Here is a 55,482-nt window from a genome sequence, read left to right on the forward strand (position 1 = left end):
CGGACAGGGTTCGGCGGCCGGCTCGTGGTGGGAGGTGTCACAACCGACGGCCGCATCGAGGTCGTGATCCGCGGCAGCGACGAGCACCTGCTCGCCGGCGAGCTTGCCGGCCTGATCGCCTGGGTCGAGGTGACCGGCCCTCCAGGCGTACGGGACTGGCTGGCCTCCATCGGCAACGCGCTCGTCAAGCGATACGCCTGAGACCGGAACGGGACGTCGTATCATCGGTGACCGTTGCGGCATACCACGCCGTGTCGTCAGGGCTCCAATGCCGAAGCGCAACCGCCACTGCTGATTCGTGGCCGTCCATTCCCGTACGGGGTTCAGGCCGTGCGGCGGTAGGCGACAGTCCGACCCGCGTCACGGAAACCGGTGCGATGGAGCTCTCGTGGCACCGGGTAGTCACACATCACGGCGTGGGCCCCCCGGCGTCACGCATCGCCCGTAAGTCACCAGATGCGGAAGCGTCCATCGGTGCCGAGCAAGAAGGCGAACCGCTTGGCGCCAGCTCTGTCGAGTGCTTCGTTGCTGGAGTCGGCGGCGGCCTCCACTGTCGATCCAGCACGGCGCTGCCAGTACGCAATCTGGGAGAGATAGCGCAGACGAACCAGGTGTGGGTGGCGATCGGCGATCATGCAGAGAAAATCATCGACATGGTGCACCTCGATGCCGGCGTCGACCTGGTCGAGGCAGGCCTGGAAGTCGTTGATATCACTGTCGCTCGTGATGAGGATGTCGACTTCGCCGGCGTAGGCCGCTGCCAAGACATGGTGGTCGTTGGGATCCTGCGGACGAGGAACATCGTTCGGATTCCAGCTGGTGACCTTGGCTTCGGGGAAGTTCTGATCAAGCCGGTCGCGCCAACGTTCGATCTGTTGCTCGGGCGCATCCGGATATTTGCGGCGTAGGTGGTAGAAGGCCTCTGCCAGTACGGCCTCGCTCCAGCGCAATCTGAAGGCGGTGTGCTGACTGTCGAGAGCCAACATCACCAACCAGTCACGCAGGCAACGCGAGAAGAGAATGTTGGCATCCACGAACACTGCGAGCGACACCGGTAGCACCGTCGCAGGCTACCGATGCCATTCCTTTGAAGCGACTATGTGAAGCTTATTCGTGAATGCCGAGTTCGTCCTGCTCGGCCATCAGCGCCTCGTAGGTGGCGCGTTGCTGGGCTATGCGACGGCGGCGGTAGGCGAGTGCGTCCTGCAGGGCCACCCGTCGATGAGTCCCCACCTTGTGAGACGGAATTTCGCCTCGGTCGAGCAGGCTCGTCAGCGTCGGCCGGGAGACGCCCAGTATCCGGGCGGCTTCGCTGGTGGTGAGTTCGCGGGCGACCTCGCTGACGACTACGCCGTCTCCACGGTCCAAGACAGCGCTGATCTGCCTCAACAGATCCACCACCAGGTCTGGAACGGCAACATCGCCGGCGTGTCCGACCGTCAGGCGCACTTCCTCGCCCGGGGCTTCGGCGAGCAGTGCCAGAAGCGCCTTCAGGGAGGCGTGCTCAGGGCTCCCTTTCCGGTTGGCGGCCTCGGAAAGCTGGTGTGCCGTCGCAGCAAGTGTCGTTGCTGTGCTCATGGTCGACCCCTCGCTGCCGTGCCCGTGCGCCAAGCCTGCGTCACATTCGCAGTATGTGCAACACGTTTAATTTATTTCACTTGGATACAGTCTAGCGGGCTCTGGCGCCAAGCGAGAACCAGCGCGGCTCATTCGGCTTCGCGGCGGGCTTTGGCTCGGCGTTTGCCCTCGTGCATGGCCTGCACCCGGGCTACGGGGATCGTGCGGCCCTCCTCGATCAGGCCCGGGTCCAGCGGCTGCGGCGACGGCATCTCCGAAGCCCACGGGTCCTTGTCGCCCAGCAGGCCGGCCGCTGTGTGCACGGTGAAGTCGCTGGGTTTGATGTCGTCGAGGTCGTCCCACGACACGGGGAACGAGACCGGCACCCCGGGCCGCACCCGGGGGCTGTAGGCGGCGACGACCGTGGCGCCGCCGGAGCGGGTGGCGTCGAGGAAGACTTTGCCGTGGCGGTCGTCGCGGATGAAGGCGGTGGTGGCCAGGTCGGGGTCGAGGCGTTCGGCGCGGGCGGCCACGGCTCGGGTTGCGGCGGCGACCTGCTCGGGGTCGGACTCGCCGTCCAGCGGCACGAAGACGTGCACGCCCTTGGCGCCGCTGGTTTTCACCGCTCCGGACATGCCGGCGCCTCGCAGGGCCTCGCGGACCAGGCGCGCGGCTCGCACGGCCAGCCGGAACGCGCCGCCCTCGGGTGGGTCCAGGTCCATGATCAGGTGGGTGGGGGCGGTCGAGCCGGCGAGCATCAGGGCCGGGTGGTATTCGATGGCTCGCTGGTTGCCGAACCACAGCAGCGTACGGCGGTCGTTGCACAGCCCGTACGTGACCTCGCGGTGTGACGAGTCGGCCCACACTGTCGTCCGCGGCACCCAGTCGGGCGTGTATTTCGGCAGGTTCTTCTGCATGAACTTGTCCTGCCCGCGCAGCAGCCGGATCACCGACAGCGGCCGGTCGTGCAGCACCGGCAGGATCCGCTCGCGGACGGCGTCCAGATAGTCGACCAGGTCACGCTTGGTCGCGCCGGCACCCTCGAACAGCTCCTGGTCGAGGTTGGTCAGCTTGACGCCGTCGCGTTCCTCGGGCTTGTCTGCCATCCGCCCATCGTGCCGGACTCAGCCCAGCTGGGCGACCCACACCGCGGGCAGAACCATCAAGAGCGTGAGGACCACGTACGCCGCCCCGAGGCCGAACCGGCGGCCATGAGTGGCTACCACAGCGGCGGTGAAGGGCAGCAGCAGCGTGAGCGACGCGGCGACCGAGAGCACCTCGGTTTCGCGTTGACGGCCGGTGACCCCGTACGCGATGAGGATGGGAACGATGACCGCCCAGCCCAGCGTGATGGCGGTGACCCGTAGCCCCACCTTGGCGTGGCGCTCTTCGTCGGACAGGTCCCTCTCGAGGGCGTACGCCATGCGCTCGGTGAAGCTCACACCGTCGAGCCTAGTGGTGATCAAGTCCCCGCGTCTTTACCGCCGGGGATGGATTGACCGAACGGTGACCCGGCCCCCGGCACGCCGTTCGGCGCGCCGGGGGCCCTCCCGGCGGCGTCAGCTTTTGACCGAGCCCGCCATCAGGCCGCCGATGAACCAGCGACCCAGAAGCACGTAGACGACCAGGGTCGGCAGCGACGTGATCAGCGCGCCCGCCATCGACGCGGCGTAGTCGGGGGACTGTGCGCCGGCCAGGGCGTTGAGAGCGATCGTGATCGGCCCGTTCCGGGTGTTGGACAGGAAGATCGCGAACAGGTAGTCGTTCCAGGCCGAGGTGAACTGCCAGATGATCGTCACCACGAAACCGGGGATCGAGATCGGCAGGATGATCCGGGTGAACGTGCGCAGGAGCCCCGCGCCGTCGACCCGGGCCGCCTCGATCAGCTCTTCGGGGACCGTGGTGGCGTAATAGTTCCGGAAGATCAGCGTGCAGATCGGGATGCCGTAGACGCAGTGCACGAACACCAGCGTCGTGATGCCCGGCGGGATCCCCAGGGTGGTGACGATCTCGCGCAGGGGGATCATGACTGCCTGGTACGGGATGAACATGCCGAACAGGATCAGCGTGAACACCACGTCGGCGCCGGGGAAGCGCCATCGGCTGAGCACGAAACCGTTGGCCGCCCCGATCAGCGACGAGATGATCGCGACCGGGATGGCCAGCTGGAATGTGCGGAAGAACGCGGGCTGCAACGCCGTCCACGCCTTCTCCCACGATGCCAGAGTCCACGTCTCGGGAAGGCTCCACTGGCTGGCCACGCCGATGTCCGAGCCCGACTTGAAGCTGGTCACGATCAGCACGTACATCGGCATCAGCACGATCAGCAGGAAGAGCAGGGCCAGCGCGTACTTGATGATCGAACCCGGCCCGGTTCCCCGACGCGGTTTCCGTACGGGCTCCAGGCTCTCGACGGGAGGAGGCGCCTGGATCGACGCGGTCGTCATGCTGAGCCCTCGTTGCATGCTCTCCTGGCCCTGCGGACGCTCCGCTGACTCCGGTGCAGTGTGATCATGCGTTCTTCTCCTGCCGGTTCGTGTAGATCAGGTACGGCACGATGACGACCGCCACTAGCAGCAGCAGGATGATCGAGATGGCCGCGGCCTTGGCGTAGTCGCTGGTCAGAAGCGTCTGCCAGACGTAGATGGCGGGCACCTCGGTGAGCCACTGCGGACCGGACACGCTCATGATCAGGTCGAACATCTTCATCGACATGTGCCCGATGATGATCAACGCGGACAGCGCGACCGGCGTCAGCTGAGGGAAGATCACGTTGCGGTACAGCCGGTACGTGCTCGCCCCGTCCATCGCCGCCGCCTCGCGCAACTCCTGCGGGATGCCCCGGAAGCCGGCCAGGAACAACGCCATCACGTAACCCGACAGCTGCCAGATCGCCGGGATCGCCATGGCCGCCATGCCCCAGTCCGGGTTGGTCCACCAGGTGTTCTGCAGAAAATCAAGACCCAGCCCACCCAGTACGGAATTCAGCCCGCCCGCGTTGTCGCCCGTGTTCGGGTTCATCAGCCAGCGCCACACCACACCCGAGGCGACGAACGACACCGCCATGGGGAAGAGGTACACCGTACGGAAGAAGCCCTCGGCCCGGACCCCGCGTTCCAGGATGAAAGCCCAGAGCAGGCCGAAGAACATGGCCCCGGCCAGGAACACGACCGTGAAGATGAGCAAGTTCCTGAGCGAGTGGGTGAACCGGTCGTTGATGTCGTTGGTGAACAGCTTCGTGTAGTTGTCGAGACCGACGAAGCCCTTCGACCCCAGAGCGTTGTGCTCGTCGGACACCGAGACCTTCGTCGTCCAGGCGATCAGGCCGTAGACGAAGACGGCGAGCAGGATCAGCGACGGGGAGAGCAGCAGCAAGCCCGGTCCCCAGTGCCGGAGTCGGCGCATCAGGGCTCCTTGAGGATCAACGCCGAAGATGGGGACGGCGTGCGGGCCGCCCCCATCCTCAGCTGGTGCTTACTTCTTGACGAACTCGGACGCGGCGGTGGCCATGGCCTTCTGCAGCTCGGCGACGTCCTGGTTGGTCGAGAACTTGCCGAGGGCGGAGTTGGCCGCGCCCTGCCAGCCCTGGGAGCAGGCCGAGCCGTGGGCGCAGGACGGGACCTGCTTGAACGACTTCCAGTCGGCCATCGCGGCCTGCTGGTACTTCGGGTAGTCGCCCGGCGTGGCGTCAGTACGGGCCGGGATCGAGCCCTTGGTGGTGTTGAACGCCTTCTGGCCCGCGGCCGAGCCGACCGTCTTCAGCCAGCACTTGGTGCCCTCGGGGTTCTTGGCGCCCTTGGGCAGCACGAACGAGTCGGCCAGCCACTGGAAGGTGTCGCCGTTGCCCGGGAACGTGAACCACGCGTAGTCGGTGAACTTCTTGGCGTCCAGGTCGGCCGCCTCCCAGTCACCCATCAGCTGGTACGCCGCCTTGCCGTCCATGACCAGCTTCTCGGCGTCGGTCCAGTCGAGGGCGTCGCGGTCGGTGTTGGTGTACGTGAGCAGCTGCTTGAAGTCGTTGATGGCCTTGGTGACGCCGGCGTCGTTCCAGTCGGTGGCGCCCGTCCACAGGCCGGTGAACTTGTCGGGGCCGAGGTCGGTGATGAGCACCGACTCGAACAGCATCAGCTGGGTCCAGTCCTTGCCGACCGCGAGCGGCGCCTTGATGCCCTTGGCCTTGACCTTGTCGAGGTCGGCGATGAAGCCGGCCAGGTCGGTCGGGTCCTTCGTGATGCCGGCCTCGGCGAGAACCTTCTTGTTGGTCCACACGACGTTGGCCCGGTGAATGTTCGCGGGCACCGAGTAGATCTTGCCCTCGACCGTCAGGTTGTCGATGAGACCCTGCGGGAACGCCTGCTTGAGGCCCCAGCTGTCGTAGTCGGCGCTGAGGTCCTCGATCTGGCCGGCGTTGATGTAGTCCTGCAGCTCGGCGCCGGCGTGCGCCTGGAACGTGTCCGGCGGGTCGCCCTGCTGCAGCCGGGAGGCGAGCACGGACTTCGCGTTCGCGCCGGCGCCACCGGCCACCGCGCCGTTCTCGAAGGTCTGCCCCGCGCAGTCGGTGCCGAACTGCTTGACCAGGCCGTCCAGACCGGCCTTCTCGCCGCCGTCGGCCCACCAGGTGAACACCTCCACCTTGGACGAGCCGGAGCCGCCGCCGCTGCTGTCGTCACTGGACCCACAGGCCCCGGCGGTCAGAAGCGCGGCGACACCGACGGCTGCGACCGCAGCCCGTCGAGTGAAGCGCGTCCGGCCACCTCGCCCACCGTCCTTAACCGGCTTGAAGGCCATCCCGAATTTCTCCCATCGAAAGATTGACATCGTTGTCACGCGATGGGGAGTACCGTGCCGCCTGAACCGAACACGTGTCAACGCCTGTTTCCGTGTCGTTACGTGCGCCCTGTGTTGTTACCTGATCGTATGTCCGCTGACCAGCGGCTTCCTCAGTGGACGCGGTTCCTGTCGCGTCCGGCCGGAGGTTGCGGATGATCGAGGCGCCGGTGGTCAGTCGCGGGGCTCGGGGCAGGCGCCGGTTCGCGTCGGAGGCCCGGAAACCGTCGATGCTCAGGGCGGCGAAGCGTCGCGCCGCCTTGTCCCGGAGCCTGAGCGGCAATGACGACAGTCCACGACCCGCAAGCAGGACGAGCACGAGGTCGTCGACGACGAAATCACCACGCAGCGCGCCAGCGTCCTGAGCGCGTCCGACCAGCCCGGCGAGCATCCGCAGCAGCGACGCGCGGTGCGCGGCGAACATGTCGACGTCCGGGGCAGCGGCCATGAAAGCCTCGGTGAAGCCGTGGTTGCGCGCGTTGAGCACGGTGAGTCCTTCGATGACCGAGCAGAAGCCAAGCCATGGGTCCTCGGCCGCGCAACCGCCCTCGACGATGCCCCGGCAGGCCCGCACCTCGTCGGCGAACGCTGCCTCGACGAGCACCTGCTTCGTCGGAAAACGCCGGTAGAGGGTCGCGGGACCCACTTCCGCGCGACGAGCGACCTGGCGCATGGTGACCCCGAGGCCCTGCTCGGAGAACAACACGCGAGCCGATTCAAGAACTCGATCGCGGTTCTCGCGCGCGTCGGCGCGAAGCGGGCGAGGCAGGTGAGGCACGTGCTCGCTCATCCTTCTCACTTCCTCCAAGTGGACGCCGGCGTCCATTAGCGTCCCCAACGGTACGACGTCGGCGGCGCCGGAAATGGAGACAATCGTGCGAGCAGTGGCAATCCAGGCTTTCGGGGACCCCGGTGGCATGGCGACGATCGAGGTCGCCGAGCCCCAGGCAGGCCCCGGGCAGGTGGTCATCGAGACCGAGGCGATCGGGGTCGGCGGGGTCGATGCCGTCATCCGCCGCGGGACCCTGGGCGGCTACGGTTTCACGACCGGACTGATTCCGGGCAGCGAGGTCGCCGGGCGGGTGACGGCGGTCGGAACCGACGTCGACCAGTCCTGGCTCGGTCGCCGCGTGTGGGCGTTCACCGGAACCGGCGGCGGATACGCCGAGCAGGCCCTCGCCCGGGTCGGCGACGTCGTCGCCCTCCCCCACGACCTGAGCTCCATCGACGCGGTGACTCTCGGAAGTGCGGCCCCCGTCGCACATTTCGCACTCACCCACGCGCATTTCGCCCCGGGTGAGTCCGTGCTCGTGCGCGGTGCATCGGGCAGCATCGGCATTGCGACCGTGGAGATCGCCGCACGCGGCGGGGCGGAAGCGATCGCGGTCACGACGTCATCGCCCCAGCGCGGGAACCTGCTTCGTGGGCTGGGGGCGACCCACGTCCTCGACCGCTCCGGGGCGGGGGGCCCGGCAACGCCGCAAACCTACGACGTCGTCATCGACATCGTCGGTGGACCCGGCCTGCCGAGCTTCATCGACCGGCTCGCGCCGAACGGGCGCATGGTGGTCGTTGGCGTGGTGGCCGGGATGCCACCGACGGACTTCGGTATGCGTCTGATCGCCGGCTTCCAGCAATCCCGCTCGCTGGCCACGTTCAGTCTCGACACTGTTCCGGTCGCCGCCAGGGACACGGTCCGCGTGGAGCAGTTCGCCGCTGCCGCCAGAGGCGAGTTGCATGCCGTCGTGCACGCCGTCCTGCCCCTGAACCAAGCCGCCGAGGCGCATCGAAAGATGGACGCCGGCGAAGTGTTCGGGCGTATCGTCCTCACCCCCTGACTCCTTGCGGAACTGACCAGGCTGATCTCCGCGCCCCGTTCACTGAGCCCACCAACGCTGATCCGACGAGAACCGCCGACTGCAGCGAGACAACATCCAGCACTGTGGGCTGCGGGCTTGGTTGGTGTCCGGGGGCACGCCGGCGGTGTACGGGGTGTGCCGATGGTTGAACACGCCGGTGGGCGCCGAGGCGGCGTGGGTGGTTGGCGGGAGGTCAGCGGGGCGGGCGTTCGCCGGAGCCGCGGGCGATGATGGAGGTGGAGATGACGATGGTGCGGGCCGGGCCGGAATGGCCGCTGATGCGTTCGTGGGCGAGACGCGCCGCTTCTCGGCCCAGCGCTGTCATGTCGTGGGCCACCACGGTGGTGCCGAGGACGTCGGCCAGGTCGAAATCGTCGAAGCCGACCAGGGCGGGTGGCTCCCTGTGGTCGCGCATGCCGCGCAGCGCGCCGGTGGTGAGGCGGTTGTTGGTGGTGAAGATGGCCGTTGGCGCCGGGTCGAGCGAGAGCAGTTCGCGCACGGTGCGTTCGGCATGGCGCACGTCGTGGACGTCGGTTCGCAGGTAGGGCTCCCACGCGCGGTTGCCCGCGGCGCGCATGGCACCCACGAAACCGTCGATCCGTGCGCGCTGCGGCGCCATCCGGGCCAGGTCGGCCACGATCGCGATGCGCTTGTGGCCGGCCGCGAGTAGATGTTCCCCGGCCGAACGTGCCCCGCCGGCGTTGTCGATCAGTACGGCATCGGCGGCCAGCCCGTCCGGCGGGCGGTCGAGGAAGACGAAAGGGACCCCACGGTTGCCCTCGATCGCGAGATATTCGTGATCGTCGGCGCTGGGTATGACCAGCAACGCCCGTACGCGTCGTTCCAGGAAGGCGTCGACGAGGCTCCGCTCGAGCATCGCGTCCTCGTCGTTGTTGGCCGTGATCAGCAGCAGCCCGTGCTGCCGCAGCTCGCGCTCGATGCCGCTGGCCACGGCCGAGTAGAACGGGTTGGTGAGATCGCCGCTGACCAGGCCGACCAGCGCCGAGGTGGCCCCGCGCCGCAGCTCGCGTGCGATGCCGTTGAGCCGGTAACCCAGCAGATCGGCCGCGTCCCGCACCCGCCGCCCGGTCGAGGGCGCCACGTTGGGCTCCTGGTTGAGCGCGCGGGAGGCGGTCTTGAGACTGACCCCGGCCAGGGCGGCCACCTGGGTCAACGTGGGCCGGCGAACGGTCACATCGTCGGCGGGCATAACGCTCCGAGCACTCTCAGCAACGGGACGCCCAAGTATGACATCGATGTCGCCCCACCCGAACGCACCCGTTCGCCGGTCACGCCAGGCGGGGGAAGTGCGCATTCCACACCTTTTTCGGAACGACCATGCGCCACGCGTCCAGGACCAGCTCGGTCATCCGGTCGTCGTCGAGCTCGGCGAGCCAGGCCCGCACCCAGTTGAAACGCAGGTCGGACTCGCGGGGGAGATGGAAGATCGCGGGCTCGGAGGCGACGAGCGCCGCCCTTTCCTCCCTGGGGTAGGCGAAGCCCATGACCGTCTCGTCCCGGGAGAACGCGACGTAGACGATCGAGCCGACGCGGAACTTCACACGGTCGTGGATCAGGTGTTCTGAGCTGCGCGGAAGGTCGCGGGCGACCCGCCGTACGTCGTCGACGGTGACCATGAGAGGACCCTACGGCGGGGGTGTGACAGAAAAAGCGGATCAGGGACGGCGAGGCTTCGGCACCGGGAGGTTGGTCGTGGGCTCCTCGGGCAGGTTCGAGCCGTTGGGCACCTTCGCGCGGAACACCCGGTCGGGCGGAAGCCGGTAGGTCGCCGCGTGCACGAGCTCGTCGGGGACGGTGTGCTTGCCTCCCGAGCGGGGCGCGGGCCGGTCGTCGTCCGATTGCTCGGCCTCTGACGAGCCGGACGCCGAAGCGGGCATTGGGTCCGGCGCCGAGCCGGGACCTGCCACCGAGCCGGGACCGGACGCCGAGCCGGGACTGGACGCCGAGCCGGGACCTGCCACCGAGCCGGGACTGGACGCCGAGCCGGGGATTGGTGCTGAGCGTGGGCGTGCCACCGAGCTGGGGCCGGACGCCAAGCTGGGGCCATACGCCGAGCCGGCGTCGGTAGGCGAGCCAGGGCCGGACCACGGTTCCGGGCCGGGCCCAGGGGAGGCGGGGTCGGGTGAAGAAAGGGGCCACGGCGCAGCGGGGAAAGGCCCGGACGCGGCGGGGGAAGGCTCGGCCGAGGGCTGGGAAGGCTCGGACGCGGCAGCGGCGGGGCCCGGCAGCGCCGAGGAGTCGATGTAGGCGGGGCGTCGCAGTCCGGGGCCATCGGCCGTGCGGGGATCCGGGAACGGCTGGTATCGGACGCCCCCGACGGCGGGCGGCTCGGCCACGGCGTTGGCCGGGGGCGGTGGCGGCGCCGGGAACCCCAGCGAGGGCGGCGACGGTTCCGGATAGCCGAGCCGTCCCGCGTTGGCAGCCGGCTTCGAGGAGCGGCGCCGATGCGCCCGCCGGTCCGGCGACGAGGGATCGGGCGAAGCGGGGCCTGCCGAAGCGGGGCCCTCTGAAGAGGAGACGGCCCCCTGATGCCGTACAGCGCGCCCGGGGTCGGCCTCCGGAGAGCGCTTGGGCACCGCGGAACGGACGGCCAGGCTGAAGACCCGGTTGGAGGCGGTCTCGTACCCGTCCCGGTACGCCTCCTCGCGGTCCTGCTTGAGCTGGTACCGCTGGTGGATGCGCCCGGCCGCGTATCCACAGCAGGCGACGAAAAGGGCCAGCAGGATGAAGATCAGCACAGAGTCGCCCGGCGCGGTCATGGCCCAATTGTTGCCGTTTCAATTGACCGAGAGCTATGGCCCGTTTGACGTACCCCGATGGTAGGAACCGGAACGCTCAAGTTCCTTTGAGGAGGGCGGCCACGCAGGCCCGGACCTCGTCCACGAACAACTCCGGCTGTTCGAAGGCGGCGAAGTGCCCACCCCGTACGGGCTCGTTCCAGTACCGGATGTCGGTGAAGCGGCGTTCCGCCCAGCGCCGCGACGGCCGTGGGTTCTCGCGCGGGAAGATCGAACACCCGACCGGCACCGGGACCATCGGCGCCGAACTGCCGTCGCCCCGGAAGATGGCCTGCACCTCGGGAAAGCTCTCCCAGTACATCCGCGCGGCCGACGCGCCCGCGCCCGGCAGCCAATACATCATCAGGTTGTCGAGCAGCTGGTCGCGGGTCAGCGGATCGCCGTCGGTCCAGGCGTGGAACTTCTCGATGATCCAGGCGCACAGCGCGGCGGGGGAGTCCACCAACGCGTACCCGATGGTCTGCGGCCGGGTCGACTGCACGAACGAGTAGCCGTCCCCGTCCGCGGCCGCCGCCAGGTCGTCCAGGGCGGCCTGCTCGGCCGGGGTGAGCGAGCCGAACGTCGCCGGGTCGGGCGCGACCAGCGGCGGAACCAGGTGGAGCCCGATGACCCGGGACGGATGCCGCAGACCGAGCTGGGTGCTGACGCTGGTTCCCCAGTCGTGTCCCTGGGCGACAAATCGGGGATATCCGAGTCGGGTCATCAGCGCGGCCCACGCGTCGGCCACCCGCGCCACGCCCCAGCCGGGAACAGCGGGTGCGTCGCTGAAGCCGTACCCGGGCAACGACGGGCACACCACATGAAAAGATGAGGACAGCGGCGCGATCACGTCGAAGAACTCCACGATCGACCCTGGCCACCCATGGGTGAGCAGCAGAGGCACGGCGTCGGCCCGCGACGACCGCACGTGCACGAAGTGGATCCCCACCCCGTCGATCACCGTGTGGAACTGCGGATGCCGGTTGAGCCGATCCGAGGCGGCGGCGAAGTCATACCCCGTAGCCCAGTAAGCGCATAAATCCGAAACGTCGGATAGAGGCGGGCCGGCGGTCCAGCCTGGGGCGGGCGAGGGCGAAGGCCACCGCGTACGGGAAAGCCTGCCCCGCAAATCGGCAACGGCGGCGTCCGTGATCGACACACGAAACGACGTGACCGGCGCGGGGGAGGACATGTTCGGTCCGCGAGTGGATGTGTCCGGCGCGGGGGAGGATGTGTCCGGTCCGCGAGGGGATGTGGCCGGTGCGCGGGACGATGAGGTCGGCGCGGGAGAGGACGAGGACTCGCCGGAAGCCGTCATCGGCCCGTTCTATCAGGCCCCACCGACAACTTTGCCCGAAGCGACCGCCTCCTGCAGACCCCGAGCCGCCAGCCGGTCGGCCCGCTCGTTCTCCGGGTGCCCGGCGTGCCCTTTCACCCAGTGCCACTGCACGTCGTGACGCCGTACGGCCGCGTCCAGGCGCTGCCACAGGTCGACGTTCTTGACCGGCTGCTTCGCCGACGTCTGCCACCCGTTGGCCGACCAGCGCGGCAGCCATTTGGTGATCCCGTCGCGCACGTAGATGCTGTCGGTGTAGAGCTTGACCGTCAGCGGCGCCCGGTTGAGGGTCTCCAGCGCCCGGATCGGGGCCATCAGCTCCATCCGGTTGTTAGTGGTCTGCTCCGCGGTGCCGCCGCACAGGTCCTTCTCCTTCGCGCCGTATCGCAGCACGGCGCCCCAGCCGCCCGGCCCGGGGTTGGGGACGCAGGCCCCGTCGGTGTAGATCTCCACCACGGTCATCGAGAAACCTCCGGCTTTGGCCGTGGGAAGGATTCGGATTGCCTGTGGAGTGGGTCAGGGATAGCCCATTCGCCGCCGGGGCGGAGGGCTGTCTGGCCAGACGTTGCGTTGGTTCTCGACATACCTGTTCACGATCTCCAAAATTGCACCGCCGATGGTGGCGACGAAGTAGCTATTGGTCCACAGGGTCGGGATCCGGGTTCGGATCTCTGGGAACTCCTCCCGGATGAGCCGCGACGTTGTTGTTTGACCTGATCTCGTCCATGTCGGACAGCGTGCAGCTTTGAGTTGTATGTTGTCCGGCGTGGTCGAGACAGTTCGTTACACCTACCGCCTGAGGCCTGGCCGCAGGGCGCGGGCTGCGCTGCTCGGTGAGTGGGGGCCGGTGCAGGTGGTTGTGGAACGAAGCCGTCCACCAGCAGAAGACCGGCCGTAAGCCGACGTTCGGCAAGCTGTCGAAGATGCTGACTGAGGCCCGGGGACGTAACGCCTGGCTGCGGGCCGGGTCGCAGGTGGCCCAGCAGCAGATGCTGCGCACCTACGGCACTGCCCTGGATCACTCGTTCAAGGTCAAGGGCCGGGGCCGGCCGGCCGTCAAGAAGCTGAAGGTGGCACTGCCGAGCCTGGAGTACACCACCCGGGGCCCGGCGATCAAGAACAACCGGCTCTGCTTGCCCGGCAAGGTGACCATCCCGGTCGTCTGGTCCCGTGCCCTGCCGTCCGAGCCGACCAGCGTGCGGGTCTACCGCGACAGCCTGGGCTACTGGTACGCCTCGTTCGTGGTCCGCCGCGATCAGGCCGCCGTACCGGGCGCGGACCTGCCGGGTATCGGTGTGGACTGGGGTGTGAAGACCACCGCCACCACCACGAACCCGGCCTTCGACCTGCCGCACCTGGGCCACCGCAAGCGGTGCGCCGCCGAGCTGGCCAAGGCCCAGCGCAAGATGGCCCGGCGCCGCCGGGCCAAGGGGCACGCCCCGTCGAAGGGCTACCAGGCCTCGAAGCGCCAGGCTGCTCGGATCGTCAAGAAGGCCGCCCGGCAGAACACCCACGACGCACGTGTCTGGGCCAAGAACGTGGTCGAGCGCCACCACCTGATCGCCGTTGAGGACTTCAAGCCGAATTTCCTGGCCAGGACCACCATGGCCCGCAAGGCCGCCGACAACGCGATCGGCGCGGCCAAGCGGGAACTGATCGAGCGTGGTACGCGGGCGGGCCGGAAGGTGGTGCTGGTGCCGCCCGCCTATACCACGATGACCTGTTCCGGGTGCGGTGAGAGAGCCAATCTCCGCCTCGGACTGGGTGTCCGCATCTTCGAGTGCACGGCCTGCGGCTACACCGCCGACCGCGACCTCAACGCCGCGAGGACGATCCTCGCCACGGCTGAACGCGACCGTGCCAGTGCCGACGACGTCAGACATCAGATCGCCTCCTTCCGAGGTGGGTCAGGTGCAGTCCGAGCTGGGAATCCAGGGCATGGCCCCGGAGGAAAACCCCCGGATTCATCCGGGATCGTTAAGTGAGCACCCTAACTGGGCCGCCCCGCCCTCAGCCGAGGCGGAACGCCCGCCACGTAGAGTGGTTGACCGTGACGGACGAGGCGGTCGAGCTACGCGACATCGTCGTGCGCTACGGCGACACGACTGCGGTCGGCGGGGTCTCGCTCACCGTGCCCCGCGGCCGGGTGCTCTCGCTGCTCGGGCACAACGGCGCCGGCAAGACGAGCCTGCTGCAGGTCTGCGAGGGTTTCCGGCGGGCCGACAACGGCAGCGCCCGGGTGCTGGGCCTCGACCCGATGGACGACCACGACGCGTTGATGCCCCGGCTCGGCATCATGCTGCAGTCGGGCGGCGTCTATCCGTGGGCGACGGCCGGCGAGATCCTGCGCCTGTTCGCCTCGTTCGCGGCCACCCCGCTCGATGTCGAGATGCTGCTCGACCGGCTGGGCCTGCGCAAGTTCGAGCGTACGCGGTGGCGCCGGCTCTCCGGGGGCGAGCAGCAGCGCCTGAGCCTGGCCATCGCGCTCGTCGGCCGACCCGAGCTCGTCTTCCTCGACGAGCCCACCGCGGGCATGGACACCGAGGCCCGGCACACGACGTGGCGGCTCATCGAGGAACTGCGCGCCGACGGCGTGTCCGTGCTGCTCACCACCCACCTGCTCGACGAGGCCGAGCGCCTGGCCGACGAGGTCGTCATCATGCGCTCGGGTGTGGTCGCCGCGACCGGCTCGCCCGCCGAGCTGACCGCGGCCGCCGGCATCGACCTGCTCGAGGTGCGTGCCGATCCCGGCCTGGTGCCCGACGGCTGCCTGTCCGAGTTCAAGGTCACCGAGGCCACCCCGGGGGAGTACGCGATCACCGGCGCTCTCGACGCGGCGGCCATCTCCGGCGTGCTCGGCTGGTTCGCCGGCGCGGGCGCCCGGGTCACCGCCGTGAACACGCGCCGGCGCACCCTCGAAGACGTCTATCTGGCATTGACCTCGGGGGAGAAGGTTCACCGATGAGCGGCGTCTTCACCCCCGCCCCCGGCCGGGCGCCCCTGCGCGGCGTCGTGGCCAGCCAGATCCGCATGGAGCTGACGCTGACCGCGCGCCGCGGCGAGGCCGTCGTGCTGGCCCTGGCCGTCCCGCTGCTGGTGATGCTCGGCGCGGGCCTGACCGAGGTCACCAACGTGCCCGGCGACGACCGGCTGGCCTTCGTCGTGCCCGGGGTGCTCGCGCTCACCGTCATGTCGACGGCGTTCACCGGCCAGGCGATCACCACCGGTTACGAGCGCAGCTACGGCGTGCTCAAGCGGCTCGGCGCTTCCCCGCTGACCCGCCCCGGCCTGCTCTTCGCGAAAACGGCGGCGGTGCTCGGCCTGATCATCGCGCAGCTGGTCGTGCTGGCCGCGGTGGGCGTGGCCGTCGGCTGGCGTCCGCATCTCGGCGCGCTGCTGCCCGCGCTCGGCGTCACCGTGCTCGCCACCGCGGCGTACAGCGGCCTGGCCCTGCTCATGGCGAGCCTGCTGCGGCCCGAGGCCACGACGGGCGCCGCCACGCTGATCTACGTGTTGATGCTGGCGGCCGGCGGCATCATGTTCGCCGCCCCCGACCTGGGCACGTTCGGCTGGTTGCTGCTGCCGCTGGCCGCGCACGCCGAGGCGCTGCGGGCCACCCTGTCGTACGGCGGTAGCGTGCCCGGCGCGATCTGGCTGAGCCTCGGCGCGTGGGCCGTGGTCATGGTGACCGCCGCCGCCCGCAAGTTCCGCTGGGAGTAACGCGCCCCGAGCCCGGGCACAAGGACACGCCGAGGCTGCCCCGAGCTGTCCACCGATCGGCTGACAGCGGCTGACAGCGGTTGACGGCCGGGTGGATGTCGCCGCGAAACCCCTGACCCAGCAGTATCGATGGTATGACAGCCATTGAGGTGCGCGGCCTGCGAAAGGCCTACAAGGGCCACGAGGTGGTCCGCGGCATCGATCTCGACGTGGCCCGCGGCGAGGTGTTCGCCCTGCTCGGCCCGAACGGCGCCGGCAAGACGACCACCACCGAGATCCTGGAGGGGCACCGCCGGCGGGACAGCGGCGAGGTGCGGGTGCTCGGCGAGGACCCGGGTACGGCCGGGCCGGAGTGGCGGGCCCGGATCGGCATCGTGCTGCAGGACACCGACGACGCCGCCGACCTGACGGTGCACGAGATGATCAAGCATGTGAGCGGGTTCTATCCCGGCCCTCGCCCGGTCGCCGAGGTGATCGGCCTGGTCGGGCTCGAGGAGAAGAAAAAGAGCCGCATCCGTACGCTCTCCGGCGGTCAGCGCCGCCGGCTGGACGTCGCGCTCGGCATCGTCGGCCGCCCCGAGCTGCTGTTCCTCGACGAGCCCACCACCGGGTTCGACCCCGAGGCGCGCCGCCGTTTCTGGGACCTGGTCCGCGCGCTGGCCGCCGAGGGCACCACGATCCTGCTCACCACCCACTACCTGGAGGAGGCCGAGGCCCTGGCCGACCGGCTGGCCGTGCTGGCGAGCGGGCAGATCGTCGCCGAGGGCACCCCGGCCGAGCTGGGCGGGCGGGCGTCCGCCGCCGCCCGGGTCACCTGGCACGAGAACGGCGTGCGGCACAGCGAGGAGGTGGCCGACCCGGCGCCGCTGCTGCGCAAGCTGCTCGCCGCCGACACCGACCTGAGCACGCTGACCGTCACCCGGCCCACGCTCGAGGACGTCTACCTGAGCCTGATCGGAGCGAACCGATGAGCACCCTCACCCTCGGGGTCAGCCGCGGACACGTCGAGCTGCTCCAGTTCTTCCGCGACCGCACGGCCATGGTCTTCACGTTCGCGTTCCCGGCCCTGCTCCTGCTTCTGTTCGGCACGATCTTCCAGGACTCGTACGACCAGCCGGGGGTGAGCGCCGCCCACGTCTTCTCCGCCAGCATGATCGCGTACGGGATCCTCACCACCGCCTTTGTCACGATGGGCGCCGGGCTGGCGATGGACCGCGAGGACGGCACGCTCAAACGCCTGCACGGCACGCCGATCAGCGCCACCTCGTACGTGCTCGGGAAGTTGCTCCTGGTCCTGGTCCTGGCGGTGGCCGAGGCGGTTCTGCTGATCGGGGTCGGCGCGCTGTTCTTCGGCATGTCGTTGCCGGACGCGTCGCATGGGGTCGCGTTCGCCTGGATCTTCGTGCTCTCGGTGATCTCGGCGTCGCTGCTCGGCATGGCGGTCAGCACGGTGGTCAAGCACGCCCGTACGGCCGGCGCGATCCTCAACGTGCCGGTGGTGGTCCTGCAGTTCATCTCGGGCGTGTTCATCTACCCCCTCACGCAGCTGCCGTCGTGGCTCATCACCGTCGCCTCGATATTCCCGGTGAAGTGGATGGCCCAGGGCTTCCGCTACGTCTTCCTGCCCGACGGCATGCGGGTCAACGAGGCGGCCGGCCAGTGGGAGCTGGGTCGCATCGCCTTGGTGCTGGGCGCGTGGTGTGTGGTCGGATTGGTGCTGTGCCTGGCGACGTTCCGGTGGAGCCGGTCCGACCGGTGAGCCCGGAGGACCAGGAGCTGCACCAGCGTCCGACTGAACAGACCGGTCTGAACGATGCCGGTTGGCGCGGGTGTCTACGCTCGGCCGGTGCTCAAGATCGTGCGGTTGGCGCTCGCGGTGGCGATCAGCGCGGCCGCGGCCCTCGGGGCGGTCCGGCTGCTGACCCCCGCCGACGGCGATTCCGGCGTACGGCGGCAATTGGCCTTTCTGCGGCACGAGCTGGAGTCCGGCGCTGCCGAGGACGCGCAGAGGCTCTTCCCCGAGGGCTATTTCTTCCTGTACGCCCTCTACGGCCTGACTTCCGTCGACGCCGGCCGTCCCGACGACGCCCGCTGGGCCCTGTCCCGGCTCGAGTCGGACGCCGGCCGCGCGCCGTTCCTGGGTGACATGCCCCTGCGGTACGGCGTCTTCTATCGCGGCTGGATCAACTGGCTGCGCGGCGGCATCGTCGGGCTCACCCGAGACCCGGCCGAAACCCGCACCTTCCAGCAGGAGTCGGCCGCCATCGCCGCAGCCTTCGACGAGTCCCCGACGCCGTACCTGGTCTCCTATCCCGGGCAGGCGTGGCCGGTCGACTCCACAGTCGCGATGGCCTCGCTGCGCCTGCACGACAAACTGCTCACCCCCGCGTACGACGCCACCGCCCTCCGCTGGCTGGCCGGCGTCAAAGCCCGTCTCGACCCCGCCACCCGGCTCATCCCGCACACCGTCGACGCCGCTGCCGGGGAGCCCACCTCCGGCGCCCAGGGCACATCCCAGAGCCTGCTCAACCGCTTCCTGCCCGAGATCGACGCCTCGTTCGCCGCCCAGCACTACAGCCGATTCCGTACGGCGTTCCTCGACGCCCCGCTCGGCATCGGCCCCGCCGTCCGCGAACACCCGCGCGGCTCCGACGGCCCCTCGAACGTCGACTCGGGCCCGCTCGTGCTCGGAATCAGCCTCTCGGCCACCGCCGTAGCCATCGGAGCGGCCCGCGTCCACGGCGACACCTCCCTGGCCACCGGCTTGTCCCAGTTCGGCGAGGTCGCAGGCGTCCCCGTCTCCACCCCGTGGACCAAGCGTTACGCCCTGGGCGTGGCCCCCATCGGCGACGCCTTCCTTGCCTGGTCGAATTCCGCTCGCCCCTGGGTCGCCACCGCGGAGCCGCAGCCGCCGACCCGCTTCATCTCCCGCTGGTGGCGCCTCCCACTGCTCACGTTCTTCCTGGCCGTGGGCGCCGCCCCGTGGCTGCTGGGCGCCGCCTTCCGCCGCCGTCGCTCGGTAGCACCGCCTGCCTAGGGGCCGTTCCGTTCCGCATCCAGGTTGCGCCACCACGGCTGCTTCACTTGAACCGCCCGGGGTGGGGCTATCCGGGATGGAACAAATCCTCAAGCATCGCTTGGGACCTGGCAGGCAACGGCTCTCCTGGAAAGAAGCGCTCACACAACTCCAGCGCGGCGCGAAGGTCCGTGACACCGATGATGCTCGCTAGGGAGCGCAGGTCTTCCTCGTCGCGGGTGCGAGCGGCAAACGCCTTCATCGCGAACACGTGTTCCGGCGACGCCGCCATCACCCGGATGCCCGGATGGTCGAACACCTCACGCTTGCCGGCATCGTGCTGGGCAGAGACATAAGAGCTGGCCTGCTCGTTGAGCCACCACGGTGGCAAACCCAGAGCCTCTGCGACGTTACGGGCCTCCTCCAGCACGACGCCGTGCGGCACGAAGGTCGCGTCCACATCACGGGTCACCCGCTGTGCGTCGTAGGCCAAGGCCATTGCTGCTCCGCCGACGATGAACAAGTCAGCTACCACGCCCCTGCGAACCAGCCTGTCGCCGAGAGCAGCGAATGCCTGAGCCAGCTCAGCGCGCCCAAGGAGGCCATCGTCGCTCATGCCGCCTCAAGATCCCGGGCAGAGAGGTAGACGCCGTGCTTGCGGAACGCGGCAGGCGCTGAAACCAACGCTTCCATCCGCTTCGACCTGAGCGACGACGGAAACCAGGGGGTCCCCAGCACCCGGGCGCGTGACCACTCCGGTGGAGCGAGATCCAACTGAGCAGCGAGATGTTCTGCAATGGCTGCCAGCAACACGTCCCACTGCTCGTTGCCGATCAGCGGCGGCTCGTCGAGAAAAAGCCCAGGTTGTTGCCGTTCGGCAGCCCACCTGTATTCCTCGAAGAACTCCCAGACGAGCTTCCACCGGATTTTCTCGTCGTGCCGGGGGGCGAGTTGGCCCGCGAGGTCGGCAAGGGTCATCGGCTGGTACGCCATGGTCACATGTCTAGCGGAAGTCGGTCATCAACACCAAGACGATCGTACGGCGGTTCAGGTCCGCCGCGTGGCGTCGAGGTTGCCGCTGACATTGCCCTCACCCGGGTCACCCAGTGCCTACTGGTCGATTTAAGCCGAAAAAAGCGTTCCGCCGCTAACGAGGCGATAGGCCGGTTAGATTACGGAAGGCGAGAAGCTGGATCTTTCTCGGCTTTCGCTGCTCGCCCGGCCCAAGCCGGTTCCCCGAGCCCGCCCATCGGTGCGGTACCCGAACAGGCAAACCCGCCGCAAGGCGGGGACGCAAAGCCAGGGGCCTCCCCGACGGAGGCAGCCCAGCCGCCGAAGGAGACAGAAAAACATGCGCTATCCCAAAGCCCATGCAGACTCGAGCGGCTGGGTTCCGTTCGCTCTGCGTGGCCGTAAGTCCGTGCGAACAGCACTGGCATTCGCCGTGGCCGGCATCGTCGGTCTGCCGGTCATGGTGTCGTCGCCCGCATTCGCGACGACACCTGACCCGACACTCTCCATGCCCACCCCATCGGCTGTGACTGAGGGTGGCAACATCACGTTCTCGATGACCTCCACAACCAGTGGGACGTGGACCATCACCACCACGCCTGCCGTAAGCAATGGAGCTGTCTCGGGCACTGATTACACAGCGCTCCCAACGACGCCGTACACAGTTACGTTCGCTGGGGCCGAGACCAAGACGGTCGTGATCACCACAACGGATGACGCGCTCTACGAGAACGCGGAAACCTTCACGCTGCGCGCGACCAATGCGAACGCGACTGACTGGACTGAGGCCGTTGGCACGATCAACGACAACGATTCCAAGCCGTCGTACACGCTGACTGCCTCGCCGACGACGGTGACCGAGTCCGCTGGCGCCAAGAGCACCATCACGGCGACGCTGAGCGCGCCTTCGGGTGTCGAGACGACTGTTGGTCTGACCACGGCCGATGGAACCGCCACCAGTGGGGTCGCGCCGGCCGGTGACTACACAGCGCTGGTAGGTGCACCCACCGATCAGATTGTGATCGCCGCGGGTCAGCTGTCCGGGACGAAGGACGTTTCGGTCACCAATGACACCGTGAAGGACGCGCAAGACACCGAGTCGTTCACGGTCAACGGTCTTGTTGTTGGTACCACCCTGCCCACGACTGCTTCGACCACGGTCAGCATCAAGGACGCCCAGGCCACTCCGAAGCTCACTTTGTCCGGCGGTGGCCAGACCAACGAGGGGTCCAACGCGACCTACACGGTGACCACCGACACCAAGTCCGAGGTGCCGATCACCGTGCAGTGGGAGGCGGTCGACACGACGCCCGCGACCGGCAACGGCAAGGCAACGCCGGGTTACGACTTCACCTATCCGGCCAACCGCAGCGTCACTATCGCTCCCGGGGGCACGAGCACCACCATCACCGTCCCCACCCTCACGGACTCGCTCGACGAGCCCAACGAGGACTACGCGATCCAGCTGCTGAGCCCGACCAACGCGGCTCTCGGTGCGACGATCAAGGCCACCGGCACCATCGTCGACGCGGTGGGCGACCTCGGCCCGACCGTCACGATCTCGCCGTCCTCGGTGACCGAGGGCGATGCCGACAAGAAGTGGGCGACCTTCACCGCGTCGTTGAGCAGCCAGTCGGGCAAGACCGTCAAGGTCGACTGGGCGACTGTGGACGGCACCGCGCTCGCCGGCAAGGACTACGTCGCGGGCAGCGGCCAGCTCGTCTTCGAGCCGGGGACCACCACGCAGACGTTCACCGTGGACATCATCGGCGACCGGATCGACGAGGGTTCCGGCGAGGCGTTCACCGTCACCACCACGGCCGTCCCGGGGGAGACCCCGGCCAGCCTCAGCGCGAGCGGTCCGGCCACGGTCACCATCACCGATGACGACTCGGCGCCGACGATCGCTTCCTTCGACGACAGCCTCGTCAAGGAGGGCAACGACCCCTGGGTGTCGGTGCTGCCGATCAAGCTCAGCAACCCGAGCGATCACGCGATCAAGCTCGACCTGACGGACACGCCGGGCACCGCGTCCAACGCCCTCGGCGTTGTCGGCAGCTACGACTACACCCTGCTCAACACGACGGTGACCATTCCGCCGGAGATGACCACCGGCTGGGTCGCTGTGCTCGTCAACGGAGACGCAGTCTTCGAGGGTGACGAGACGACCAGCATCACCGCGACCGCACAGGCGGGTGTGAACGGGCAGAACTACATGACTTCCCCGTTCGCCGACTCGGCGACGCTCACGCTGCAGAACGACGACGACGCCCCTGACCTCGAGGTCACCAGCGTGACAGGCGCGGAAGGCGAGTCGGTCGCTGTCAAGGGTGTCATCACCGGCCAGTCGCAGAGCTCCACCGTTGTCAACGTCACCTTCACCGGAGGCTCTGTTTCCGGCAGCAAGGCCGCCGACAACAACGACTTCAGCAACCCGGGTGTCCAGCCGCTCACCATCGCGGCCGGTACCGCGCCGGGCACCATCGTCAACATCACGAGTATTCCGCTGACCCAGGACAACGTCGCGGAGCCGGCTGAGACGATCATCGCTTCGGGCTTCGGTGTGGGCAATGTCGGCACCGTGACCGACGGCATCATCACCATCGCGGCCAACGGTGGCACACCTGGCGAGGAACCCGGTGAGGAGCCTGGCGAGGAGCCCGGTGAGGAGCCCGGTGAGGCTCCGAAGCCGACCATCAAGGCGCCCGCCCGCGTGACCGGTCCGTCGACCGTCGAGGTGGACGGCACGGTTGCTCCGAACGCGGAGGTTCAGGTCTGGGGTGGCGCGGTCGGTAGCGGCGCGCTCAAGCCGCTGCGGACCATCACCGCTGACGAGGACGGCTACTACTGGTTCGAGCAGCGGATCACCTCGGGTTACCGGTTCGCCACGCTGTCGCAGAACATGCGGTCCAACGAGGTCGCCGTCTTCATGACGCAGAACCCGACCCTCGTGGTCTCGACCACGACGCGGGGTCAGCTGAACCTCGGCGTCAAGGGCAACCCCGCCGGGGCCGGCCAGACCGCCGCGATCCAGCAGTGGCGTAACGGCGCCTGGGTCACCATCCGCAGCGGCAAGACCGGCGCGGACGGTGTCTACCGGACCGGTCCGAAGTTCGCCTCGGGCAGCTCCGTTGTTCTCCGTGCCTGGGTGGCCGGTGAGCCCGGCCGGGGCACGCTGCCGAACTTCACCGCGCAGCAGCGGGTGACCGTTCGGTAAGTAACTAGCAGGAACGAAGACGGGGGCGGCCACTCGGCCGCCCCCGTCGCCTCGTGAGGGACTAATCCACCTCGGCCACAGCTTGGGCGAACTGGGCGGAATACAACCGGGCGTAGGCGCCGCCCTCGGCGATCAGCGAGTCGTGCGTTCCCTGTTCGACGATCTGGCCGTTCTCCATCACCAGGATCACGTCGGCGTCGCGGATCGTGGACAGGCGGTGGGCGATCACGAACGACGTCCGGCCCTCGCGCAGCGTCGCCATCGCCCGTTGGATCAGGACCTCCGTACGGGTGTCCACCGAGCTCGTGGCCTCGTCGAGGATCAGGATGGACGGCTCGGCGAGGAACGCCCGTGCGATGGTGATGAGCTGTTTCTGGCCGGCGCTGACGTTGGAGCCCTCCTCGTCAATCACCGTGTCGTAGCCGTCGGGCAGCATCCGCACGAAAGCGTCGACGTGAGCCGCGGTGGCCGCGCGCTCCACGGCTGACATGTCGAAGGAGTCGGCCCCGTACGCGATGTTCTCCGCGATCGTCCCCCCGAACAGCCACGTGTCCTGCAGCACCATGCCGATCTCTTCGCGCAGTTGCTCGCGGGGCATGGTGGCGATGTCGACCCCGTCGAGCAGGATCCGCCCCGAGTCCACGTCGTAGAACCGCATCAGCAGGTTGACCAGCGTCGTCTTGCCCGCCCCGGTGGGGCCGACAATAGCCACAGTCTGCCCAGGTTCCACAACAAGCGACAAGTTCGAAATGAGTGGCTTGTCGGGAACATACCGGAACGAAACGTCGGAGAAGACGATCTCACCCCGTACGGAATCAAGGGCGACCGCGGCGGGCTCGGGTGACTGCTCGGAAGCGTCCAGCAAAGCGAACACCCGCTCGGCGGACGCCACACCCGACTGGATCAGGTTCGCCATCGACGCCACCTGGGTCAACGGCTGGCTGAACTGCCGCGAGTACTGGATGAACGCCTGCACCTCGCCCAGCGACAACGACCCCGAGGCCACCCGCAGGCCACCCACCACGGCCACCAGCACATAGTTCAGGTTGCTGATGAACATCATGGCCGGCTGGATCAGCCCGCTGATGAACTGCGCGCGGAACGACGACGCGTACAGCTTGTCGTTGTGCTCCTGGAACACCTCGGCGGCCTCGTCCTGCCGGCCGAACACCTTGACCAGCGAGTGCCCGGTGAACATCTCCTCGATGTGCCCGTTGAGCTTGCCCGTGGTGGACCACTGCGCCACGAAGTTGGGCTGCGAGCGCTTGCCCACAGCTGTCGTGACGAAGAACGAGACCGGCACCGTGATCAGCGCGATCAGGGCGAGCAGCGGCGAGATCCAGAACATCGCGCCGAGCACCCCGACGATCATCAGCAGCGACGTGATGAGCTGGGCGAACGTCTGCTGCAGGGTCTGCGCGATGTTGTCGGTGTCGTTGGTGGCCCGGCTCAGCACCTCACCGCGGGGCTGCTGGTCGAAGTACGACAGCGGCAGCCGGGACAGCTTCGCCTCCACCTCCTGCCGCAGCTGGTAGACCGCCGTCTGGACGACGTGCGCGGTGATCCGGCCCTGCAGGATGCCGAACAGCCACGCGAACACGTACACGATCGCGACCCAGGCCAGCACCCGGGCCAGCTGGTCGAAGTCGATGCCGCGCCCGGGGACGAAGTCGAGCGCCGAGAGCAGGTCGGCCTGGGTGTTCTCGCCCCGGGCGCGCAGGCCCGCGACCACGTCGGCCTTGGTGACGCCGGCGCCGAACATCTGCCCGATGACGCCCTTGAAGATCACGTCGGTGGCGTGTCCGAGCAGGTAGGGGCCGATCACCGACAGGGCGACGCTGACCGCGCCGGCCAGCACCACGAAGCCGACCAGCATCCGCTGCGGTTTGAGCCGGGCCAGCAGGCGTTTGGTCGAGCCCTTGAAGTCCTGCAGTTTCTCGGTCGGGGCGGGTCCGGCCATCATCCGTACGGCGGGAGGCCCACCGACCGGAGGGCCGGGGCGACGGGGCGCGGTCACGCTGCTGCCTCCTGTGCTGTGAGCTGCGACAGGACAATTTCCCTGTACGTCGCGTTGGTGTCCATGAGTTCGGCGTGTGTGCCCGTGCCGGCGACCCGGCCGTCGTCGAGCACCACGATCCGGTCGGCGTCGCGGATCGTGCTCACCCGCTGGGCCACGATCACCACCGTGGCGTCGGCGATGTGGTCGGTGAGCGCGGCCCGCAGCGCGGCGTCGGTGGCGTAGTCGAGCGCCGAGAACGAGTCGTCGAACAGGTAGATCTCGGGTTTGTGCACGAGCACCCGGGCGATCGCGAGCCGCTGCCGCTGGCCGCCGGAGACGTTGGTGCCACCCTGGGCGATCGGCGCGTCGAGGCCGCCCTCCATGCGCTCGACGAAGTCGCGGGCCTGGGCCACCTCGAGCGCCCGCCACAGCTCCTCGTCGGTGGCGTCGGGATTTCCGTACCGCAGGTTGGAAGCGACCGTGCCGGTGAACAGGTACGGCCGTTGCGGCACGAGCCCGACCAGCCGGGACAGCAGCGCCGGGTCGAGCTCCCGGACGTCGACGCCGTCGACCAGCACCTGGCCGCCGGTCGCGTCGAACAGCCGGGGGATCAGGTTGAGCAGCGTCGTCTTGCCGCTGCCGGTGCTGCCGATGATCGCGGTGACCTCGCGTGGCCGGGCGGTGAGGTCGATGCCGCACAGCACCGGAGACTCGGCCCCGGGGTAGTGGAAGTCGACGCCGCGCAGATCCAGCCGCCCGTGCTGCGTCACCGACGTCACCGCCCGTACGGGGGGAACCACGCTGGAATCGGTGCCCAGGACCTCCTCGATGCGCTCGGCGCAGACCTCGGCCCGCGGGATCATCACGAACATGAAGGTCGCCATCATGATCGACATGAGGATCTGCATGAGGTAGCTGAGGAACGCGGTGAGCGCGCCGATCTGCATCGCGCCGGAGTCGATGCGGTGGCCGCCGAACCAGAGCACCGCGACGCTCGACAGGTTCACGATCAGCATCACGCTCGGGAACATCAGCGCCATCAGCTTGCCGACCCTGAGCGACACGTCGGTCAGCTCGTCGTTCGAGACCTCGTACCGCTGCTGCTCGCGCTCGTCGCGGACGAACGCGCGGATCACCCGGATGCCGGTGATCTGCTCGCGCATGACCTGGTTGACCCGGTCGATGCGCTTCTGCATCGAACGGAACAGCGGCCGCATCCGCGCGATGATCAGCGCGACGGTGGTGACCAGGATCGGGATGATGACCAGCAGCAGGGCCGAGAGCGGCACGTCCTGCCGCAGGGCCAGCACGATGCCGCCGACGCACATGATCGGCGCCGAGACCATCAGCGTGAAGGTCATCAGGACGAGCATCTGGATCTGCTGGACGTCGTTGGTGGTGCGGGTGATCAACGAGGGCGCGCCGAACTGGCCGACCTCGCGGGCCGAGAAGTCCTGCACCTTCGAGAAGATCGACGCGCGGACGTCCCGGCCGACCGCCATGGCCGTACGGGCGCCGAAGTACACGGCGACGACCTGGGCGGCGATCTGGCCCACGGTGACGGCGAGCATCCAGCCGCCGATCCGCATCACGTAGCCGGTGTCGCCCTTGACCACGCCGTTGTCGATGATGTCGGCGTTCAGCGTCGGCAGATAGAGCGTGGCCAGGGTCTGCAGGAACTGGAAGAGCACGACGAGCGTGATGTCTCGCCGGTAGGGCCGTAAATGCCCTCGGAGCAGTTGGATGAGCACTAAGGGGTCCCCCGTCGGATGAGCAGCCCGTCGAGCAGCAGGGACACCGTGTCCTCGCCGCTGAAGCCGTCCGGGTCGCCGAACGGCCCGTACGTGTTGGCGCCGCAGAAGAGCAGCAGCAGTGAGGCCACCGCCGCCGGTGGACGGCGCAGCTGAGCGCCGTCGGCCGCGATCACGTCGGTGAGCGCGGCGTGAAGCCGTTCCCGGTTGGTGGCCAGGCGCGCGGCCGTCTCGCCGTCCTTCCCCGCGATGATCAGCTTTCGGGCCGCCCCCATGAGTTGAGCGTTCCCGGCGAAACGGGCGTGCACGAGCTCGGTCGCCCGCACCAGCCGCTCGCGCAGCGGCAGGCCACGGTCGACCTGGTTGAGCGCGTCGATCGTCGGCTGCGGGTCGAGCGCCTTGATCACCGCGCAGACCACCAGCGCCGTCTTCGTCTCGAAGACCCCGAAGATCGTGCCCTCGGCCACGCCGGCGGCCTGGGCGATCTGCCGGGTGCTGAGGTCGACCCCGTGCTCGTGCAGCAGCGGGATGGTCGCGGCGACCAGGGCCTCGCGACGCTCCTCAGGGGCCAGCGCGGGCACCCGCCGTCGTCTGTTCTCCACGTCCGCCCACTCTAATGAGCGAGCACTCACTCAGCCACTGATATTTGTCATGGGTCGTGACGCGGGCCGGTTTCGCTCAGGTTGCCGGCCGCCGGGTCGATCGAGGCGCCCGTGCGGAGAGTCGAGATGGATGGTCACACGGCCGAGTACTGGGCGCGTCAGCTGCGCATCGGTGCCGGCATCGCGGCCGTGGTCACCGCGATCGGGGGCGTCCGGATCGCTCTGGGCTGGGCGCCGCCGGACCGGTGGTGGCTGATCCCGGTGGTGCTGGTCGTGCTGGCCCAGGCCGCCATGATCGGGTTGCCCTGGGCCCGGCTGGTGCGCGACCGGCGCACCACGCGCCGGCTGCGGGCCTGGTGGTTCGGCGAGGTGCCGGTGATGCTGCTGTTCGGCTGGGTCGACCCGGACGGCTGGATGCTCTACGTCCCGGCCGCGGTGCTGCTGCTGATCACGGCGGCCGCGCTCTGGTCGCCCCGGTTCGTCATCGGCCTCGGCGTGCTGTCGGTCGGCGGCTACGCCGTCCTGCTGCCGGTGCGGGCCGGCACCGACCTCGGCACCACGTTCGTGCTGGTCGCGATGATGACCTGCGTGGTCGGCCTGACCGCGATCCACGCGCAGAGCCGCCGGTGGCTCGACGACCGCCGCCAGGCGACCGAGCACCGCGCCGAGACCATGCTGGCAGCCTCGGCCGACGCGGTGATCGCCATCGGGCCGGACACCACGATCCGGTACGCCAACGCGTCGGTGAGCCGCCTGCTCGGCTTCCGGCCCGGCTCGCTGATCGGCCGCCGGCTCAACGAGCTGCTGCCCGACGACCGCCACATCCTTGCCGACACGTTCCTGGACGACCTGGTCGCGCTGCCGACCGGGCAGAGCCGGCGGGCCGAGTCGCAGCTGCGCAACGCGGCCGGCGAGTGGGTCTACCTGGACGTGCTCGCCACCAACTGGATGGACGACCAGGACATCGAGGCCGTGGTGGTGAGCCTGCGCGACATCGGCGCCCGGCGCGCCCTCGAGGACAAACTGCACCGGCAGGCGTACACGGACTCGCTGACCGGCATGCCCAACCGCGCGCTGTTCCGGCGGCGGCTGGAGGAAGCCGTGTCCGCCGGCGGCGCCGAACCGGTCACCGTGCTGCTGCTCGACCTCGACGACTTCAAGCTGGTCAACGACAACCTCGGGCACAGCGCGGGCGACGAGCTGCTGTCGACGATCGCCGGGCGGCTGCGCCGGCACGTACGCCCCTCCGACGTGCTGGCCCGCCTCGGCGGCGACGAGTTCGCGATCCTCATGCACGACCTCGAGCCCGGGGACGCCGCCGCGCTGGCCGAGCGGCTGGTCCGCACCATCCGCGAGCCGATCCGCCTGGCCAGCCGCGACGTCACCTGTTCGCTGAGCATCGGCATCGCCACCTCGGCCGGACACGGCGAGGAGACTGTCGACGCCGACCACTTGCTGGGCTACGCCGACCTCGCGATGTACGCGGCCAAGCGGGCCGGCCGCAACGGCTACGCGGTCTTCGACCCGACCATGACGATCTCGGTGCTCGAGGAGGCCCAGCTGCGCAGCGACCTCGAGCAGGCGCTCGAGCACGACCAGTTCCGGGTGCTCTACCAGCCGGTGGTCGACATGCAGACGCAGTGTGTGACCTCGGTCGAGGCGCTGGTGCGCTGGCAGCACCCGAAGGACGGCCTGCTCGGGCCGTACCACTTCATCGCCGCGGCCGAGGCCAACGGCCTGATCGTCCCGCTGGGCCGCTGGGTGCTGCGCGAGGCCTGCGCCCAGCTCGCCCGCTGGCGCGCGGAGTCACCGGCCGCCGCCGGCCTCAAGGTCAACGTCAACCTGTCGGCCCGTCAGTTCCAGTACGCCGGCCTGGTCTCCGACGTCGCCGAGGCGCTGGCCGACGCCGGCATCGACGCCGCCTCGCTGACCCTCGAGATCACCGAGTCGATGCTGATGGAGGACATCGACACCGCCAAGAGCACCCTGCACGCGCTGCGCGCCCTGGGCGTACGCCTGGCCATCGACGACTTCGGCACCGGGTACTCGTCGCTCAGCTACCTCAAGCAGCTCCCGGTCGACGTCATCAAAATCGACAAGACCTTCGTCGACGACGTGCACATCGACGCCGACGACGTAGCCCTGGTGGACGCGGTGGCCGGCCTCGGGCAGGCGCTCAAGATGCAGACCGTGGCCGAGGGCATCGAGACCGACGAGCAGTGGACCACGCTGCGCACCATCGGCATCGACCACGGCCAGGGCTACCTGTTCGGCCGTCCCGCCGCGCCGGACGAGATCAACGAGCTGCTGACCAGGGTGAGCGCCATCTCCGCGTGAGGCTGAACCACCGGCCCCCACCCAGCGTGTACCTGGTGGCAGGTGTGTAATCCAGCGGTGAGGATGCTTCCAGTGTCGGTCAGCAAGCACGTACGCCGGATCGGCGGCGCGGTGGTCACCACCTTCGCCGCCGTCCTCGTCTTTCTCGCCCTGGTGATGCCCGACCAGATCACCCGTCTCCCACCCGGCAACTTCTGGGGCACAGCCCTGGTCCGGGTGCCGATCGAGGGCCTGCTCGTGGCGGCGCTGCTGCTCGCGCTGCCGGCCCGGGCCCGCCGCATCACCGCGACCGTGCTGGGTGTCGTCCTCGGCGTGCTGACCGTTCTGAAGATCATCGACATCGCGTTCTTCGCCGTGCTGGCCCGCGCGTTCGATCCGGTGCTCGACTGGGCGCTGTTCAAGGACGGCTTCAACTTCCTGGTCGACTCGGTCGGCCGGGGTGGCGCGATCGGCGTGGCCGTGGCCGGTGTCCTGCTGGCCGTGGCGACGATGGCCGCGATGTTCTTCTCCGTACGGCGTCTCAGCCGTCTGCTGCCCGCCCACCCTCGCCTGGTCCGGGGCGGTGTGGTCACCCTGTCGGCGGCCTGGGTCACCCTCGCCGTGATGGGCTTCCAGCTCGTCGGCGGCATCCCGGTGGCCAGCCAGGCCGCGGCCGACCTGGCCCGCGACACGGTGCTGGCGGTGCCGCAGGACATCCAGGACCGCAAGGACTTCGCCCGCGAGGTGCAGGACGACGCGTTCCGCGACCTGCCGCAGGGCCAGTTGCTCAGCGCGCTGCGCGGCAAGGACGTGATCATCGGGTTCGTCGAGAGCTACGGCCGCGACGCCGTCGAGAACCCCGCCTTCAACCAGCCCGTCGTCGAGAAGCTGCGCTCCGGGCAGCAGGCGCTCGAGGCCAAGGGCTTCCACGGGCGCAGCGGCTATCTGACCTCGCCCACGTTCGGCGGCGGCAGCTGGCTCGCCCACTCGACGTTCCTGTCCGGCCTCTGGATCGACAACGAGAACCGTTACCGCAGCCTGGTCTCCACCGATCGGCTCACGCTGACCTCCGCCTTCGGAAAGGCCGGATTCCGTACGGTCGGGTTCGAGCCCGGCGTGACGTTCGCCTGGCCCGAGGGGCAGTTCTACGGCTACCAGCAGATCTACGACTCGCACACGCTCGGCTACCAAGGCCCGGCGCTGAGCTGGTCGACGATGCCCGACCAGTACGTGATGAAGAAGGTGCACGACTACGAGTTCGGCAAGGCCGGCCGCCCGCGGCTGCTGGCCGAGGTCACGCTGACCTCAAGCCACACGCCGTGGACGCCGGTGCCGCAGATGCTGCCGTGGGACGAGATCGGTGACGGCTCGGTCTACGGTCCCACCGCGGCGGCCGCCGAGAGCCCGCAGAAGCTCTTCGCCGACGGCAAGAAGGTCAAGCGGGCGTACGCCGGGTCGGTCGCCTACTCGATCGACACCCTCCTGTCGTACGTGCAGGAGTACGGCGACGACAACCTGGTGCTCGTCCTGCTCGGCGACCACCAGCCCGCCTCGGTGGTGGTCGGCACCAACTCCACCAAGGACGTGCCGATCTCGATCGTCGCCAAGGACCCGAAGGTGCTCGACCGCATCGCCCCGTGGGGATGGACCGACGGGCTCACCCCGGCGCCCGACGCGCCACTGTGGCCGATGAACGAGTTCCGCGACAAGTTCCTCACCGCCTACAGCCCGCAGGGGGAACCGCACTGACCGTGCACCGACCGCGCCGACGGCTGCGCTGACGGCTGCACTGACGGCAAATCGACACAGATCTACTCGCGCGTAACTGACGTTCCGTAACCATCATCCGCTTAGATACGCCTCGGAGGCCGCGAGGGGGCGGCCCTCGAGGTTGAGCGGGGAAGTGAAGTGGAAGAGCCGAAGCGACCGTCCCGAGCGGACAGTCTGAGGCTGACGCGCATGCCGGACGTACGACTGCGGGAAGCGGCGACGCTGTCGCCCGCGGTGCCGCCGCCACCGCCGTCACCGCCGTCATCGAGACCGCGAAAGTCGCGTAAGCGCTGGTGGGCGGCGAGTGGACTGGTGGCGGCGCTGCTCCTGGCGGGCGGGCTGTACGTGGCCTACCGGGCAACGACGGAGAAGGCGCTGCCGGCGGCGAACCTGCCGTCGCTGGCCGTCCCGGTCGTGCCGACCGTGCCGGCGGCCACGCCGGGGGCGACGGCGGCCGCGACCCAGCCGGTGGCGCAACCGTCGGCCGCCGTCAGCGAAGCGCTCGCGGGGCCGGTCACCAAAGTGCCCAGCTCGTCACCGACGGTGACTAAGGCGGCCGCGCCGAAAGTCACCGGCAAGGCGAACCCGGGCGGGGCCAACCTCGCGCTGAGCGGGGTCGTCGCGGCCAGCAGCACCGAGGGCGGCCCGTTCACGGCGGACCAGGCCGTCGACGGCGACCCGTCGACACGCTGGTCCAGCGGTTTCGCCGAGCCGCAGTGGCTGCGGGTCGACCTGCGCGAGCGCCGGCAGCTGACCGAGGTCACGCTGGTCTGGGAGCACTCGCACGCGACCGCCTATCGCGTCGACGTCTCGCTCGACGGCCGGACCTGGCGGCGGATCTTCTCGACCACCGCGGGGCAGGGCGGCACGGTCACGGTCGCCGCGGGCGGGGCGGTGGCGCGTTTCGTGCGCATGTACGGCACCAAGCGGTCCACCCAGTACGGCTTCTCGCTGTTCGAGTTCCAGGTGAAATAGCCGGTACGGGGCGCTCCCCGCAGGGAGCCTGCGGGGAGCGCCCCGACGATCGACCGGGACCTAGTCGATCGTCGGAGGAAGGTTCTGGGCCGCCTTCAGCGCCGCGGCAGCACTGGAGTACGGGTTGTGGGTGTAACTCCGGTCGAGTGGGCCCGGCACCTTGAAGTACGAGGCAACCAGCTTCGCCGGATCACTTGCGATCTCGCCCCGGGCCACCGCGTCGTTGCCGTCGTCCCATCCCCACGGCGCGTTGGCCGAGTTGACGCCGCAGCTCCAGGTGCCCTGCCCGCAGCCGCCCGAGGTGTCGCCGGCGAACGTGCCCAGGTTGGCGAAGAGGCTGGTGTTGGTGCGCTGCGCCCACAGGCCGCCGCTCGCGAAGAGGTCGATCAGCTCGTACCGCACGTCACGGTCGTCCGGGCTGCTGGGCGCCTCCGACGTGCCGGCCGTGGGGTAATAGACGACGCCGTCGCCGTCGATGTCGTACTGCGGCCACGCCTTGAGCCCGTGCCCGCCGCGTTCCTGCGCGGTCACCGGGTGCTGGAACGAGTCGTGCGGCGAGGCCTTGAGCTGCAGCGTGCCGTCGATCGTCTCGCTGCCGTTGGTCCAGTCGCTGCCGGCCGGGACGTAGGAGTAGAAGTCGGTGTGCGCCACGGTGACGGCGGCCTTGAGAACCCCGTACGGGGAATCGTCTTTCTGCACGATCGTGAGCACACCTTCGCCGTCGTTCTCGTGCTCGGTCTCGAAGAACGGGTGGTCGATCCAGTCGCGGGGGTGGAAGAAGAAGTACGTCAGGTAGTAGTGCGTTCCGGTCTCGAGCACCGAGTAGTAGACGGCCGCCGAGGTGTTCGACCCGGCGTTGTCCCAGTTGTCCCGTCCGTTCAGGTTGCCGTCGAAGTCATAGCGGGTGATGAAGTCGCTCTTGCCGCCCAGCGCGTGGGCGCCGGTGACGTCGACGTCCTGGTAGTGGATCGGCGCCCAGCGCAGCGCGAGCTCGGCCCGGCTGGGCGCGGCCTGCGCGCGTTCGGCCGCGTGTGCTGCGTTTGCCGCGCTTGCTGTCCCGGCCTGCGCCGTCGCCGGGTTCACCATTGCCGTGGAAGCCGCCACCATGAGCGCGCCGGCCAGGCCGTACGCGGTCCTGCGAACCATCCCCATGAGCCCTCCTCGTCGAGCATCGATGATCGTAAATCTAAGCGGGACGGGTGGACATGGGGAGACCGGAAAATGGCGAGCCGGCGGCGGTTACGCTGTGCCGGTGTTCAAGGTCGATCTGGGTCAGGGCGCCGAGCTCCGTCAGCTGAATCCGTGGCAGGCCGAGGAGTTCCTGGCCCACATCGAACGGGCGCGGGCCATGGTCGACCCGTGGATCCCGTGGGCCAGCCGCAGCACCGACCTCGAATCGGCGCGCAAAACCCTGCAGAAGTACGCCGACCTGGAGTCCCGGGGCGAGGGCCGGATCCTCGGCATCTGGCTCGACGGCGCACTGGTCGGCGGCGTCATGATGTTCGGCTTCGACGACGTCTCCGGCGTGTGCGAGATCGGCTGCTGGCTCGAACCCGCGGGCACCGGCCGCGGCCTGATCACCAAGTCGTCCGCGCTGCTCATCGAGTGGCTGATCCGTGACCGCGGGGTCTACCGCGTCGAGTGGCACTGCCGCAGCGACAACGTGGCCAGCTCGAACGTGGCCCGCCGCCTGGGTCTCAAACACGAGGCCACCCTGCGCGGCAACTTCGTGTGGAAGGGCGTCCGCCACGACACCGAGATCTGGGCCGTCCTCGCCCCCGACTGGCAAGGCGTCGAGGCCTGACCGTGCTGCCCGACCCCGAACTGACCGCCCGCCGCGAACACGGCCATGACGTGCCGCTGCTTCTGTGGCGCCTGCCAACCCCCGTACGCGCGATCTCCTCAGCCGTCCTGGGCGGGGGCATCGGCCCTTGCGAGTGGCTGATCAACGTCTCGGTCCCCATGTCCTACAACCACGACGACCCCGCCGACCACTTGACGGCCATGGCCGCCGGCCTGGGACTGCACGGCCCCGGAGTCGGCCTCCTGACCGGCGTGGACGTAGCCGACGTGGTAACCGCCTCCGACGGGGGAGTGCGCCTCTGGGCCACCGTCGGCCTCGGCGCCCCGATCCAAGCAGCTGCTGGACACCCCACCTCCGACGCTCCGCCCGCCCACTCGCGCCTCGTTTCTGGTGCCCCGTCCGCCCACTCGCGCCTCGTTTCTGATGCTCCGTCCGCGGCTGTGCCCGCCTACTCCCGCCCCGCTGCCCGCGTTGATGCCGATATAACGGATTTATCCGATACGTATGATGTGGCTGGAGGTTCGGAACTGTCGGCCTCGCCGCATGTTCCCAGCCCCGCCGCCGCCTCTCACGATCCTGATATTTCGGATTTGTCGGGCGCGAGCAGGGGTGTGGGAGATGGATACGGCGGGCGAGCCGTGCGTGGGGCGCCGTCGGCGAAGTCCGTAAAGAACGTGAGCGGCGCTGAGGACGCCGGGGACTCGTACACGGTGGGGACTGTCAACATCGTGGTTTGGGTGCCTGAACGGCTGAGCGATGGGGCGCTCGTCAATGCCGTGGCTACCTTGACCGAAGCCAAGACCCAGGCGATCCGTGATCTCGGGTTGGAGGCGACGGGTACGGCTACCGATGCCGTTTGTGTGCTGTGCCCGATGGACGGGGCGGAAGCCGCGTACGGCGGGCCGAGGTCGACCTGGGGAGCGAGGCTCGCCAGGGCTGCCTATGCGGCCGTGCTCGACGGGGGCAAGAGCACGCAGCCGTGGTCCGACAAGGTCAGTGGTAAGTGAGTTCGCCGGCTTCGATGGGGGCGGCGACGGTGTTCGAGGGTGGCGCGAGCGGGCACAGGTAGGCGTCGTTGTACGCGCACGACGGGTTGTACAGGTAATTGAAGTCGAGGCGCACCCGGGAGCCGCCCAGCATCTGCAGACCGCGGCCGAACGTGCCCTTGACCGTGTCGGTGAGGTAGCGGCCGCCGCCGTACGTTGTTCTGCCGCACGTGGCGTCGCGCACGGGCAGGAACAAGCCGCCGCCGTACGCCTTGATGGTCCAGAGCGAGAGTTCCCCGTACGGGGTGTCGATGATGCCCGCCCGCTCGTAGTGCACCACGCCGTCGGGGCCGCCGGTGTCGATGTCGATCTCGCCGTCGGCGGGGCGCACCTCGGCCTCGACGATCGCGTCCTCGTTCGGCGGGTAGTAGCGCAAACCGGTGAACGACGACGGCGACGCGATGGCCGACTGGGGATGCGTGGCGAACAGCTTGTCGCGCTCGGCGCGGAACTCCGTCAGGCTCGTGCCGGCCAGATACATCCGGGCCACGGCCGCGCGGTAGTCGAGGAGCTCGAGTGCGTCCATCACCCCAACCTAGCCCGGCCGATCAGGCTGTGTAGGCGCGTACCTCCGTTGCCTTGACGCTCGCCCACACCTCGCGGCCGGGCTCGAGGCCCAGGTGAACGGCCGCTGCCGGGGTGATGTCGGCCGCCGAGGGCAAGGCGCCGCCGAGTTCGACGCGCAGTGAGTCGCCGTGCCGCGAGACGGACGTCACGATCGCGGGCCAGGTGTTGCGGGGGCTGCCGTCGGGGCGGCTCGGATACAGCGCGACGGCCGACGGCGGAAAAGCCACGAACACGTCACCCTGGCCGGCGCTCGAGGTCACCAGCGAGAAGCCGCCGGGCAGCACAACCGTGTCGCCCTGGGCCCGCCCGCGGTACAGGTTGAGGCCGACCAGGCGGGCCACATAGTCGGTGCGGGGCTGCGCGGTGATCGTGGCGGCGTCGCCGGTCTGCACGACCCGGCCGTCCTCGACGATGACCAGGCGGTCGGCCAGCATCAGCGCGTCCAGCGGGTCGTGGGTGACGAGCACTGTCGCGCCCGCGAAGGCGGCCAGGTGTCCCCGCAACTGGGCTCGTGTTTCCAACCGCGTACGGGCGTCGAGCGCGGCAAGCGGCTCGTCGAGCAGCAACATCCGCGGCTCGGTGGCCAGCGCCCGCGCCAGCGCCACCCTTTGGGCCTGGCCCCCGGAGAGCTCTCGCGGTTTTTTCCGTACGTGGTCGGTCAGGCCCACACGGGTCAGCCACTCCCGCGCCCGCTGTCTCGCCTCGGCGCGCGGCACCCCACGGCAGCGCGGGCCGAACGCCACGTTGTCGAGCGCGTTCAGATGCGGGAAGAGCAGGTAGTCCTGGAACACCACGCCGAGGCGCCGCTGCTCGGGGGCGAGCTTGTCGAGGCGTACGTGGTCAAGGGTTATGTGACCCGAGTCGAGGGGGAGCAGGCCGGCCAGCGCGCGCAGGGTCGTGGTCTTGCCCGCGCCGTTGGGGCCCAGCAACGCGACAACCTCGCCCGGCTCGGCGGTCAGGCCGAGATCGAGCGTGAACCCGTCCCGCCGGATCGTCAGGTGCGCGTCAAGACTCATGCGGCGACCCACTTGTCGCGGAGCGCGGCCAGGATGCCGACGGAGACGACCAGCAGGATCAGGCTCAGGACGATCGCGGCGTCCACGTCCTGCTCCAGCGCCAGATACACGGCGAGCGGCATGGTCTGCGTACGGCCGGGGAAGTTGCCCGCGAAGGTGATGGTGGCGCCGAACTCGCCCAGCGCCCGAGCCCAGCAGAGCACGGCGCCCGCGGCCACCCCGGGCGCGATCAACGGCAGCGTGACCCGGCGGAACGTCGTCCAGCGGGTGGCGCCGAGCGTGGCGGCCGCCTCCTCGAACCGTACGTCGGCTCCGCGCAACGCCCCCTCGACCGCGATCACCAGGAACGGCATCGCCACGAACGCCTCGGCCACGACCACCCCCGCGGTGGTGAACGGCAGGCTCACCCCGAACGTCTGGTCGAGCCACCCGCCGACCAGCCCGCGCCGGCCGAACACCAGCAGCAGCGCCACCCCGCCGACCACCGGCGGCAGCACCAGGGGCACGGTGACCAGCGCGCGCACCAGCCGACGCCCGGGAAACCGCAGACGGGCCAGGACCCAGGCCAGCGGCACGCCGAGAACCAGGCAGACCAGCGTGGCCAGGCTCGCGGTGAGCAGCGACAGGCGCAGCGCGGCCAGGATGCCGGGCTCGGTGAGGCGTTCCGGCAGCGTCGTCCAGGGCGCCCGGATCAGCAGCCCGGCAAGCGGCAGGATCAGGAACGCCAGGCCCAGCGCGGCCGGGAGCAGCAGCGCGAGCGGGGCTCTGCGGCTGTTCAGGGCCGCTGGAACCCGGCGTCGGCGAGGACGCGTTGCGCCTCCTCGGATCGGACGAAGGCGACGAACGCCGCGGCGGCCGACGGGTTGGGGGCGTGCCGCAGGGCGACGATCGGGTAGTCGTTGATCGCGCCGGTCGACTCGGGGAACTCGACGGCGTCGACGTCGCCGCTCGCCGACCTGGCGTCCGTGCGATAGACCAGCGCCGCGTCGACCTCGCCCAGTTTCAGCTTGGACAGGGCGGCCTTCACGTCCTGTTCCAGCGTGACGGGCTCGACGTCGACGCCCGCCTTCTTCGCCGCGGCGCCGCACGGCACCTGTTCGGCGCAGAGCGCGACCTTGAGATCCGGGTTCTTGAGGTCGGCCAGGGTCCTGATGCCCTTCGGGTTGCCCTTGGCGGTGGCGATGACGAGCTGGTTCCGCGCGAAGACGGCCGGCTCGCCGTTCGCGTCACCCGCGTCGACCACGGTCTGCATGGTGGCCGGGCTGGCGGCGGCGAACACGTCGGCGGGGGCACCCGAGGTGATCTGCTGGGCGAGGCCGGAGCTCCCCCCGTACGAGATGGCGACCTCGACCTGCGGGTTGCGCGCCTCGAAGCCGGACCTGAGCTGGTCGAAGGACTCGGTGAGGGAAGCGGCGGCCATCACGACCAGTTCCCCGGTCGCGCCGGGACCAGTGCTGCCGCTTGCCCCGCTGTGTCCGCACCCCGCGGTCATGAGCGCTGTGGACACCGCAGCTCCGATGAGCATTCGCCCCCTTTGTCGCCGCTTCGGCCGGCCGGCTCTCATCTGCCGTCCCCACGTTCCACGACGACCGTGGTGGATTTGATGACTGCCACCGCGGTCGAGCCCACCTCGAGACCCAGGTCGTCGACGGCCTCGCGGCTCATCAGCGACACCACCCGGAACGGGCCCGCCTGGATGTCCACCTGCGCCATCACCCCGTCACGCATGATCGCGGTCACGATGCCCCGCAACCTGTTGCGCGCCGAGGAACGGCTGCTGCCCGGATCGGGCTCGTCGGCCAGCGAGCGGGCGAACGCGGCCAGGTCGGCCCCCGCGACATGCCGGTGCCCGTGGTCGTCGCGCCCGGCCGGCAGGCGACCCGCGTCGACCCAGCGCCGGAGCGTGTCGACGCTCACGCCGAGCAGCTCGGCCGCCTCGCCGATGCGATAGGTGGTCACGGTCCCCACCCTAGAGCCGCAGATGCGAGAGCTTCCACCCCGTACGCCTGGCAGGTGCGCGATCGTTGCACAGCTCACACCCCGACGGCATGCTGGGAGCGTGCCCGAACGCATTACCGAGGTCACCGCCTTCCTGGCCGAGGTTCTCGCTCCCCGCGCCCCGCTCACCGTCATCGTCGACGGCGGTGACCACGGCGCCGCCGCGCAGTTCGCCTCGCGCCTCGCCGCCGCCTTCCCACCCTCGGCCCGCGCGTGGAACGTCGACGCCGTCATGGGTCTGAGCGGGCCCTCCGGGGGAGTCCTCGACTCGGCCCTCAACGTCCTCGAACCGGCCGCCGACCGCGTCATCGTCTACCTGCGCGCGGGCGGCCGCGCCCCGGCCGGCGAAGGCGAACGCCGGGCCCAGGTGGTGATCGACCACCACGATCCCCAGTGGCCCGTCATCCGGCACGTCCACCCGCGGCTCGCCGACCCCGACCGCTGGCACCTGTCCGAAAGCCGGGCCTTCTTCGCCCCCAAGGCCGCCGGCTGGGACGCCAAGTTCGGCGACGACCTGCCCGCGTACGCGAAAGCGGTGGAATCGGCCGGCCCCGTCGCGGGCGACCTGGCCCTCGACGTGGGCTGCGGCACCGGCCGGGCCCTGCCCGCCCTGGCCGCCGCCGTCGGCCCCACCGGCCGGGTGATCGGCCTCGACTGCACCCCCGCGATGCTGACCGAGGCTCGCACGAACGGCCGCGACAGCTCGGCGGGACTGGTCCAGGCCGACGCCCGCCGCCTGCCGCTGCCCGCCGCCGTGGCCGGTCTGGTCTTCGCCGCCGGCCTCGTGCACCACCTGCCCGACCCCGACGCGGGCCTGGCCGAACTGGCCCGGGTGACCCGCCCCGGCGGCCGCCTGGTCCTCTTCCACCCGACGGGGCGGGCCGCTCTGGCCGCCCGCCACGGCCGCGAGCTGACTTCGGCCGACCCGATGAACGAGGCCAACCTGAGGCGTTCGCTGGCCGCCACGGGCTGGGCGCGGTCCCGCCACGAGGACGACGACGACCACTTCCTGGTGGTAGCCGTCCGGTCCTGAGACGCCGGGCTCCCCGGCCCGGCGTCCGACGAACCGCGGTCAGTGCGGCGGGCGGGAGTCCTGTTGCTGAAAGACGTCGGGGATGCCGTCGGCGTCCAGGTCCAGTTCCTCGGCGGCGCACAGCCGCTGATAGTGGCGGTTGCGGATGCGCAGCACCACAGTGGCCAGCAGCGCGGCGACCAGCGACCCGGCCAGGATGCCGATGCGGGCGTGGTCGTCCTTCTCGCTGCCGGCGCCGAAGGCCAGCTCGCCGATCAGCAACGACACGGTGAACCCGATGCCGGCCAGCAGCGACAGGCCGAGAACGTCCCACCAGCTCACCCCCTCGCCCAGGGAGGCGCGGGTCGCCCGCTGCACCAGCCAGGTCGCGCCGAGCACACCGGCACACTTGCCCAGCACCAGGCCGGCGACGATGCCGATGGTCACCGGGTCGCGCAGCGTCGCGCCGAGGCCGCCGGCGCCTGCCAGCGACACCCCGGCGGCGAAGAACGCGAACACCGGCACCGCGACCCCGGCTGACAGCGGCCGCCACCGGTGCTCGAAGTGTTCCGCCAGGCCGGGCGCGGGGCCGTCGGAGCGGTGAAGGACCGGCACCATGAACCCCAGCAGCACGCCGGCGACGGTGGCGTGGATGCCGGAGGCGTGCACCAACGCCCAGGTGGCCGCGGCCAGCGGCAGCAACAGCCACCAGGAGCGGACCCGGCGCTGCACCAGCACCGCGAACAGGCCCAGCGGCACGAGCGCGGCCAGCAGCGGCACCAGCTGCAGCGAGCTGGTGTAGAACACCGCGATGATGACGATGGCGAGCAGGTCGTCGACGACGGCGAGCGTCAGCAGGAACGTGCGTAGCGCCGTCGGCAGGTGAGTCGAGATGACCCCGAGCACGGCGAGCGCGAACGCGATGTCGGTGGCGGTCGGCACCGCCCACCCCGACAGCGACCCGCTCGCCGAGCCCGCGTTGACCGCCGTGTAGATCAGGGCCGGCGCGATCATGCCGCCCACCGCCGCGGCGACCGGCATGATCGCGCGGCGCGGATCCCGCAGGTCGCCGGCGACGAACTCGCGTTTGAGCTCCAGGCCTGCGACGAAGAAGAAGACGGCCAGCAGGCCGTCGGCCGCCCACTGAGCCAGCGTCAGGTCGAGATGCCAGGCATGCGGGCCGGCCTTCGTCGCCGCCAGGTCCTGATACGTCGAGGCCCACGGCGTGTTGGCCCACACCAGGGCCAGCACGGCGGCGCCCAGCAGCAGGGCGCCGCCGACGGTCTCGGTGCGCAGCACGTCACCGATCCGGCTGACCTCGGGCCAGCTGCCCCTGCCGAACAGCGGGTGGCGGGAGCGAGGCGGTGTTGCGCTCACTGGGCTCCTTCAGGGCACGGCGACAACATCGCCGACCAGGCTTCCCGGCACACCTGCCGTCAACCTACCGTGCCGAACCGGAACCAGCAGCGACTCACCTCAGCCGCGGCGCCACTTCTGGTTGGCGCCGCCGGTGCAGTCCCAGAGGACGAGGACAGCGCCGTCGTTGGCGTTCCAGGCATCGATGTCCACGCACTTGTTGGCCTGCGGGTTGACCAGGTCGCCGGCCGCCGACAGGACGAACTGCTGGGCCGGGTTGCCGCTGCAGTTGGCGATCTGGATGACGGCTCCGTTCGCCGTGGAGCCCCAGGCGATGTCGAGGCACTTGTTGTTCGAGGTCTGCAGGGTGCCGTTCACGAAGTTCCACCGCTGGGCGGCGGTGCCGTTGCAGGTCCACATCTGCACCCGTACGCCGTCGGAGAAGTTGCCGTTGGGGACGTCGAGGCACTTGCCGTTGAGGTTGCTGATCAAGGAGGAGCCACCGCCCCCGCCCGTGGTGGTCAGGGACAGGCCGTAGACCTGGAGGATCTCGTTGACCGGCTGGAACCACATGGTGCCGCCGCTCGAGCAGTTGCCGCTGCCGCCGGAGGTGACGCCCTGGGCCTGGTTGCCCGAGATCCACGAGCCGCCGGAGTCACCGGGCTCGGCGCACGCGTTGCTGCGGGACAGGCCCGACACCGCGCCCTGGGCGTAGACGATGGTCTCGTTGCGGCCGAGCAGGGTGCCGCAGCGCCAGCCCGTTGTGCGGCCGGAACGGCAGATCGAGCTGCCGATCGCGGCGTCCTGCGAGCCGGCCACGGTCACGTTGCCGCCGGAGTAGTTGTTGACCCACGGCTGCGAGGCCCAGTTGCCGTTCGTACGGACCCAGCCGTAGTCGTTGCCCGGGAACGAGGAGCCGGCGAAGGTGCCCTGGGCGACGTTGTTGTAGCCGAGGGTCGGGCTGCCCGTCCCGCCGCAGTGGCCGGCCGTGACGAAGCCGCCCGCGACCGAGAAGCCGACCGAGCACAGCGTGTTGCCGTTGATCACGTACTGGTCGCCGCCGCGGATGTCGTACAGGGGGCGGGGCTGCTCAGCCTGTGTGACGACCGTTACGTCGTCGCCGGCGAACTGCCGGGCCGCCTCCGCGGCGCCGGGAGCGGCCATCACGACCACCCGGTTGTTGGGCGTGTCGACATACCAACCCCGTACGACGGAAGGGTTGGCGCTTTTGGCCTTTTTATCCAGACGGGAGCGCAGAGAGGCCAGCTCGGCGGCGCTGGAACCGACGAGCTTGGCATCGGCGCCCTCGGCCCGTACGGCCTCGGAAGCGGAAGCCGACGTGACCGCAACCGTCAGCCGCGAGGCTCCGGACGGGATCCACGCTCCCGCGAAGGCGGAGCCGAGCCTGGCCTTGAGCCGCTTCTCGACCAGGGGCGCCGCGGCCTCGGTGCGCAGCCGGGCCTCGATCTGGGTGTCGTTCAGCTTGAGGTCCCGGCGCATCGCGCTGAGCATGCCGGGATCGAGGTCGACGGACGGGGAGGGGGCGGCCTGAGCAGCGGGGAGAGGGCTCAGGGTCGCGGCGGTGACAACCGCGGCGGCGATCGCCAGCAATCGGGAACGTGGGCGCATGGGGGATCCTCTCGGAGCGCCGAGGAACGGGGGATAAATCGGAGACTGTCTATGTATGACAACGCTGTCAAGAAACACGAAGGAAACCTGCCCGAATGAACCGCGTGTGCTCCGTCGCCTGCCCTCGCCGATCCGGCGCCGGACGTGCAAGGCTGTCTTCTTGAACTACGAGAACGGGCGGTAATCCGGCATGGGCATGGTCAAAGTGGTGGGCCTGGTGCTGCACCCGCGACGCGACTGCGGATCGGCGATCGACGCGATCGTGAAGTGGGCCGAGCGGCGCGACGTCACCGTGCTGGGACTGCACGACGAGATCGATCGCATCGACTGCGAGGCCGTGGCGGTCACCCCGGAAGAGATGGCCGAGCGCGCGGGCCTGCTGGTCAGCCTGGGCGGCGACGGCACCATGCTGCGCACGATGCGCCTGGTCGAGGGCCGCAAGACCCCGGTGCTGGGCGTCAACGTCGGCCGGCTGGGCTTCCTGGCCGAGGTTGACCTGCCCGAGCTGCCGGACGCGCTCACCGCGATCGACGAGCACAAATTCACCATCGAATCCCGTACGGCGGTCCGCACGGTGCTGCCCGACGGCAAGGACGTCTCCGCCTTCAACGACATCGCGATGGTGCGCGTGCCCGGCGAGGGGCTGGCCGCGATCGGCATCTGCCTCGAGGGCAAGAACTTCGTCAGCTACGCGGCCGACGCCGTCATCGTGGCCACCCCCACCGGCTCGACGGCGTACAGCTTCTCGGCCGGCGGCCCGATCGTCTCGCCGAACGTCGAGGGCCTGATCGTCACCGCCTCGGCCGCCCACTCCTCGTTCAACCGCCCGCTCATGCTGGCCCTGCAGGAAAGGCTCGAGCTCGACGTGCTGCCCACCAGCGGCCGGCTCGCGATCGAGGTGGACGGGATCATCGAGGGGTACGCGGCCCCGGGCGACAAGTTGCTGATCGAGCCGATCCCGTCGGCGGCCCAGGTGATCCGGCTCGGCGGCGCCAGCTTCTACGAGCGGGCCCGCCGCAAACTGCGCGTCGAGGGCAGCGCCCAGGTCGGCGTGCCCGACTCGGCCGACGCCGTGGTGGTCGACTCGTTCGAGCGGCAGCGCTACGAGCTGCTGCTCGGCGGCGAGGTGGCCGGCGTGCTGCACTACCGCCGCCACGGCGACCGGGTCGAGCTGCTGCACACCGAGATCGAGCAGTCGTTCTCGGGCCGGGGCCTGGCCGGCCGGCTCGCCTCGGCCGCCCTCGAGGACGCCCGCGGCCGTGCCACCCCGGTTGTCGCCACCTGCCCCTACGTCACCGGATACCTGGACCGCCATCCCGAGTACGCCGACCTGCTGGCCACCCCGACTGCGAATAGCTGAGGTACCTGCCATGGGCCACCCCGCGATCCTGACCGTCGACGACGATCCCGCGGTCTCCCGGGCCATCGCCCGCGACCTGCGCCGTCGCTACGGCGACCAGTACCGCATCCTGCGCGCGTCGTCGGCCGCCGAGGCTCTGGAAGCGCTCAAGGAGCTCAAACTGCGCGGCGGCCGCGTCGCCGTCATGCTCGCCGACTACCGGATGCCGCACGTCAACGGCATCGAGTTCCTGGAGCAGGCGATGGACCTGTTCCCCAATGCCCGGCGGGCCCTGCTGACCGCGTACGCCGACACGGACGCCGCGATCCAGGCCATCAACGTGGTCGACGTCGACCACTACCTGCTCAAGCCGTGGGACCCGCCGGAGGAGAAGCTCTACCCGGTGCTCGACGCGCTGCTCGACGCCTGGCTGGCCACCGGCGACCGCGAGATGGAGGACATCCGCGTCGTGGGGCACCGGTGGAGCGAGCCGTCCTACGAGATCCGCGACTTCCTCGCGCGCAACCTGGTGCCGTACAAGTGGCTCGGCGCCGACGAGTCCGAGGGCCGTCGCCTGCTCGAGGCGGCCGGGGTCGGTCCCGAGGCGATCCCGCTGGTGGTGACGACCGACGGGCGTACGTTCGCGCAGCCGACCACGACCGAGGTGGCCGAGGCGGTGGGGTTGTCGACAGCGCCCGGCCGTGACTTCTACGACCTGATCATCGTGGGCGGCGGACCGGCCGGGCTCGGCGCCGCGGTCTACGGCGCCTCCGAGGGCCTCCGGACGCTGCTGGTCGAGCGGCGGGCCGTCGGTGGGCAGGCCGGCCAGAGCTCGCGCATCGAGAACTACCTGGGTTTCCCCGACGGCATCTCGGGCGCGCAGCTCACCGACCGGGCGCGGCGGCAGGCCGGCAAGTTCTCGGCCGAGGTGCTGACCACGCGCGACGTGACCGGACTGCGGCAGGACGGCTCGGCCCGCACGCTGACGTTCGCCGACGGCGGCGAGGTCTCGGCGCACTCGATCGTGCTGGCCACCGGGGTGGCGTACAGGCCGCTGGTCGCCGACGGCATCGCCGAGCTGACCGGCTCGGGGATCTACTACGGCTCGGCCTCGACGGAGGGCCCGTCCTGCGCCGGCACCGACGTCTACATCGTGGGCGGCGCGAATTCGGCAGGGCAGGCGGCGCTGTTCTTCTCCCGGTACGCGCGGACGGTCACGCTGCTGGTGCGGGGCGACTCGCTCGAGGCGTCGATGTCGTACTACCTGATCCAGCAGCTCAACAAGATCGAGAACATCAGGGTCAGGACCCGTTGCGAGGTCGTGGGCGCCCAGGGCAACGGCCACCTCGAAGCGATCACGATCTGTGACAGCAAGGAGGGGCGGAACACCACCGTCGAATGCGGCTACCTGTTCGTCTTCATCGGCGCGGAACCGCGTACGGACTGGTTGGGAACGACAGTGGCCCGGGACGAGAGGGGCTTCGTCCGCACCGGGCCGGATCTTCTGCAAAATGGCACCCGTCCGAAGGGATGGGATCGGGAGCGGGATCCGTTCTACCTGGAGTGCAGTGTTCCCGGCATCTTCGCCGCCGGCGACGTCCGGGCCAACTCCGTCAAGCGGGTGGCCTCGGCGGTCGGCGAGGGCGCGATGGCCGTCACGCTGGTCCATCGGTACCTGGAGGCGCAGTGATGTGGAGTGAGCCTTGCCATGAGTGACACCACACGATCTTCTGAAGAGGTCCGGCTCGTTCCCTGTGAGCCGGGACAGCTCAGCCCGGACGAGCTGCGCACCCTGTTCCTGTTCGAGAAGCTGACCGACGACCAGCTCGCCTGGATCTCGGAGCACGGCTGCACGATGCACATGACGGCCGGTGGCACGGTGATCCGCGAGGGCGATCCCGCGGACCTGTTCCTGGTGCTGCTCAGCGGCACGATCGAGCTCACCCGCCGGGTCGGCCAGGACGAGGTCCGCACCAACCGCACCGAGCAACGCGGCGTCTACATGGGCGCCACGAACGCGTACCTGCGTGACGACGGCGTGCCGCGCAACTACATGATGAGCACGCGCGCGCTCGACGACAGCGACTTCTTCGTGCTCTCGGCCGAGGACTTCGGATGGATGATGCGCGAGTGGTTCCCGATGGCGATCCACCTGCTCGAGGGCCTGACCATCGGCATGCGCAACACCCAGGCCGCGGTCAGCGAGCGGCAGCGGCTCACCGCCCTCGGCGCGCTCTCGGCCGGGCTCATGCACGAGCTCAACAACCCGGCCGCGGCCGCCTCCCGGGCCACCGCCGCGCTGCGTCAGCGGGTCGCCGGCATGCGGCACAAGCTGGCCATGCTGGCCGCCGGCAAGGTCGACCCGGAACGCCTGGTCGCGCTGGTCGAGCTGCAGGAGGACGTGATCGAGCGGGCGGCCAAGGCCAAGCCGCTGACCGCGATGGAGACGGCCGACCGCGAGGACGAGCTCGGCGACTGGATGGACGAGCGCAACGTCACCAGCGGCTGGGACCTCGCCCCCGTCTTCGCCCAGGGTGGCATCGACATCGACTGCCTCACTCTGATCGAGGAGCGCGTCGGCACCCAGAAACTGCTCGACCAGGCCATCCACTGGATCGGGTACGCGCTGGAGACCGAGCAGCTGATGACCGACATCGAGGACGCCACCGGACGGGTGTCGTCGCTGGTGTCGGCGGCGAAGCAGTACTCGCAGATGGACCGTGCGGCCCACCAGTGGATCGACGTGCACACCGGCCTGGACAGCACGCTGGTGATGCTCACCCACAAGATCGGCGACGGGGTCAAGATCGTCAAGGACTACGACCGTACGCTGCCCGAGGTGCCGGCCCACCCGGCCGAGCTCAACCAGGTGTGGACCAACCTGATCGACAACGCCGTGCAGGCCATGAACGGCGCCGGCACGCTGACCGTCAAGACGTACCGCGAGGACGACCACGTGGTGGTCTCGATCGGCGACACCGGTCCGGGCGTGCCCGAGGAGCTCAAGAAGCGCGTCTTCGAGCCGTTCTTCACCACCAAGCCGGTGGGCGAGGGCACGGGCCTGGGCCTGGACATCTCGTTCCGGATCGTGGTGAACGGGCACGGCGGCGACATCAAGCTCGACTCCAAGCCCGGGGACACGAAGTTCCTCGTCCGGCTGCCGCTGACCGAGCCCTCCTCAGCCTGAGTCCTCCGGGGGCGTTTGCCCCCGGAACCTCACAACAGACCGCGTACGTATGCGGCCTGTCCCGCGTGCTGCGCGTCGTCGTCGTACACGCTGACCAGGCGCACCCCGAGCGTCACCGGCGGGTCCCAGTTGTCGTCGACCACCCGGTCGAGGTCGGCCTCGCTGAGTACGGCGATCCAGGCCACCGTACGGTCGTGCACCGCCTGGTAATAGTCGAGCAGCACCTGCGCGCTCTCGGGGGCCACCGCCGCCACCTGCGCGGCGTCATGCCCGTACCCGGTCTCGCTCTGGTTCTTGAGGCCGAACCACGAGGGCCAGTCCTCGCTCGCGTAGACCTGCTCGACGCCCATCACGTCGGCGACGTGGTCGTCCTGCACCCGGGTGAGGTGCCAGACGAGCCAGCCGATCGAGTTCGCCCCGTCGGCCGGCTGCCACCGCAACTGCTCGGGGGTGAGCCCGTGCACGGCGGTGCGCACGAGCTCGGGAAGACGCCCGAAGGCCTCGATCAGTACGTCCTTGGAGTCCATGGCCTACTCCGTTCCGTCCGTCTGGAGCTGCCGCTCGGGCGTCCCGCTGTCGTCCTGCTGATTCTGCTCCTCGGTCGGCTCCTCGGTGGGTTCCGTCCCCGTCTCGGTGCCGTCCGTCTGGGACGGTTGAGGCGACTCGGTCGGCGCAGCGGACGGCGACGCCGGGTCGGTCGGCGCGGTCGTCTCTGCCGGCTCGCTGGTCGGGTCGGCCGAGGGTTCCGTCGATACCGCGGGGGCGGGCTTCTTGTCGTCCGAGCCGTTGTCACCCTTGAACGCCGAGCCCAGGGTCGTGCTCGAGCTGGTCCTGTGCCCGACCGCGTCCGCGATCGAGCGCTGGGTGATCAGCTCGTACGCGGTGAGGGAGCCCATCGCCAGCACGAACAGCGCGCCCGCGAAGGCCGCGATCCGGCCCCAGCGCATCCGGAACGACGGCTTGGCCGTGTCACCCGGCACCGGCTCGTCGGAGGGCACGTCGTCCTCGGCGGCCGCCACGGACGGGGTGCCCACGGCCGCCGGCGCTGTCACGAACGTCTTGATCCTTTCGCTCCCGCGGTTGATGAACCGGTGGTAGAGCTCCGTTCCGACCGAGCCGATGAAGCTGGCGACGGCCGCGCCGATGATCGTTCCGGCGACGCCTAGGAAGGAACCGACCACCGCGGCGGACACCGCGGCCAGGGTTCCCGCAATGGTCTTGGGGATGTCGATGCCGGACCAGATCTTGGCCGGTGCGTGCTCGGTCATGGCCTCCTTGCCTCTGCCCTCGTGTGCCGACTGTCAGGCCTTCGCCTTCTCCTTACGCGCGATTGCTAAACCCCGCCGATCCGCCCAGACCTCGCGCAGGGGACGCACCACGACCCCCTCCTCGGCCATGCGTCGCCGGGCCAGCCTGCGCGTACGCAGAATCCCGGCCACGCCCAGAACCATGAAGACGTATTGCACCGACATCGCCACTTTGAAGTCGCCGATGTCGTACGTCGCCGCGCCGCCCGTACGCGCGTCGAGGATCAGGCCGATCAACTCGATCGACAGCAGCGACGCGACGAAGCCGCCGACGTTCACCACGCCGGTGGCGGTGCCGAGCCGCCTCGGCGGGTTGAACGTCCGGGCGTAGTCGAAGCCGATCATCGAGCCGGGGCCGCCCAGGGCCAGCGCGACGATCAGCACCACCAGCACCGGCATGGGCGCGTGCCCCGGCCAGGCCAGCACGAGTCCCCAGGCGCCCGCGTTGGCCGCGATCACCCCCAGCACCAGCCACGACCGGCGCAGCGGATGCCGTTGCACGAGCACCCCGATCAGCGGGCCGGCCGCCATGCCGACCAGCACGAACAGGGTGAGCAGCGCGCTTGCCGTCTCCTGGTGCAGGCCCTGCCCGGCGATCAGGAACGGGAAGCCCCACATCAGCGCGAAGACCGTACCGGTGAACTGGGTCGTGAAGTGGGTCCACAGCCCGAGGCGGGTGCCCGGGTGCCGCCACGCGTCGCCCAGGTCACGGCCGACCTGGCCCAGGGTCACCGCCGGGCCGGTGTTGAACCGCCGCTCCGGGCTGTCGTGCAGGGCCAGGAAGGCGGCCACCGCGACGAAGACGCCGGCGCCCGCCGTCGCGAAGAACGCGGTGCTCCAGCCCGGACCGGCCAGCAGGGCCGCCAGCGGCACGGCCGAGAGCACCTGCCCCGCCTGCCCGGCCAGCCCCGTGACCTGGGTCAGCACCGGCACCCGCCGGGCCGGGAACCACTGCGGCACCAGGCGCAACACGCTGATGAAGGTCATCGCGTCGCCCGCGCCGACCAGGACACGGGCCAGCACGGCGCCGCCGACGTGATCGGTGGTCGCCATGATCGCCTGGCCGGCCGCCATCAGCACACCGCCGCTGACCACCAGACGCAGTGACCCGAACCGGTCGAGCAGCAACCCGACCGGCACCTGAAGGCCGGCGTAGACGAGCAGCTGCAGCACGGCGAACGAGGCCAGGGCTCCGGCGCCGATGCCGAAGCGGTGCTGCGCGTCCAGCCCGGCCACGCCGAGCGAGGTGCGGTGCAGCACTGCGACGATGTACGCGGCGAGGCCGACGGCCCAGACCGTCCAAGCCCTTGCTGAGGGACGCAGGGGCACGGGGTCGCCTTTCACTCGCTCAATCGCACGTACGGCAACAAGCCTTCTCCGCCCGGGGCGGGGGTGACAACGTGGGTCCCGTCACTGACCAGCGATTTTGTGATCACCGTTACCCGCCGGAACAATCCGGGTCGCGGCAGACTTGACGCCGAATATGCGCGTTGAAGCATCCCCAGGAGAACTGCTGCCCGCCGGGCGTCGCCTCCGCATCGTCCTCGTGTTGGGTTTTCTCACCGCGCTGGGGCCGCTGACCATCGACATGTACCTGCCGGCCCTGCCGACGATCACCACCGACCTGCACAGCACCGAGGCCGCCGTGCAGCTCACGCTGACCGGCACGCTGCTCGGTCTGGCACTCGGGCAACTGCTGGTCGGCCCGCTCTCCGACGCGGCAGGGCGCCGCATACCGTTGCTCGCCGGTGTCGGTGTGCACGTGCTCGCATCCGTGCTGTGCGTCGTCGCGCCCAACCTGGCCGTGCTCGGCACCCTGCGGGTCGCGCAAGGGCTGGGCGCCGCCGCCGCGTCAGTGGTCGCCATGGCGATCGTGCGCGACCTGTTCAGCGGGCTCGCCGCGGCCAGGCTCTTCTCACGCCTGATGCTGGTGGTCGGCGTGGCCCCGATCCTCGCGCCCACCATCGGCGGCGTGGTGCTCAACTGGACCTCGTGGCGCGGCGTCTTCGTCGTGCTGACCGTGGCCGCGGTCGCGATCATGACGGCCACCGCGCTGATCCTGCCCGAGACGCTGCCCGTCGAGCGCCGTCGCGGCGGCGGGGTCGCCGGCACCCTGCGCGACTACGGACGGCTGTTCACCGACCGGGCGTACGTGGGTCTGATCCTGGTCGCCGCGCTGGCGTTCTCGGCACTTTTCGCGTACGTCTCCGGCAGCTCCTTCGTGTTCCAGGAGGAGTACGGCATGAGCGAGCAACAGTTCGCGTACGTCTTCGCCGGCGGCGCCATCGGGCTGATCGGCGCCACCCAGTTCAACGTGCGCCTGCTCCGCCGCTGGCAGCCCGTCCAGATCCTGGGCGGCGCGCTGATCGCGGGCGCGGTGTTCGGCGTGATCTTCCTGCTGTTCGCGATCACCGGCATCGGCGGCCTGGCCGGCGTCCTGATCCCGCTCTGGCTGGTGCTGGCCATGGTCGGCTTGGCCATGCCGAACGCCCCCGCGCTGGCCCTCTCGCGGCACGGCGAGGCCGCCGGAACCGCCGCGGCGCTGCTGGGCGCGGTGCAGTTCGGCGTCGGCGCGCTCGCCGCCCCGCTGGTCGGAGTGCTCGGCAACAGCTCCCTGGCCATGGCGATCGTGGTGGCCGGCACGATGGTGGCGTCGGTCGCGGTGCTCCGGGTGGTGGTGCGCCCCAAGCAGCTGCCGGTCGAAACGGGTGAGCCGGTGCTGGCCGTCGCGCACTAGTCTGCGGGCATGACCCAGCCATTGATCGACTCCTCCGACATCGCCGAGATCGTCCGTGACGGTCTCGGCGTTGCCGTTTCCGAGGCTGTCGAGCTGACCGGGGGAGGGTTCGCCGCCGTCTGGCGAGCCGCGCTCACCGACGGGCGCGACGTGGTGGTCAAGGTCGGTCCGCCGCAGTCGGCTCGCCTTCTCACGTACGAGGCGGGAATGCTGCCCGCCGAGGTCGAGTACTACGCGATGGTGCGCGACCTGGCCCCGGTGCCCACCGTCCTCGCCCACAGCGACAACTGGATCATCTCGACGCTGCTGCCCGGGCGCCCGCTCACCGACGGTGATTCGCCGTCGGCCCGGCAGCAACTCGGCGCGGCCGTCGCCCGTGTGCACGGCGTCACCGGGCCGCGCTTCGGTTACACCGGTGACCGGCCCGCGGGCGCAGACTGGCCGTCCGCCTTCGACGCGATGCTGACCTCGCTGCGTTCCGACGCCGCCGTTTGGGGCGTGCCGCTGCCACCACTGGACGGGCTGGTCACCCGCCATCACCGGCTGCTGGCCTCGGTGACCCGGCCCGCCTTGCTGCACTTCGACCTGTGGGACGGCAACGTTCTCGTGGGGGCGGACGGTTCGCTCAGCGGCCTGGTCGACGGGGAGCGTTACCTGTACGGGGATCCGCTGGTCGACTTCGTGTCCCCGGCCCTGTTCCAGCGGATCACCCCGGCACACCCGTTCGCGGCCGGGTACGGCGTCACGTCCTTCACCGCCGAGGAGGAGGTGCGGCTGGCCCTGTATCGCGTGTATCTCTACGTGCTGATGCTGGCCGAGCAGCCGAGCCGGGGGATGCCGCTCAGCGGGGGCCGCCACGACCATGTGACCGGCCTGCTCACCGCCGAACTGGCAGCCCTGTGATCGTGCGCTCTCCCCGGGGTGGCGTCGCGCTCTTTCCCGGCGGTGGCGTCGCGCTCTTTTCCCGCGATGGCGTCGCGCTCTTTCCCCGCGGCGGCGTCGCGCTCTTTTCCCGGGTGGCGGCGTCGTGATTGCCTGGCTGACGCCCTCGGACCCGTCGTTCGCCGGTGTGGCCGCGCTGTTCGACGAGTACCGGGTTCATTACGGCTTACCGGCCGCCCCCTCCGAGGCGCACGCCTGGCTTTCCGAGCAAGTCACTTCCGGCCGTCTCGCAGTGGCCACGGCTACTTCCGGCGGCGTCGTCCAGGGTTTCGTCACCATCGCCGTCCTGCCCGCCTCGCTGACCTTGGGCGCGGCCTGGCTCGTACGCGACTTGTACGTGCCACCGGCTTTCCGCCGCCGCGGCTTGGCTCGGGCCCTGCTGACGTACGTGATCACCGCGGCCCGCGAGGCCGGCGCCCGTCGAGTGTCGCTGCAGACAGAGCCCGGCAACTCGGCGGCCCTGGCCCTGTACGCGGAGGTTGGCTTCCGCCCGGTCGGCGGGCTGACCATGCTCAATCTGCCGCTTCCCTGAGGAGCGCCGGGCTGTTCCCCGCTTCCGGGCTGTCCTGGCAGCCGGTCCCGGCGTATGCAGAGTCTAGGCGCTCGTCACCCGGTCACTTGACTAGTAGTCGTGTAGCGAGGCAGACTCCTCCCGTCGATGGCAAGCGGGGGAGGATCAGTGACTTCCGATGGTGTGGCGGCCCGGGATTTCGACGGGTTGTACAAGGCGTTGCTGGAGGCCCATCCGCGGGAGGCGTTGCAGCAGTTGTGCGGAGCCCGGATCGATGGTGGGTCGGTGGTGCTGGACGGGCCGACGGAGCAGCCGCGCCAGCGCAGTCGTCAGCGGGACAAGGTGTTCGTGGTCCGGCACGGCGACGGCAGGCCGGCCGACGTCTACCACCTCGAGGTTCAGGTCAAGCGGACCGAGGACTTCCAGGAGCGGATGGTGGCCTACTGGGCGTCGCTGGCATTGAAGTACAGCCGTAAGGAGCATCGGATCCATCAGGTCGTGGTGTGGCCTTTGGGAGGAGAGGCATGAACAACGTTCTCGAGCAGACGGAAACAGGCCGCGAGATCGCCCGCCGAAACCGCGCCGACGTGATGCGGGCTCTGTTGAAGGCCAGGTACGGCGAGTTCGATGATCTGCAGGACCTGGCCGAGCGCTTGGTCGATCGCGACTATGACGACATCATGGCTCGGATCGTCGCCGGCGCGACCCTGGCGGAACTGCGTTCCTGAGGCGCGACAACGCGGCGGCCCTGGGTCTGCCGTCGTTCAGATCGTTGGGAGAGGCATGAACAACGTTCTCGAGCAGTCCGAAACGGGCCGCGAGATCGCCCGCCGAAACCGCCACCGAGGCTTTGTGGAGGGTCTTTCGCAGGGCCTTGTGCAGGCCTTTGCGCAGAGCTTCGCGGAGGCCTTCGCGAGGAATTCGGTAGCGACCTTTGAGGAGAGCTTTGTGCAGGGCCGCATCGATGGGATGCGGACGCTGCTGAGGGTCAAGTACGGCGTAATCGATGATCTGGACGATCTGGCCAAGCGGCTGAGCGACGCCGACTACGACGGCAACTTCGCTCGCATCATCGCCGGGGCGACCCTGGCGGAACTGCGTTCCTGAGGCGGACCGCGGCCCTTCGCGTGGGTCCGCGCCTCTGCAATGTGGGAATTCGTGGATGAGTGTGCCGCCGTACCATGTCGGGATGAGTGATGAGATCACGGCCGATCAGGTGCGGCAGGAACTCGAGGACGTCGAGGCGGAGCTTGCCGAGCTGCGCCGGCTTGAGGGCGACGCTCAAGCGCGCCGGGGCCAGGACACTGACTCGTCCGAGGGCTACATCGAGCCGGAGGAGATCGCGACCGAGCTGACCGGCATCGCCGAGAACGAGGCGATCATCGACACGCTGGAGCAGCGGCGGGAACGCCTGCAGGAGAGGCTCAAGAGCCTCGGATGAACGTCAGGATGGCGGCGGCCAGTCGTTCGGGTGCTTCGAGCGCGACGTAGTGCCCCACGCCGTCCAGCTGCACCTCTTCGATCTTGGGGGCGACCTGCGTCATGGTGGCGGCAGTGAAGGGTCCGCCGCCGGCGCCGACGGCCAGGACGGGCATGGCGAGTGAGGGCAGCGCCCGGAGTTCGTCGCCCTCGCGCAACATGGAACGGTAGAGCCCGGCGGCCCCACGCCAGCCGTCGGGGCGCGCGTACGTGCGGGCGAACTCCTCGATGTCCGAGGCGGTGACCGCGGCCGCGTCGGCGAGCATCGAGGGGAACGCGTACCGGCTGAGGAATTCGCGCTCACGGCCGGCCAGCAGCAGCTCGGGGATCCCGGGCGCGGCCAGGACGCCGATGTGCCAGGCGCCGCCGTGGGTGACGTCGGCCAGCCCCTCCAAGCCGTACCCGGCCAGGCCCATTTCGATCGCGGTCAGACTCCGTACGTCTTCCGGATGGTTCGCGGCCAGCCGGTACACCGTGCCGCCGGCGATGTCCTGCCCGGTCAGGTGCACCGGCCCCACGCCCAGGTGGGCGATCAACTGGTGAAGATCCTCGGCGGCGGTCGTGCTGTCGTTGTCGCCGGCCGCGGAGTCGCCGAAGCCGCGCAGGTCGACGGCGAACACGCGATGACTCGCGGCGAGCAGCGGGATCACGCGGTGGAAGGCGTACCAGGTCTCGGGGAAGCCGTGGACCAGCAGGACCGGCTCGCCGTCGCTGCCGGCCGACACGTAGTGCAGCGTTGTTCCGTTGATCTCGGCTCGATGGCTTTGCATGATCATCTCCTTGGAAAAGACAGCCTGA

General features: G+C 69.6%; 55 protein-coding genes, 2 pseudogenes and 1 riboswitch (1 of these 58 cut by a window edge). Of the genes and pseudogenes, 26 read left to right on the forward strand and 31 right to left on the reverse strand.

Annotated features, from left to right (window positions below):
* Positions 1–201: the 3' end of a helix-turn-helix transcriptional regulator gene (locus tag C8E87_RS23920; RefSeq protein WP_133875160.1), read on the forward strand. Its footprint begins 747 nt before the window's first position; the window shows 201 of its 948 coding nt (coding positions 748–948); its start codon lies off the left edge, out of view; the stop codon is at positions 199–201.
* Positions 202–449: 248 nt separating this feature from the next.
* On the opposite strand, the gene C8E87_RS23925 is transcribed toward C8E87_RS23920, so the two are convergent.
* The 8 genes from C8E87_RS23925 to C8E87_RS23960 form a co-directional block, all read right to left on the reverse strand.
* Positions 450–1,052, reverse strand: a complete 603-nt coding sequence (locus tag C8E87_RS23925) for a PIN domain-containing protein (protein ID WP_166661223.1) — start codon at positions 1,050–1,052, stop codon at positions 450–452.
* A gap of 55 nt (positions 1,053–1,107) precedes the next feature.
* A complete protein-coding gene (locus C8E87_RS23930; protein WP_133875162.1) occupies positions 1,108–1,578 on the reverse strand; it encodes a helix-turn-helix domain-containing protein in 471 nt (156 codons plus the stop codon).
* 128 nt (positions 1,579–1,706) lie between these two features.
* Positions 1,707–2,663 carry a DNA polymerase domain-containing protein gene (locus C8E87_RS23935; protein ID WP_133875163.1) on the reverse strand — a complete coding sequence of 319 codons (957 nt, stop codon included), beginning with the start codon at positions 2,661–2,663 and terminating at the stop codon, positions 1,707–1,709.
* A gap of 18 nt (positions 2,664–2,681) precedes the next feature.
* Positions 2,682–2,999, reverse strand: a complete 318-nt coding sequence (locus C8E87_RS23940; protein ID WP_133875164.1) for a hypothetical protein — start codon at positions 2,997–2,999, stop codon at positions 2,682–2,684.
* Positions 3,000–3,116: 117 nt separating this feature from the next.
* Positions 3,117–4,004, reverse strand: a complete 888-nt coding sequence (locus C8E87_RS23945) for a carbohydrate ABC transporter permease (protein WP_133875165.1) — start codon at positions 4,002–4,004, stop codon at positions 3,117–3,119.
* Positions 4,005–4,068: 64 nt separating this feature from the next.
* Complete coding sequence (locus C8E87_RS23950) at positions 4,069–4,962, reverse strand: carbohydrate ABC transporter permease (protein ID WP_438866105.1); 894 nt, start codon at positions 4,960–4,962, stop codon at positions 4,069–4,071.
* Positions 4,963–5,031: 69 nt separating this feature from the next.
* The gene (locus C8E87_RS23955; RefSeq protein WP_133877042.1) at positions 5,032–6,345 is read right to left on the reverse strand and encodes an ABC transporter substrate-binding protein; all 1,314 of its coding nucleotides are present in this window, start codon (positions 6,343–6,345) and stop codon (positions 5,032–5,034) included.
* The gene (locus tag C8E87_RS23960; protein WP_203720463.1) at positions 6,326–7,174 is read right to left on the reverse strand and encodes a TetR/AcrR family transcriptional regulator; all 849 of its coding nucleotides are present in this window, start codon (positions 7,172–7,174) and stop codon (positions 6,326–6,328) included. The genes C8E87_RS23955 and C8E87_RS23960 overlap by 20 nt, the downstream gene beginning before the upstream one ends.
* 127 nt (positions 7,175–7,301) lie before the next feature.
* On the opposite strand from C8E87_RS23960, the gene C8E87_RS23965 reads away from it, so the two are divergent.
* A complete protein-coding gene (locus C8E87_RS23965) occupies positions 7,302–8,222 on the forward strand; it encodes a zinc-binding dehydrogenase (protein WP_239079904.1) in 921 nt (306 codons plus the stop codon).
* A gap of 214 nt (positions 8,223–8,436) precedes the next feature.
* Here C8E87_RS23965 and C8E87_RS23970 read toward each other — a convergent pair whose 3' ends face one another.
* From C8E87_RS23970 to C8E87_RS46815, 6 genes are all read right to left on the reverse strand, one after another.
* Positions 8,437–9,453 carry a LacI family DNA-binding transcriptional regulator gene (locus C8E87_RS23970; protein WP_133875167.1) on the reverse strand — a complete coding sequence of 339 codons (1,017 nt, stop codon included), beginning with the start codon at positions 9,451–9,453 and terminating at the stop codon, positions 8,437–8,439.
* Between the two features lie 79 nt (positions 9,454–9,532).
* Positions 9,533–9,880 carry an MmcQ/YjbR family DNA-binding protein gene (locus tag C8E87_RS23975; RefSeq protein WP_133875168.1) on the reverse strand — a complete coding sequence of 116 codons (348 nt, stop codon included), beginning with the start codon at positions 9,878–9,880 and terminating at the stop codon, positions 9,533–9,535.
* A gap of 39 nt (positions 9,881–9,919) precedes the next feature.
* Positions 9,920–11,023 carry a hypothetical protein gene (locus C8E87_RS23980; RefSeq protein WP_133875169.1) on the reverse strand — a complete coding sequence of 368 codons (1,104 nt, stop codon included), beginning with the start codon at positions 11,021–11,023 and terminating at the stop codon, positions 9,920–9,922.
* 76 nt (positions 11,024–11,099) lie between these two features.
* Entirely contained in the window at positions 11,100–12,359 is a 1,260-nt protein-coding gene (locus C8E87_RS23985) for an epoxide hydrolase family protein (RefSeq protein ID WP_438866106.1), read from the reverse strand.
* 12 nt (positions 12,360–12,371) lie between these two features.
* On the reverse strand, positions 12,372–12,839 hold the full coding sequence (rnhA, locus tag C8E87_RS23990; RefSeq protein WP_133875171.1) for a ribonuclease HI: 468 nt from the start codon (positions 12,837–12,839) through the stop codon (positions 12,372–12,374).
* A 54-nt stretch (positions 12,840–12,893) separates the two neighbouring features.
* Positions 12,894–13,133 carry a transposase gene (locus C8E87_RS46815; protein ID WP_133877045.1) on the reverse strand — a complete coding sequence of 80 codons (240 nt, stop codon included), beginning with the start codon at positions 13,131–13,133 and terminating at the stop codon, positions 12,894–12,896.
* Between the two features lie 77 nt (positions 13,134–13,210).
* On the opposite strand from C8E87_RS46815, the gene C8E87_RS24000 reads away from it, so the two are divergent.
* The 6 genes from C8E87_RS24000 to C8E87_RS24025 all read left to right on the forward strand — a co-directional run bounded on the left by C8E87_RS24000 (position 13,211) and on the right by C8E87_RS24025 (position 19,134).
* Entirely contained in the window at positions 13,211–14,362 is a 1,152-nt protein-coding gene (locus tag C8E87_RS24000) for an RNA-guided endonuclease InsQ/TnpB family protein (RefSeq protein WP_275408943.1), read from the forward strand.
* Between the two features lie 65 nt (positions 14,363–14,427).
* Positions 14,428–15,342, forward strand: a complete 915-nt coding sequence (locus C8E87_RS24005) for an ABC transporter ATP-binding protein (protein WP_133875172.1) — start codon at positions 14,428–14,430, stop codon at positions 15,340–15,342.
* On the forward strand, positions 15,339–16,097 hold the full coding sequence (locus tag C8E87_RS24010; protein ID WP_133875173.1) for an ABC transporter permease: 759 nt from the start codon (positions 15,339–15,341) through the stop codon (positions 16,095–16,097). Before C8E87_RS24005 ends, C8E87_RS24010 begins: the two co-directional genes overlap by 4 nt.
* 134 nt (positions 16,098–16,231) lie before the next feature.
* On the forward strand, positions 16,232–17,068 hold the full coding sequence (locus C8E87_RS24015; RefSeq protein ID WP_133875174.1) for an ABC transporter ATP-binding protein: 837 nt from the start codon (positions 16,232–16,234) through the stop codon (positions 17,066–17,068).
* Complete coding sequence (locus tag C8E87_RS24020; protein WP_133875175.1) at positions 17,065–17,856, forward strand: ABC transporter permease; 792 nt, start codon at positions 17,065–17,067, stop codon at positions 17,854–17,856. The genes C8E87_RS24015 and C8E87_RS24020 overlap by 4 nt, the downstream gene beginning before the upstream one ends.
* 87 nt (positions 17,857–17,943) lie before the next feature.
* Complete coding sequence (locus tag C8E87_RS24025) at positions 17,944–19,134, forward strand: hypothetical protein (RefSeq protein WP_133875176.1); 1,191 nt, start codon at positions 17,944–17,946, stop codon at positions 19,132–19,134.
* Positions 19,135–19,201: 67 nt separating this feature from the next.
* Here C8E87_RS24025 and C8E87_RS24030 read toward each other — a convergent pair whose 3' ends face one another.
* Both C8E87_RS24030 and C8E87_RS24035 read right to left on the reverse strand, forming a co-directional pair.
* Positions 19,202–19,729 (reverse strand): DUF6036 family nucleotidyltransferase, encoded by a 528-nt coding sequence (locus C8E87_RS24030; protein WP_133875177.1) that lies wholly within the window; start codon positions 19,727–19,729, stop codon positions 19,202–19,204.
* Positions 19,726–20,106, reverse strand: a complete 381-nt coding sequence (locus C8E87_RS24035) for a hypothetical protein (RefSeq protein WP_133875178.1) — start codon at positions 20,104–20,106, stop codon at positions 19,726–19,728. Before C8E87_RS24035 ends, C8E87_RS24030 begins: the two co-directional genes overlap by 4 nt.
* Before the next feature lie 265 nt (positions 20,107–20,371).
* Positions 20,372–20,450: riboswitch (cyclic di-GMP riboswitch) on the forward strand.
* A 230-nt stretch (positions 20,451–20,680) separates the two neighbouring features.
* Here C8E87_RS24035 and C8E87_RS24040 point away from each other — a divergent pair.
* The gene (locus C8E87_RS24040) at positions 20,681–23,341 is read left to right on the forward strand and encodes a Calx-beta domain-containing protein (RefSeq protein ID WP_438866190.1); all 2,661 of its coding nucleotides are present in this window, start codon (positions 20,681–20,683) and stop codon (positions 23,339–23,341) included.
* 61 nt (positions 23,342–23,402) lie between these two features.
* Here the strand turns inward: C8E87_RS24040 and C8E87_RS24045 are convergent, their stop codons facing one another.
* The 3 genes from C8E87_RS24045 to C8E87_RS24055 are packed head-to-tail and all read right to left on the reverse strand — an operon-like array spanning position 23,403 to position 27,693.
* Complete coding sequence (locus C8E87_RS24045; RefSeq protein WP_133877046.1) at positions 23,403–25,304, reverse strand: ABC transporter ATP-binding protein; 1,902 nt, start codon at positions 25,302–25,304, stop codon at positions 23,403–23,405.
* Between the two features lie 50 nt (positions 25,305–25,354).
* A complete protein-coding gene (locus C8E87_RS24050) occupies positions 25,355–27,091 on the reverse strand; it encodes an ABC transporter ATP-binding protein (protein WP_133875180.1) in 1,737 nt (578 codons plus the stop codon).
* Positions 27,091–27,693, reverse strand: coding sequence for a TetR/AcrR family transcriptional regulator (locus C8E87_RS24055; RefSeq protein ID WP_133875181.1), 603 nt, complete (start codon positions 27,691–27,693; stop codon positions 27,091–27,093). Before C8E87_RS24055 ends, C8E87_RS24050 begins: the two co-directional genes overlap by 1 nt.
* Positions 27,694–27,819: 126 nt before the next feature.
* On the opposite strand from C8E87_RS24055, the gene C8E87_RS24060 reads away from it, so the two are divergent.
* From C8E87_RS24060 to C8E87_RS46405, 3 genes are all read left to right on the forward strand, one after another.
* Positions 27,820–30,030: a putative bifunctional diguanylate cyclase/phosphodiesterase gene (locus C8E87_RS24060; RefSeq protein ID WP_239079905.1), complete on the forward strand. Its 2,211-nt coding sequence runs from the start codon at positions 27,820–27,822 to the stop codon at positions 30,028–30,030.
* 63 nt (positions 30,031–30,093) lie between these two features.
* A complete protein-coding gene (locus tag C8E87_RS24065) occupies positions 30,094–31,758 on the forward strand; it encodes an LTA synthase family protein (protein WP_133877047.1) in 1,665 nt (554 codons plus the stop codon).
* A 210-nt stretch (positions 31,759–31,968) separates the two neighbouring features.
* A complete protein-coding gene (locus C8E87_RS46405) occupies positions 31,969–32,754 on the forward strand; it encodes a discoidin domain-containing protein (protein WP_133875183.1) in 786 nt (261 codons plus the stop codon).
* A gap of 60 nt (positions 32,755–32,814) precedes the next feature.
* Here the strand turns inward: C8E87_RS46405 and C8E87_RS24075 are convergent, their stop codons facing one another.
* Positions 32,815–33,906, reverse strand: coding sequence for a hypothetical protein (locus C8E87_RS24075; RefSeq protein WP_239079906.1), 1,092 nt, complete (start codon positions 33,904–33,906; stop codon positions 32,815–32,817).
* A 100-nt stretch (positions 33,907–34,006) separates the two neighbouring features.
* Between C8E87_RS24075 and C8E87_RS24080 the strand changes: the two genes are divergently transcribed.
* The 3 genes and pseudogenes from C8E87_RS24080 to C8E87_RS46970 form a co-directional block, all read left to right on the forward strand.
* Positions 34,007–34,558, forward strand: a complete 552-nt coding sequence (locus tag C8E87_RS24080) for a GNAT family N-acetyltransferase (RefSeq protein WP_133875184.1) — start codon at positions 34,007–34,009, stop codon at positions 34,556–34,558.
* A 2-nt stretch (positions 34,559–34,560) separates the two neighbouring features.
* Positions 34,561–34,887 (forward strand): annotated as a pseudogene (locus C8E87_RS46965) (adenosylcobinamide amidohydrolase); the annotation flags it as partial.
* A 354-nt stretch (positions 34,888–35,241) separates the two neighbouring features.
* Positions 35,242–35,565: pseudogene (locus C8E87_RS46970) on the forward strand (adenosylcobinamide amidohydrolase); the annotation flags it as partial.
* On the opposite strand, the gene C8E87_RS24090 reads toward C8E87_RS46970, so the two are convergent.
* Genes C8E87_RS24090 through C8E87_RS24110 form a run of 5 tightly spaced genes read right to left on the reverse strand, consistent with a single transcriptional unit; the run spans position 35,552 to position 39,146 of the window.
* Positions 35,552–36,130: a DUF1684 domain-containing protein gene (locus C8E87_RS24090; protein WP_133875186.1), complete on the reverse strand. Its 579-nt coding sequence runs from the start codon at positions 36,128–36,130 to the stop codon at positions 35,552–35,554. The pseudogene C8E87_RS46970 and the gene C8E87_RS24090 sit on opposite strands and share 14 nt — an antisense overlap.
* 22 nt (positions 36,131–36,152) lie before the next feature.
* Positions 36,153–37,187 carry an ABC transporter ATP-binding protein gene (locus C8E87_RS24095; protein WP_133875187.1) on the reverse strand — a complete coding sequence of 345 codons (1,035 nt, stop codon included), beginning with the start codon at positions 37,185–37,187 and terminating at the stop codon, positions 36,153–36,155.
* Positions 37,184–38,014, reverse strand: a complete 831-nt coding sequence (locus tag C8E87_RS24100) for an ABC transporter permease (protein ID WP_133877049.1) — start codon at positions 38,012–38,014, stop codon at positions 37,184–37,186. Before C8E87_RS24100 ends, C8E87_RS24095 begins: the two co-directional genes overlap by 4 nt.
* Positions 37,963–38,751 carry a molybdate ABC transporter substrate-binding protein gene (modA, locus tag C8E87_RS24105; protein WP_438866107.1) on the reverse strand — a complete coding sequence of 263 codons (789 nt, stop codon included), beginning with the start codon at positions 38,749–38,751 and terminating at the stop codon, positions 37,963–37,965. Before modA ends, C8E87_RS24100 begins: the two co-directional genes overlap by 52 nt.
* Positions 38,748–39,146, reverse strand: a complete 399-nt coding sequence (locus C8E87_RS24110; RefSeq protein WP_133875189.1) for a TOBE domain-containing protein — start codon at positions 39,144–39,146, stop codon at positions 38,748–38,750. Before C8E87_RS24110 ends, modA begins: the two co-directional genes overlap by 4 nt.
* 100 nt (positions 39,147–39,246) lie before the next feature.
* Between C8E87_RS24110 and C8E87_RS24115 the strand changes: the two genes are divergently transcribed.
* Complete coding sequence (locus C8E87_RS24115) at positions 39,247–40,218, forward strand: class I SAM-dependent methyltransferase (protein ID WP_203720465.1); 972 nt, start codon at positions 39,247–39,249, stop codon at positions 40,216–40,218.
* A 39-nt stretch (positions 40,219–40,257) separates the two neighbouring features.
* Here the strand turns inward: C8E87_RS24115 and nhaA are convergent, their stop codons facing one another.
* Together nhaA and C8E87_RS24125 are read right to left on the reverse strand one after the other, a co-directional pair.
* Positions 40,258–41,574 (reverse strand): Na+/H+ antiporter NhaA, encoded by a 1,317-nt coding sequence (nhaA, locus tag C8E87_RS24120; RefSeq protein ID WP_133875191.1) that lies wholly within the window; start codon positions 41,572–41,574, stop codon positions 40,258–40,260.
* A gap of 99 nt (positions 41,575–41,673) precedes the next feature.
* Positions 41,674–43,182 (reverse strand): ricin-type beta-trefoil lectin domain protein, encoded by a 1,509-nt coding sequence (locus tag C8E87_RS24125; RefSeq protein WP_239079907.1) that lies wholly within the window; start codon positions 43,180–43,182, stop codon positions 41,674–41,676.
* Between the two features lie 190 nt (positions 43,183–43,372).
* Between C8E87_RS24125 and C8E87_RS24130 the strand changes: the two genes are divergently transcribed.
* Genes C8E87_RS24130 through C8E87_RS24140 form a run of 3 tightly spaced genes read left to right on the forward strand, consistent with a single transcriptional unit; the run spans position 43,373 to position 47,708 of the window.
* The gene (locus C8E87_RS24130) at positions 43,373–44,542 is read left to right on the forward strand and encodes an NAD(+)/NADH kinase (RefSeq protein WP_133875192.1); all 1,170 of its coding nucleotides are present in this window, start codon (positions 43,373–43,375) and stop codon (positions 44,540–44,542) included.
* Between the two features lie 10 nt (positions 44,543–44,552).
* Positions 44,553–46,211 (forward strand): NAD(P)/FAD-dependent oxidoreductase, encoded by a 1,659-nt coding sequence (locus C8E87_RS24135; protein ID WP_133875193.1) that lies wholly within the window; start codon positions 44,553–44,555, stop codon positions 46,209–46,211.
* An 18-nt stretch (positions 46,212–46,229) separates the two neighbouring features.
* On the forward strand, positions 46,230–47,708 hold the full coding sequence (locus C8E87_RS24140) for an ATP-binding protein (protein WP_133875194.1): 1,479 nt from the start codon (positions 46,230–46,232) through the stop codon (positions 47,706–47,708).
* Positions 47,709–47,737: 29 nt separating this feature from the next.
* On the opposite strand, the gene C8E87_RS24145 is transcribed toward C8E87_RS24140, so the two are convergent.
* The 3 genes from C8E87_RS24145 to C8E87_RS24155 are packed head-to-tail and all read right to left on the reverse strand — an operon-like array spanning position 47,738 to position 50,344.
* Complete coding sequence (locus C8E87_RS24145) at positions 47,738–48,235, reverse strand: mycothiol transferase (protein ID WP_133875195.1); 498 nt, start codon at positions 48,233–48,235, stop codon at positions 47,738–47,740.
* A gap of 3 nt (positions 48,236–48,238) precedes the next feature.
* Entirely contained in the window at positions 48,239–48,976 is a 738-nt protein-coding gene (locus tag C8E87_RS24150; RefSeq protein WP_133875196.1) for a hypothetical protein, read from the reverse strand.
* 33 nt (positions 48,977–49,009) lie between these two features.
* The gene (locus C8E87_RS24155) at positions 49,010–50,344 is read right to left on the reverse strand and encodes an MFS transporter (protein WP_133875197.1); all 1,335 of its coding nucleotides are present in this window, start codon (positions 50,342–50,344) and stop codon (positions 49,010–49,012) included.
* Positions 50,345–50,498: 154 nt separating this feature from the next.
* On the opposite strand from C8E87_RS24155, the gene C8E87_RS24160 reads away from it, so the two are divergent.
* The 7 genes from C8E87_RS24160 (at position 50,499) to C8E87_RS24190 (ending at position 54,646) form a co-directional block, all read left to right on the forward strand.
* Positions 50,499–51,752, forward strand: a complete 1,254-nt coding sequence (locus C8E87_RS24160; protein WP_203720466.1) for a multidrug effflux MFS transporter — start codon at positions 50,499–50,501, stop codon at positions 51,750–51,752.
* A gap of 9 nt (positions 51,753–51,761) precedes the next feature.
* Positions 51,762–52,655 (forward strand): phosphotransferase, encoded by an 894-nt coding sequence (locus tag C8E87_RS24165; protein WP_133875198.1) that lies wholly within the window; start codon positions 51,762–51,764, stop codon positions 52,653–52,655.
* A 124-nt stretch (positions 52,656–52,779) separates the two neighbouring features.
* Positions 52,780–53,226, forward strand: a complete 447-nt coding sequence (locus C8E87_RS24170) for a GNAT family N-acetyltransferase (protein WP_133875199.1) — start codon at positions 52,780–52,782, stop codon at positions 53,224–53,226.
* 147 nt (positions 53,227–53,373) lie between these two features.
* Positions 53,374–53,733, forward strand: a complete 360-nt coding sequence (locus C8E87_RS24175) for an RpnC/YadD family protein (protein WP_133875200.1) — start codon at positions 53,374–53,376, stop codon at positions 53,731–53,733.
* Positions 53,730–53,933, forward strand: a complete 204-nt coding sequence (locus C8E87_RS24180; RefSeq protein WP_133875201.1) for a hypothetical protein — start codon at positions 53,730–53,732, stop codon at positions 53,931–53,933. The genes C8E87_RS24175 and C8E87_RS24180 overlap by 4 nt, the downstream gene beginning before the upstream one ends.
* Before the next feature lie 55 nt (positions 53,934–53,988).
* Entirely contained in the window at positions 53,989–54,312 is a 324-nt protein-coding gene (locus tag C8E87_RS24185; protein ID WP_133875202.1) for a hypothetical protein, read from the forward strand.
* A gap of 82 nt (positions 54,313–54,394) precedes the next feature.
* Entirely contained in the window at positions 54,395–54,646 is a 252-nt protein-coding gene (locus C8E87_RS24190) for a hypothetical protein (RefSeq protein WP_133875203.1), read from the forward strand.
* Here the strand turns inward: C8E87_RS24190 and C8E87_RS24195 are convergent.
* Positions 54,630–55,454, reverse strand: coding sequence for an alpha/beta fold hydrolase (locus C8E87_RS24195; RefSeq protein WP_239079908.1), 825 nt, complete (start codon positions 55,452–55,454; stop codon positions 54,630–54,632). The two genes, C8E87_RS24190 and C8E87_RS24195, sit on opposite strands and share 17 nt — an antisense overlap.
* Positions 55,455–55,482 lie beyond the last annotated feature (28 nt).

This window comes from Paractinoplanes brasiliensis (genome assembly GCF_004362215.1).
In the GTDB taxonomy this organism is placed as follows: Bacteria; Actinomycetota; Actinomycetes; order Mycobacteriales; family Micromonosporaceae; genus Actinoplanes; species Actinoplanes brasiliensis.

Bases quoted from the DNA above. Each gene is read 5' to 3' on its own strand.
- C8E87_RS24140 (WP_133875194.1), top strand. From the start codon at position 46,230: ATGAGTGACACCACACGATCTTCTGAAGAGGTCCGGCTCGTTCCCTGT.
- C8E87_RS23960 (WP_203720463.1), bottom strand. From the start codon at position 7,174: ATGAGCGAGCACGTGCCTCACCTGCCTCGCCCGCTTCGCGCCGACGCG.
- C8E87_RS24020 (WP_133875175.1), top strand. From the start codon at position 17,065: ATGAGCACCCTCACCCTCGGGGTCAGCCGCGGACACGTCGAGCTGCTC.
- C8E87_RS24150 (WP_133875196.1), bottom strand. From the start codon at position 48,976: ATGACCGAGCACGCACCGGCCAAGATCTGGTCCGGCATCGACATCCCC.
- C8E87_RS23965 (WP_239079904.1), top strand. From the start codon at position 7,302: ATGGCGACGATCGAGGTCGCCGAGCCCCAGGCAGGCCCCGGGCAGGTG.
- C8E87_RS24045 (WP_133877046.1), bottom strand. From the start codon at position 25,304: ATGATGGCCGGACCCGCCCCGACCGAGAAACTGCAGGACTTCAAGGGC.
- C8E87_RS46405 (WP_133875183.1), top strand. From the start codon at position 31,969: ATGCCGGACGTACGACTGCGGGAAGCGGCGACGCTGTCGCCCGCGGTG.
- C8E87_RS24060 (WP_239079905.1), top strand. From the start codon at position 27,820: ATGGATGGTCACACGGCCGAGTACTGGGCGCGTCAGCTGCGCATCGGT.
- C8E87_RS24015 (WP_133875174.1), top strand. From the start codon at position 16,232: ATGACAGCCATTGAGGTGCGCGGCCTGCGAAAGGCCTACAAGGGCCAC.
- C8E87_RS24160 (WP_203720466.1), top strand. From the start codon at position 50,499: ATGCGCGTTGAAGCATCCCCAGGAGAACTGCTGCCCGCCGGGCGTCGC.
- C8E87_RS24165 (WP_133875198.1), top strand. From the start codon at position 51,762: ATGACCCAGCCATTGATCGACTCCTCCGACATCGCCGAGATCGTCCGT.
- C8E87_RS24135 (WP_133875193.1), top strand. From the start codon at position 44,553: ATGGGCCACCCCGCGATCCTGACCGTCGACGACGATCCCGCGGTCTCC.
- modA (WP_438866107.1), bottom strand. From the start codon at position 38,751: ATGAGAGCCGGCCGGCCGAAGCGGCGACAAAGGGGGCGAATGCTCATC.
- C8E87_RS23945 (WP_133875165.1), bottom strand. From the start codon at position 4,004: ATGACGACCGCGTCGATCCAGGCGCCTCCTCCCGTCGAGAGCCTGGAG.
- C8E87_RS23980 (WP_133875169.1), bottom strand. From the start codon at position 11,023: ATGACCGCGCCGGGCGACTCTGTGCTGATCTTCATCCTGCTGGCCCTT.
- C8E87_RS23935 (WP_133875163.1), bottom strand. From the start codon at position 2,663: ATGGCAGACAAGCCCGAGGAACGCGACGGCGTCAAGCTGACCAACCTC.
- C8E87_RS24075 (WP_239079906.1), bottom strand. From the start codon at position 33,906: ATGGGGATGGTTCGCAGGACCGCGTACGGCCTGGCCGGCGCGCTCATG.
- C8E87_RS24185 (WP_133875202.1), top strand. From the start codon at position 53,989: ATGAACAACGTTCTCGAGCAGTCCGAAACGGGCCGCGAGATCGCCCGC.
- C8E87_RS23950 (WP_438866105.1), bottom strand. From the start codon at position 4,962: ATGCGCCGACTCCGGCACTGGGGACCGGGCTTGCTGCTGCTCTCCCCG.
- C8E87_RS24190 (WP_133875203.1), top strand. From the start codon at position 54,395: ATGAGTGATGAGATCACGGCCGATCAGGTGCGGCAGGAACTCGAGGAC.
- rnhA (WP_133875171.1), bottom strand. From the start codon at position 12,839: ATGACCGTGGTGGAGATCTACACCGACGGGGCCTGCGTCCCCAACCCC.
- C8E87_RS24035 (WP_133875178.1), bottom strand. From the start codon at position 20,106: ATGGCGTACCAGCCGATGACCCTTGCCGACCTCGCGGGCCAACTCGCC.
- C8E87_RS24145 (WP_133875195.1), bottom strand. From the start codon at position 48,235: ATGGACTCCAAGGACGTACTGATCGAGGCCTTCGGGCGTCTTCCCGAG.
- C8E87_RS24125 (WP_239079907.1), bottom strand. From the start codon at position 43,182: ATGCGCCCACGTTCCCGATTGCTGGCGATCGCCGCCGCGGTTGTCACC.
- C8E87_RS23985 (WP_438866106.1), bottom strand. From the start codon at position 12,359: ATGACGGCTTCCGGCGAGTCCTCGTCCTCTCCCGCGCCGACCTCATCG.
- C8E87_RS23975 (WP_133875168.1), bottom strand. From the start codon at position 9,880: ATGGTCACCGTCGACGACGTACGGCGGGTCGCCCGCGACCTTCCGCGC.
- C8E87_RS23955 (WP_133877042.1), bottom strand. From the start codon at position 6,345: ATGGCCTTCAAGCCGGTTAAGGACGGTGGGCGAGGTGGCCGGACGCGC.
- C8E87_RS23970 (WP_133875167.1), bottom strand. From the start codon at position 9,453: ATGCCCGCCGACGATGTGACCGTTCGCCGGCCCACGTTGACCCAGGTG.
- C8E87_RS24010 (WP_133875173.1), top strand. From the start codon at position 15,339: ATGAGCGGCGTCTTCACCCCCGCCCCCGGCCGGGCGCCCCTGCGCGGC.
- C8E87_RS24090 (WP_133875186.1), bottom strand. From the start codon at position 36,130: ATGGACGCACTCGAGCTCCTCGACTACCGCGCGGCCGTGGCCCGGATG.
- C8E87_RS24065 (WP_133877047.1), top strand. From the start codon at position 30,094: ATGCTTCCAGTGTCGGTCAGCAAGCACGTACGCCGGATCGGCGGCGCG.
- C8E87_RS24180 (WP_133875201.1), top strand. From the start codon at position 53,730: ATGAACAACGTTCTCGAGCAGACGGAAACAGGCCGCGAGATCGCCCGC.
- C8E87_RS24040 (WP_438866190.1), top strand. From the start codon at position 20,681: ATGACCTCCACAACCAGTGGGACGTGGACCATCACCACCACGCCTGCC.
- C8E87_RS24030 (WP_133875177.1), bottom strand. From the start codon at position 19,729: ATGAGCGACGATGGCCTCCTTGGGCGCGCTGAGCTGGCTCAGGCATTC.
- C8E87_RS24130 (WP_133875192.1), top strand. From the start codon at position 43,373: ATGGGCATGGTCAAAGTGGTGGGCCTGGTGCTGCACCCGCGACGCGAC.
- C8E87_RS23930 (WP_133875162.1), bottom strand. From the start codon at position 1,578: ATGAGCACAGCAACGACACTTGCTGCGACGGCACACCAGCTTTCCGAG.
- C8E87_RS24195 (WP_239079908.1), bottom strand. From the start codon at position 55,454: ATGCAAAGCCATCGAGCCGAGATCAACGGAACAACGCTGCACTACGTG.
- C8E87_RS24095 (WP_133875187.1), bottom strand. From the start codon at position 37,187: ATGAGTCTTGACGCGCACCTGACGATCCGGCGGGACGGGTTCACGCTC.